The 55,542-nt window shown below is 60.7% G+C and carries 56 protein-coding genes (1 of these 56 cut by a window edge); 34 read left to right on the forward strand and 22 right to left on the reverse strand.

What is annotated here, in order from left to right:
* Positions 1-107: 107 nt before the first annotated feature.
* Complete coding sequence (locus HX801_RS17450; RefSeq protein ID WP_087694564.1) at positions 108-1,109, reverse strand: LLM class flavin-dependent oxidoreductase; 1,002 nt, start codon at positions 1,107-1,109, stop codon at positions 108-110.
* Between the two features lie 217 nt (positions 1,110-1,326).
* Between HX801_RS17450 and HX801_RS17455 the strand changes: the two genes are divergently transcribed.
* Together HX801_RS17455 and HX801_RS17460 are read left to right on the forward strand one after the other, a co-directional pair.
* Complete coding sequence (locus HX801_RS17455) at positions 1,327-1,758, forward strand: OsmC family protein (protein ID WP_008439587.1); 432 nt, start codon at positions 1,327-1,329, stop codon at positions 1,756-1,758.
* A 113-nt stretch (positions 1,759-1,871) separates the two neighbouring features.
* Positions 1,872-2,111, forward strand: a complete 240-nt coding sequence (locus HX801_RS17460; RefSeq protein ID WP_003214887.1) for a DUF1161 domain-containing protein — start codon at positions 1,872-1,874, stop codon at positions 2,109-2,111.
* On the opposite strand, the gene HX801_RS17465 is transcribed toward HX801_RS17460, so the two are convergent.
* Positions 2,112-2,534, reverse strand: coding sequence for a hypothetical protein (locus tag HX801_RS17465; protein ID WP_177022428.1), 423 nt, complete (start codon positions 2,532-2,534; stop codon positions 2,112-2,114).
* Positions 2,535-2,676: 142 nt separating this feature from the next.
* On the opposite strand from HX801_RS17465, the gene HX801_RS17470 reads away from it, so the two are divergent.
* Positions 2,677-3,732, forward strand: coding sequence for an aminopeptidase (locus tag HX801_RS17470; protein WP_177022429.1), 1,056 nt, complete (start codon positions 2,677-2,679; stop codon positions 3,730-3,732).
* A 96-nt stretch (positions 3,733-3,828) separates the two neighbouring features.
* Here the strand turns inward: HX801_RS17470 and HX801_RS17475 are convergent, their stop codons facing one another.
* Together HX801_RS17475 and HX801_RS17480 are read right to left on the reverse strand one after the other, a co-directional pair.
* A complete protein-coding gene (locus HX801_RS17475) occupies positions 3,829-4,482 on the reverse strand; it encodes an HAD family hydrolase (protein ID WP_008439600.1) in 654 nt (217 codons plus the stop codon).
* Positions 4,483-4,493: 11 nt separating this feature from the next.
* Entirely contained in the window at positions 4,494-5,036 is a 543-nt protein-coding gene (locus HX801_RS17480) for a gamma carbonic anhydrase family protein (protein WP_003214876.1), read from the reverse strand.
* A gap of 54 nt (positions 5,037-5,090) precedes the next feature.
* On the opposite strand from HX801_RS17480, the gene prlC reads away from it, so the two are divergent.
* Both prlC and HX801_RS17490 read left to right on the forward strand, forming a co-directional pair.
* Positions 5,091-7,190 carry an oligopeptidase A gene (gene prlC / locus HX801_RS17485; RefSeq protein WP_173406107.1) on the forward strand — a complete coding sequence of 700 codons (2,100 nt, stop codon included), beginning with the start codon at positions 5,091-5,093 and terminating at the stop codon, positions 7,188-7,190.
* Positions 7,187-7,459 (forward strand): YheV family putative zinc ribbon protein, encoded by a 273-nt coding sequence (locus HX801_RS17490; protein ID WP_003214872.1) that lies wholly within the window; start codon positions 7,187-7,189, stop codon positions 7,457-7,459. Before prlC ends, HX801_RS17490 begins: the two co-directional genes overlap by 4 nt.
* 27 nt (positions 7,460-7,486) lie before the next feature.
* Here HX801_RS17490 and HX801_RS17495 read toward each other — a convergent pair whose 3' ends face one another.
* Positions 7,487-8,173 (reverse strand): tyrosine-protein phosphatase, encoded by a 687-nt coding sequence (locus HX801_RS17495; protein ID WP_177022430.1) that lies wholly within the window; start codon positions 8,171-8,173, stop codon positions 7,487-7,489.
* A gap of 284 nt (positions 8,174-8,457) precedes the next feature.
* Between HX801_RS17495 and HX801_RS17500 the strand changes: the two genes are divergently transcribed.
* The 3 genes from HX801_RS17500 to HX801_RS17510 are packed head-to-tail and all read left to right on the forward strand — an operon-like array spanning position 8,458 to position 12,281.
* The gene (locus HX801_RS17500) at positions 8,458-9,198 is read left to right on the forward strand and encodes a gluconate 2-dehydrogenase subunit 3 family protein (RefSeq protein ID WP_177022431.1); all 741 of its coding nucleotides are present in this window, start codon (positions 8,458-8,460) and stop codon (positions 9,196-9,198) included.
* Between the two features lie 2 nt (positions 9,199-9,200).
* A complete protein-coding gene (locus HX801_RS17505) occupies positions 9,201-10,985 on the forward strand; it encodes a GMC family oxidoreductase (protein ID WP_003214867.1) in 1,785 nt (594 codons plus the stop codon).
* A gap of 12 nt (positions 10,986-10,997) precedes the next feature.
* Positions 10,998-12,281, forward strand: coding sequence for a cytochrome c (locus HX801_RS17510; RefSeq protein ID WP_087694557.1), 1,284 nt, complete (start codon positions 10,998-11,000; stop codon positions 12,279-12,281).
* 54 nt (positions 12,282-12,335) lie between these two features.
* On the opposite strand, the gene HX801_RS17515 is transcribed toward HX801_RS17510, so the two are convergent.
* Positions 12,336-12,587: a hypothetical protein gene (locus HX801_RS17515; RefSeq protein ID WP_087694556.1), complete on the reverse strand. Its 252-nt coding sequence runs from the start codon at positions 12,585-12,587 to the stop codon at positions 12,336-12,338.
* A 221-nt stretch (positions 12,588-12,808) separates the two neighbouring features.
* Here HX801_RS17515 and HX801_RS17520 point away from each other — a divergent pair, with 221 nt between their 5' ends.
* The 3 genes from HX801_RS17520 (at position 12,809) to HX801_RS17530 (ending at position 16,428) form a co-directional block, all read left to right on the forward strand.
* The gene (locus HX801_RS17520; protein ID WP_177022432.1) at positions 12,809-13,867 is read left to right on the forward strand and encodes a PA0069 family radical SAM protein; all 1,059 of its coding nucleotides are present in this window, start codon (positions 12,809-12,811) and stop codon (positions 13,865-13,867) included.
* A gap of 196 nt (positions 13,868-14,063) precedes the next feature.
* Positions 14,064-14,795 carry a carbonic anhydrase gene (locus tag HX801_RS17525; protein WP_003214859.1) on the forward strand — a complete coding sequence of 244 codons (732 nt, stop codon included), beginning with the start codon at positions 14,064-14,066 and terminating at the stop codon, positions 14,793-14,795.
* An 85-nt stretch (positions 14,796-14,880) separates the two neighbouring features.
* Entirely contained in the window at positions 14,881-16,428 is a 1,548-nt protein-coding gene (locus HX801_RS17530; protein ID WP_008439613.1) for a SulP family inorganic anion transporter, read from the forward strand.
* 129 nt (positions 16,429-16,557) lie between these two features.
* Here HX801_RS17530 and HX801_RS17535 read toward each other — a convergent pair whose 3' ends face one another.
* Positions 16,558-17,205 (reverse strand): hypothetical protein, encoded by a 648-nt coding sequence (locus HX801_RS17535; protein ID WP_003214855.1) that lies wholly within the window; start codon positions 17,203-17,205, stop codon positions 16,558-16,560.
* Positions 17,206-17,573: 368 nt separating this feature from the next.
* Here HX801_RS17535 and coxB point away from each other — a divergent pair, with 368 nt between their 5' ends.
* The 4 genes from coxB to HX801_RS17555 all read left to right on the forward strand — a co-directional run bounded on the left by coxB (position 17,574) and on the right by HX801_RS17555 (position 21,965).
* Positions 17,574-18,701, forward strand: a complete 1,128-nt coding sequence (coxB, locus tag HX801_RS17540; RefSeq protein ID WP_177022433.1) for a cytochrome c oxidase subunit II — start codon at positions 17,574-17,576, stop codon at positions 18,699-18,701.
* Between the two features lie 58 nt (positions 18,702-18,759).
* Entirely contained in the window at positions 18,760-20,349 is a 1,590-nt protein-coding gene (ctaD, locus tag HX801_RS17545) for a cytochrome c oxidase subunit I (RefSeq protein WP_003214853.1), read from the forward strand.
* Between the two features lie 141 nt (positions 20,350-20,490).
* Positions 20,491-21,042 (forward strand): cytochrome c oxidase assembly protein, encoded by a 552-nt coding sequence (locus HX801_RS17550; protein WP_008439615.1) that lies wholly within the window; start codon positions 20,491-20,493, stop codon positions 21,040-21,042.
* 35 nt (positions 21,043-21,077) lie between these two features.
* The gene (locus tag HX801_RS17555) at positions 21,078-21,965 is read left to right on the forward strand and encodes a cytochrome c oxidase subunit 3 (RefSeq protein WP_003214849.1); all 888 of its coding nucleotides are present in this window, start codon (positions 21,078-21,080) and stop codon (positions 21,963-21,965) included.
* Positions 21,966-21,971: 6 nt separating this feature from the next.
* Here HX801_RS17555 and HX801_RS17560 read toward each other — a convergent pair whose 3' ends face one another.
* Positions 21,972-22,175: a twin transmembrane helix small protein gene (locus HX801_RS17560; protein ID WP_177022434.1), complete on the reverse strand. Its 204-nt coding sequence runs from the start codon at positions 22,173-22,175 to the stop codon at positions 21,972-21,974.
* Between the two features lie 84 nt (positions 22,176-22,259).
* Between HX801_RS17560 and HX801_RS17565 the strand changes: the two genes are divergently transcribed.
* From HX801_RS17565 to HX801_RS17585, 5 genes are read left to right on the forward strand one after another with little or no spacing between them, the layout of a single operon-like run.
* On the forward strand, positions 22,260-23,003 hold the full coding sequence (locus HX801_RS17565; RefSeq protein ID WP_177022435.1) for an SURF1 family protein: 744 nt from the start codon (positions 22,260-22,262) through the stop codon (positions 23,001-23,003).
* The gene (locus HX801_RS17570; protein ID WP_023659276.1) at positions 22,969-23,568 is read left to right on the forward strand and encodes a hypothetical protein; all 600 of its coding nucleotides are present in this window, start codon (positions 22,969-22,971) and stop codon (positions 23,566-23,568) included. The genes HX801_RS17565 and HX801_RS17570 overlap by 35 nt, the downstream gene beginning before the upstream one ends.
* A gap of 10 nt (positions 23,569-23,578) precedes the next feature.
* Positions 23,579-24,658 (forward strand): heme A synthase, encoded by a 1,080-nt coding sequence (locus HX801_RS17575; RefSeq protein ID WP_087694554.1) that lies wholly within the window; start codon positions 23,579-23,581, stop codon positions 24,656-24,658.
* Positions 24,646-25,545 carry a heme o synthase gene (gene cyoE, locus HX801_RS17580; protein WP_003214839.1) on the forward strand — a complete coding sequence of 300 codons (900 nt, stop codon included), beginning with the start codon at positions 24,646-24,648 and terminating at the stop codon, positions 25,543-25,545. The genes HX801_RS17575 and cyoE overlap by 13 nt, the downstream gene beginning before the upstream one ends.
* On the forward strand, positions 25,542-26,177 hold the full coding sequence (locus HX801_RS17585) for an SCO family protein (protein ID WP_087694553.1): 636 nt from the start codon (positions 25,542-25,544) through the stop codon (positions 26,175-26,177). The genes cyoE and HX801_RS17585 overlap by 4 nt, the downstream gene beginning before the upstream one ends.
* A 150-nt stretch (positions 26,178-26,327) precedes the next feature.
* Here the strand turns inward: HX801_RS17585 and HX801_RS17590 are convergent, their stop codons facing one another.
* From HX801_RS17590 to HX801_RS17600, 3 genes are read right to left on the reverse strand one after another with little or no spacing between them, the layout of a single operon-like run.
* Entirely contained in the window at positions 26,328-27,101 is a 774-nt protein-coding gene (locus HX801_RS17590) for a MetQ/NlpA family ABC transporter substrate-binding protein (protein WP_003214835.1), read from the reverse strand.
* A gap of 51 nt (positions 27,102-27,152) precedes the next feature.
* Positions 27,153-27,827, reverse strand: coding sequence for a methionine ABC transporter permease (locus HX801_RS17595; RefSeq protein ID WP_003214831.1), 675 nt, complete (start codon positions 27,825-27,827; stop codon positions 27,153-27,155).
* Positions 27,827-28,834 (reverse strand): methionine ABC transporter ATP-binding protein, encoded by a 1,008-nt coding sequence (locus HX801_RS17600; RefSeq protein WP_003214829.1) that lies wholly within the window; start codon positions 28,832-28,834, stop codon positions 27,827-27,829. Before HX801_RS17600 ends, HX801_RS17595 begins: the two co-directional genes overlap by 1 nt.
* Positions 28,835-29,102: 268 nt before the next feature.
* Between HX801_RS17600 and katE the strand changes: the two genes are divergently transcribed.
* Entirely contained in the window at positions 29,103-31,244 is a 2,142-nt protein-coding gene (gene katE / locus HX801_RS17605) for a catalase HPII (RefSeq protein WP_177022436.1), read from the forward strand.
* Between the two features lie 112 nt (positions 31,245-31,356).
* On the opposite strand, the gene HX801_RS17610 is transcribed toward katE, so the two are convergent.
* The 4 genes from HX801_RS17610 to HX801_RS17625 are packed head-to-tail and all read right to left on the reverse strand — an operon-like array spanning position 31,357 to position 34,162.
* Positions 31,357-32,076, reverse strand: coding sequence for a PA5502 family lipoprotein (locus HX801_RS17610; RefSeq protein WP_003214825.1), 720 nt, complete (start codon positions 32,074-32,076; stop codon positions 31,357-31,359).
* A gap of 37 nt (positions 32,077-32,113) precedes the next feature.
* Positions 32,114-32,902 carry a zinc ABC transporter permease subunit ZnuB gene (gene znuB / locus HX801_RS17615; protein ID WP_003214823.1) on the reverse strand — a complete coding sequence of 263 codons (789 nt, stop codon included), beginning with the start codon at positions 32,900-32,902 and terminating at the stop codon, positions 32,114-32,116.
* The gene (gene znuC, locus HX801_RS17620) at positions 32,895-33,680 is read right to left on the reverse strand and encodes a zinc ABC transporter ATP-binding protein ZnuC (RefSeq protein ID WP_177022437.1); all 786 of its coding nucleotides are present in this window, start codon (positions 33,678-33,680) and stop codon (positions 32,895-32,897) included. Before znuC ends, znuB begins: the two co-directional genes overlap by 8 nt.
* Complete coding sequence (locus HX801_RS17625; protein ID WP_003214819.1) at positions 33,680-34,162, reverse strand: Fur family transcriptional regulator; 483 nt, start codon at positions 34,160-34,162, stop codon at positions 33,680-33,682. The genes znuC and HX801_RS17625 overlap by 1 nt, the downstream gene beginning before the upstream one ends.
* A gap of 58 nt (positions 34,163-34,220) precedes the next feature.
* Here HX801_RS17625 and HX801_RS17630 point away from each other — a divergent pair, with 58 nt between their 5' ends.
* Complete coding sequence (locus HX801_RS17630; RefSeq protein WP_008439631.1) at positions 34,221-35,150, forward strand: zinc ABC transporter substrate-binding protein; 930 nt, start codon at positions 34,221-34,223, stop codon at positions 35,148-35,150.
* Between the two features lie 65 nt (positions 35,151-35,215).
* Here the strand turns inward: HX801_RS17630 and HX801_RS17635 are convergent, their stop codons facing one another.
* Both HX801_RS17635 and HX801_RS17640 read right to left on the reverse strand, forming a co-directional pair.
* Complete coding sequence (locus HX801_RS17635) at positions 35,216-36,169, reverse strand: homoserine kinase (protein ID WP_102367835.1); 954 nt, start codon at positions 36,167-36,169, stop codon at positions 35,216-35,218.
* Between the two features lie 56 nt (positions 36,170-36,225).
* Positions 36,226-36,516, reverse strand: a complete 291-nt coding sequence (locus HX801_RS17640; RefSeq protein WP_003214814.1) for a DUF2782 domain-containing protein — start codon at positions 36,514-36,516, stop codon at positions 36,226-36,228.
* 74 nt (positions 36,517-36,590) lie between these two features.
* Between HX801_RS17640 and polA the strand changes: the two genes are divergently transcribed.
* Positions 36,591-39,383: a DNA polymerase I gene (polA, locus tag HX801_RS17645; RefSeq protein ID WP_177022438.1), complete on the forward strand. Its 2,793-nt coding sequence runs from the start codon at positions 36,591-36,593 to the stop codon at positions 39,381-39,383.
* Between the two features lie 266 nt (positions 39,384-39,649).
* Here polA and yihA read toward each other — a convergent pair whose 3' ends face one another.
* On the reverse strand, positions 39,650-40,291 hold the full coding sequence (yihA, locus tag HX801_RS17650) for a ribosome biogenesis GTP-binding protein YihA/YsxC (RefSeq protein WP_003214811.1): 642 nt from the start codon (positions 40,289-40,291) through the stop codon (positions 39,650-39,652).
* Positions 40,292-40,483: 192 nt separating this feature from the next.
* On the opposite strand from yihA, the gene HX801_RS17655 reads away from it, so the two are divergent.
* From HX801_RS17655 to HX801_RS17680, 6 genes are all read left to right on the forward strand, one after another.
* The gene (locus HX801_RS17655) at positions 40,484-40,786 is read left to right on the forward strand and encodes a cytochrome c5 family protein (protein ID WP_003214809.1); all 303 of its coding nucleotides are present in this window, start codon (positions 40,484-40,486) and stop codon (positions 40,784-40,786) included.
* Between the two features lie 33 nt (positions 40,787-40,819).
* Positions 40,820-41,425, forward strand: a complete 606-nt coding sequence (locus HX801_RS17660) for a cytochrome c4 (RefSeq protein ID WP_003214807.1) — start codon at positions 40,820-40,822, stop codon at positions 41,423-41,425.
* Between the two features lie 169 nt (positions 41,426-41,594).
* The gene (locus HX801_RS17665; RefSeq protein WP_063033700.1) at positions 41,595-42,233 is read left to right on the forward strand and encodes a thiol:disulfide interchange protein DsbA/DsbL; all 639 of its coding nucleotides are present in this window, start codon (positions 41,595-41,597) and stop codon (positions 42,231-42,233) included.
* 10 nt (positions 42,234-42,243) lie between these two features.
* Positions 42,244-43,122, forward strand: a complete 879-nt coding sequence (locus tag HX801_RS17670) for an endonuclease/exonuclease/phosphatase family protein (RefSeq protein ID WP_087694547.1) — start codon at positions 42,244-42,246, stop codon at positions 43,120-43,122.
* Positions 43,119-45,224, forward strand: coding sequence for a GGDEF domain-containing protein (locus HX801_RS17675; protein WP_177022439.1), 2,106 nt, complete (start codon positions 43,119-43,121; stop codon positions 45,222-45,224). The genes HX801_RS17670 and HX801_RS17675 overlap by 4 nt, the downstream gene beginning before the upstream one ends.
* Before the next feature lie 102 nt (positions 45,225-45,326).
* Positions 45,327-46,103: an N-acetylmuramoyl-L-alanine amidase gene (locus tag HX801_RS17680; protein ID WP_003214798.1), complete on the forward strand. Its 777-nt coding sequence runs from the start codon at positions 45,327-45,329 to the stop codon at positions 46,101-46,103.
* Positions 46,104-46,120: 17 nt separating this feature from the next.
* On the opposite strand, the gene HX801_RS17685 is transcribed toward HX801_RS17680, so the two are convergent.
* On the reverse strand, positions 46,121-47,908 hold the full coding sequence (locus tag HX801_RS17685; RefSeq protein ID WP_008439641.1) for a KinB sensor domain-containing domain: 1,788 nt from the start codon (positions 47,906-47,908) through the stop codon (positions 46,121-46,123).
* A gap of 10 nt (positions 47,909-47,918) precedes the next feature.
* Complete coding sequence (algB, locus tag HX801_RS17690) at positions 47,919-49,265, reverse strand: sigma-54-dependent response regulator transcription factor AlgB (protein WP_003214793.1); 1,347 nt, start codon at positions 49,263-49,265, stop codon at positions 47,919-47,921.
* Positions 49,266-49,657: 392 nt separating this feature from the next.
* Here algB and HX801_RS17695 point away from each other — a divergent pair, with 392 nt between their 5' ends.
* From HX801_RS17695 to HX801_RS17715, 5 genes are all read left to right on the forward strand, one after another.
* Positions 49,658-49,942, forward strand: a complete 285-nt coding sequence (locus HX801_RS17695) for a hypothetical protein (RefSeq protein WP_087694545.1) — start codon at positions 49,658-49,660, stop codon at positions 49,940-49,942.
* A 77-nt stretch (positions 49,943-50,019) separates the two neighbouring features.
* Positions 50,020-50,184 (forward strand): DUF1328 domain-containing protein, encoded by a 165-nt coding sequence (locus tag HX801_RS17700; RefSeq protein ID WP_003170804.1) that lies wholly within the window; start codon positions 50,020-50,022, stop codon positions 50,182-50,184.
* Between the two features lie 2 nt (positions 50,185-50,186).
* Positions 50,187-50,654: an inhibitor of vertebrate lysozyme family protein gene (locus HX801_RS17705; protein WP_177022440.1), complete on the forward strand. Its 468-nt coding sequence runs from the start codon at positions 50,187-50,189 to the stop codon at positions 50,652-50,654.
* A 729-nt stretch (positions 50,655-51,383) separates the two neighbouring features.
* Complete coding sequence (gene gltP / locus HX801_RS17710; protein ID WP_003214787.1) at positions 51,384-52,715, forward strand: glutamate/aspartate:proton symporter GltP; 1,332 nt, start codon at positions 51,384-51,386, stop codon at positions 52,713-52,715.
* 99 nt (positions 52,716-52,814) lie between these two features.
* On the forward strand, positions 52,815-54,044 hold the full coding sequence (locus HX801_RS17715) for a nucleoside recognition domain-containing protein (protein WP_177022441.1): 1,230 nt from the start codon (positions 52,815-52,817) through the stop codon (positions 54,042-54,044).
* A gap of 86 nt (positions 54,045-54,130) precedes the next feature.
* On the opposite strand, the gene HX801_RS17720 is transcribed toward HX801_RS17715, so the two are convergent.
* Positions 54,131-54,790: an ABC-type transport auxiliary lipoprotein family protein gene (locus HX801_RS17720; protein ID WP_177022442.1), complete on the reverse strand. Its 660-nt coding sequence runs from the start codon at positions 54,788-54,790 to the stop codon at positions 54,131-54,133.
* A protein-coding gene (locus HX801_RS17725; protein ID WP_008439646.1) for an MlaD family protein crosses the window boundary here: on the reverse strand, positions 54,787-55,542 show its 3' portion. The gene runs 183 nt beyond the window's last position; 756 of the gene's 939 nt are visible here — the last part of the coding sequence; its start codon lies beyond the right edge, outside the window; it ends in the stop codon at positions 54,787-54,789. The genes HX801_RS17720 and HX801_RS17725 overlap by 4 nt, the downstream gene beginning before the upstream one ends.

Genomic DNA, 55,542 nt, shown 5'->3' on the forward strand with positions numbered 1-55,542 from the left:
AGACGTAAAAAACCGACGCAAGTGCGTCGGTTTTTTTATGCCTGCGATCCCTCGCTCCGCGTGGGAATGAAGCCTGGGATGCTCTGCGTCCCGCCTCACTCCTGGATTCAGCCCTTCATGACCTGCGCCAGCAGCTCGTAGGAATGAATCCGGTCGGCATGCTCGTACAGGTCACAGGTAAAGATCAGCTCATCAGCGCCGGTCTGCTCCACCAGCACCTCCAGCTTGGCGCGGATCTTCTGCGGGCTGCCCACCATGGCCAGGCCGAGGAAACTGCCCACGGCGTCTTTCTCATGGGGCAGCCACAGGCCGTCCATGGTCTTGACCGGCGGGCGCTGCACCAGGCTTTGCCCACGCATCAGCGCGAGAATTCGCTGGTACACCGAGGTGGCCAGGTAGTCGGCTTGCTCATCGGTGTCGGCGGCCACCAGCGGGATGCCGAGCATCACATAGGGCTTGTCCAGCACGGCCGAAGGCTTGAAGTGGTTGCGATAGACGCGAATCGCTTCATGCATCAGGCGCGGTGCGAAATGCGAGGCAAAGGCGTAAGGCAAACCGCGCTCGCCTGCCAGTTGTGCACTGAACAGGCTTGAGCCCAGCAGCCACACAGGCACATTGGTGCCCGTGCCGGGTACGGCGATCACGCGCTGGTCCGGAGTGCGCGGGCCGAGGTAGGCCATCAGTTCAGCCACGTCTTCCGGGAAGTCATCGGCGCTGCCGGAGCGTTCACGGCGCAGGGCGCGGGCGGTCATCTGGTCGGAGCCGGGCGCGCGGCCCAGGCCCAGGTCGATACGGCCTGGGTACAGGCTTTCCAGGGTGCCGAACTGCTCGGCGATCACCAGCGGTGCGTGGTTGGGCAGCATCACGCCACCGGAGCCGACACGAATCGTCGAGGTGCCGCCGGCCAGATAACCCAGCAATACCGAGGTCGCCGAGCTGGCGATGCCGTCCATATTGTGGTGTTCGGCGACCCAGAAACGGTTGTAGCCGAATTTTTCCACGTGCTGGGCCAGGTCCAGGGAATTGCGCAGCGACTGCGCCGGGCTGCCGTTGGCACGCACGGGCACGAGGTCGAGGGTCGAGAACTTTACGTCGGACAGCGATTTCATAAGCCTGCTTCTCCAATGGGGGCGCAGGCTTCTTAGACGAACCAAAACCTGCCGCTTCATGTGCATGTCCTATGCAATGAGGGCATATACCCGAGATTCAATAGCGATGGTGAAATTTCCTACTTAATCGCTAGGTTTCTCCGACAAGATGAACTTTGCCGTGGCGTCTATCCTCAGAACCCTTACTGACGCAAAACCACCGTTCGAGGAGACCGCTATGAGTATTGTTAAAAAAGCATCCGCGCATTGGGAAGGCGACCTGAAGACTGGCCTGGGTTCCATTTCCACCGAAACCGGCGTTCTGCGTGAAGCGCCTTACGGCTTCAAGGCCCGTTTCGAAGGTGGCAAGGGCACCAACCCTGAAGAACTGATCGGCGCAGCCCATGCCGGTTGTTTCTCCATGGCGTTTTCCATGATTCTCGGCGATGCCGGGCTCAAGGCCGACAGCATCGACACCCAGGCCGAAGTGACCCTGGACCAAGTGGACGGTGGCTTTGCGATTACTGCCGTGCACCTGACCCTCAAGGCAAAGATCCCGGGCGCCAGCCAGGCGCAGTTCGATGAGCTGAGCAAAAAGGCCAAGGAAGGATGCCCCGTGTCCAAGGTACTGAATGCAACCATTACCCTGGATGGCACGCTGGTTAGTTGATGCAACCCCCTTGCAGGGGTGAGCTTGCTCGCCCCTGCAGGTGCAAATGTGGTCGAATAGCCGATTGCAGACTCAGCGCACACCCGTGCGCGTGCATTCAGGGAGCTTCACACATGAAACGTATTGCCTTGGCGGTTATCTGCTGTGCACTGGCCACGTCGGCGCTGGCGGCGCCAAAAGATTGTGAAGAGCTCAGGAAGGAGATCGAGGTCAAAATCCAGGCGAATGCCGTTCCGTCCTACACCCTCGAAATCGTCACCAAGGAAGAAGCTGACAAGCACGACAGCGCCATGGTTGTCGGCAGCTGTGAGAATGGCACCAAAGCCATCGTCTACCAGAAGAACAACGACTGATCAGATGCAGTTGACGCTACGTTCTTCGGCCAGCAATTGACCCGCTTTGTTGTACAGCCGGATATTCGGGTTGTAGCCCAGTGAGCGCCCTTCCAGGCGATAGCGCTGGCCCGCCTCGAAACGGTCGTATTGCAGGGTCATGAAGCAGGTACGGTCAGTGGTTTGGCCAAACCCGCCGAAACTGCCGCCGGTAGGCACCTCGAAATCAAAACGTACCATCAGTTCATGGCTGCCAGGCGGCATTTGGAAGAAGCGCCCGTCGTTCAGGTTTTTCCCGTCCAGGCGTTGCGCCATTACCAGCTTGGCGCCGGGTGTCGGGGTAGCGAAGTCGACCCAGGCCTGGTGTGGATCAACCGGCGGTAGTGGCGTCGACGCACAGGCACTGAGAAAAATCGCGGCGACGGGAAGCAGTAGCTGACGCATGTTAAGCACTCAACTGTAGGAATGGTTTTTTGAACGGCTGCGTTCGGCAGCACGCTCCCTATGAGTATAAACACGCCACGCCATGGAAAAATTCCCCACAGGCGAGATAGTCTGGCGGGATGGTTACCGGCGAGAGGTTTTAATGGTCAGGCGTTTGCTTCCCGGCTTGATGCTGCTGTTGCTCAGTGGCTGTTCCAGCGTCAGTTATTACAGCCAACTGGCAGACGGCCAATGGCAATTGCTGCGTGCCCGGGAGCCGGTCTCCGCGATCGTCGCCGACCCGTCCCGGCCACAGGTGCTGCGCGAGCACTTGGCGCAATCGCAGAAAGCCCGCACCTTCGCCAGCGAACACCTGCACCTGCCGGATAATCAGAGTTACCGGCTGTATGCCGATATCGGCCGTCCTTACGTGGTCTGGAACGTGTTCGCCACGCCTGAATTTTCCCTGTCCCCGCAAACCCACTGCTTCCCGATTGCCGGTTGCGTGGCCTATCGCGGCTACTACAACCAGGGCGCCGCACGCGGCCAGGCGGCTTTGTTGAAGCAGCAAGGGATGGATGTGTCGATTGGCGGCGTGGAGGCCTATTCCACCCTCGGCTGGTTCAACGACCCGATCATGAGTTCGATGATGAGCTGGGGGGACGAGCGCCTGGCCACGCTGATTTTTCATGAGCTGGCGCACCAGCGGTTTTATGTGAAGGACGACACCGAGTTCAACGAGTCGTACGCCACCTTCGTCGAGCAGGAAGGTACCCGGCAATGGCGCGCCGCCCAAGGCTTGCCGCCTGCCAGCGAGTCAGCGTTGAAACAGCGCGACCAGTTCACCCGGCTGGTGCTCGATACCCGCAAACGCCTGGAGCAGTTGTATGCGCAGCCGCTGACGGCAGATGCCATGCGCCAGGCCAAGGCCGCTGAATTCGAGCGCCTGCGCAGTGACTACCGGCACATGCGCGATAGCCAGTGGGGTGGCGACAAGCGTTATGACGCCTGGGTCAACCTGCCGATGAACAACGCAAGGTTGCTGCCGTTTGGGCTGTATGACCAGTGGGTGCCGGCGTTCGTCGCGTTGTTCCGGCAGGAAGGCGGGGATTGGCCGAAGTTCTTTGCGGCGGTGGAGAAGCTGGGCGGGTTGCCGGTGGATCAGCGCAAGGCGGCCCTGAGGGCGTTGGAGGGATCCGGGCAAGTGGTTGGCCGGTAGGGCCTCATCGCGGGCAAGCCCGGCTCCCACATTTGACTGAGTTGTCTTGGCCGACCGTGATCAAATGTGGGAGCTGGCTTGCCTGCGATAGCGCATTCAAGGCCGTTGCAAAAACGCCTGATGCATCTCGGCCAACGTTTCGAAATGCCAGGTCGGCGCCTCGGCACTCAGCTCTTCACGGCTGCCAAACCCATAACCCACCGCCGCCGAATCCAGCCCATTGCTGCGGGCCCCGATCAGGTCGTGCTTGCGGTCGCCAATCATCAAGGTGCTGGCCGGGTCCAGGCTTTCTTGCGCCATCAGGTGGGCGATCAACTCGACCTTGTTGGTGCGCGTGCCGTCCAGCTCGCTGCCGTAGATCACCTTGAAGTGCTTGGCGAAATCAAAATGCCGGGCGATTTCCCGGGCAAATACCCAAGGCTTGGACGTGGCTACATACAGCTGACGGCCCTGGCCATTCAATTCCTCAAGCAGCGGCATCACGCCGTCGAACACGCGGTTTTCGTACAGGCCGGTGACCTTGAAGCGCTCGCGGTAGAAATTCACCGCCTCCCAGGCCTTGGCTTCGTCGAAGCCATAAAACTGCATGAACGCTTGCAGCAGCGGCGGGCCGATAAAGTGCTCGAGTTTGGTCAGGTCCGGCTCATCGATCCCCAGTTTGGCGAGGGCGTACTGGATCGAGCGGGTGATGCCTTCGCGCGGGTCGGTGAGGGTGCCATCGAGGTCGAACAAAACGGTCTGGTAATGCATGGGTGTCCTTGTCATTGGTCGAAGCCTTCGGCCAGGTGCAGGTCTTTGAGCTTTACGTAGTTCGCGGCGCTGTAGGTGAAAAATGCCCGTTCCTTGTCAGTCAGTGGGCGGATTTGTTTAACCGGGCTGCCAACATACAAAAAACCGCTCTCAAGTTTCTTGCCCGGCGGCACCAGGCTGCCGGCGCCGATGATCACCTCGTCTTCCACCACGGCGCCGTCCATCACAATGCTGCCCATGCCGATCAGGATCCGGCTGCCTACCGTGCAGCCATGCAGCATGACCTTGTGGGCAATGGTCACATCGTCGCCGATCAGCAGCGGGAAACCATCAGGATTGAAGGGGCCTGCGTGGGTAATGTGCAGCACGCAGCCGTCCTGCACGCTGGTGCGCGCACCGATGCGGATGCGGTGCATGTCGCCGCGAATCACCGTCAGCGGCCATACCGAGCTGTCGGTGCCGATTTCGACGTCGCCGATCACCACCGCCGATGCATCGACGAAAGCCCCGGCGGCCAGGGCCGGCGTGTGATTCTGGTAGGTGCGAAGGGTCACGATAGGCTCTCTCTCTTCTGCTGATAGCTGCGGTGGGCGTTGATTGTAATTAAGATGGCCCCATCTTTGTTCTTACATGTTTCTTCAGCCAAGGTGCCAACCGTGAGCGCGAACAACCCTCTTCTGCAGTCCTACGACCTGCCGCCGTTCTCGGCGATCCGTGCCGAGCACGTGCAGCCGGCCATTGAACAGATCCTCGCCGACAACCGCGTCGCCATCGAAGGCATCCTGCAAAGCCAGGGTAAAAATCCGACCTGGGCCGGGCTGGTCCTGGCCATGGACGAACTCAATGACCGCCTGGGTGCCGCCTGGAGCCCGGTCAGCCACCTGAATGCCGTGTGCAACAGCGCCGAACTGCGGGAAGCCTACGAGGCGTGCCTGCCGGCACTGAGCGCCTACTCCACCGAGATGGGCCAGAACCGCGAGTTGTTCCAGGCCTTCGACGCCCTGGCCAACAGCCCGGAAGCCGCCGGCTTCGACGTGGCGCAAAAAACCATCCTGGAACACTCCCTGCGGGACTTCCGTCTGTCGGGTATCGATTTGCCGCCTGAGCAGCAAAAGCGTTATGCCGAAGTGCAGAGCAAGCTCTCCGAACTGGGCAGCAAGTTCTCCAACCAATTGCTCGATGCCACCCAGGCCTGGACCAAGCACGTCACTGACGAAGCAACCCTCGCCGGCCTGACCGATTCCTCCAAGGCGCAAATGGCTGCGGCTGCCCAGGCCAAGGGCCTCGACGGCTGGCTGATCACCCTGGAATTCCCGAGCTACTACGCGGTGATGACCTACGCCCACGACCGCGCCCTGCGTGAAGAAATCTACGCAGCCTACTGCACCCGCGCGTCGGACCAAGGCCCGAATGCCGGTCAGAATGATAATGGCCCGGTCATGGAACAGATCCTCGACCTGCGTCAGGAGCTGGCGCAACTGCTGGGCTTCGCCTCGTTCTCCGAGCTGAGCCTGGCCACCAAAATGGCCGAGTCCAGCGACCAGGTGCTGAGCTTCCTGCGGGACCTGGCCAAGCGCAGCAAGCCGTTTGCCACTCAGGACCTGCAACAGCTCAAGGCCTATGCCGCCGAACAAGGCTGCGCGGACCTGCAAAGCTGGGACAGCGGTTTCTACGGCGAAAAACTGCGTGAGCAGCGTTACAGCGTTTCCCAGGAAGCCCTGCGCGCCTACTTCCCGATCGACAAGGTACTCAGCGGCCTGTTCGCCATCGTGCAACGCCTGTATGGCATCGAGATCGCCGAGCAGAAAGGCTTCGACACCTGGCACCCGGATGTTCGCCTGTTTGAAATCAAGGAAAACGGCCAGCACGTCGGCCGCTTCTTCTTCGACCTGTATGCCCGCGCCAACAAGCGTGGGGGTGCCTGGATGGACGGCGCCCGTGACCGTCGCCGCACGGTTGATGGCGTGCTGCAAAGCCCGGTGGCCAACCTGGTGTGCAACTTCACCCCGGCCGACAGCGGCAAGCCTGCCCTGCTGACCCACAATGAAGTGACCACTCTGTTCCACGAATTCGGCCACGGTCTGCACCACCTGTTGACCCGTGTCGAGCACGCCGGCGTGTCCGGCATCAACGGCGTGGCCTGGGATGCGGTGGAGTTGCCGAGCCAGTTCATGGAAAACTGGTGCTGGGAGCCGGAAGGCCTGGCGCTGATTTCCGGTCACTATGAAACCGGTGAGCCGCTGCCTCAGGACCTGCTGGAAAAAATGCTCGCGGCGAAGAACTTCCAGTCCGGCCTGATGATGGTTCGCCAGTTGGAGTTCTCGCTGTTCGACTTCGAGCTGCACGCCACCCACGGCGATGGCCGCAGCGTGCTGCAGGTGCTGGAAGGTGTGCGTGATGAGGTGTCGGTGATGCGTCCGCCCGCCTACAACCGCTTCCCCAACAGCTTCGCGCATATCTTCGCTGGCGGTTACGCCGCGGGTTACTACAGCTACAAGTGGGCGGAAGTGCTGTCGGCCGATGCCTTTTCCAAGTTCGAAGAAGATGGCGTACTCAATGCCGAGACTGGCCGAGCGTTCCGCGAGGCGATCCTGGCCCGTGGCGGTTCCCAGGCACCGATGGTGCTGTTCGTCGATTTCCGCGGACGGGCGCCGTCGATTGACGCACTCTTGCGCCACAGCGGCCTGAGTGAGGACGCGGCAGCATGAGTGAAGCACCTGTGAAAACCAAAAAACGCTTTATCGCCGGGGCAGTCTGCCCGGCGTGCAGCGAGCCGGACAAGTTGATGATGTGGAGCGAGGACGATGTTCCGCACCGCGAATGCGTGGCTTGCGGCTATTCCGACACGCTGAATGAACAAGGTCTGTCAGTGCCCAAAGAATTGGGTACGCGGGTCAATACGTCGGCGTTGAAAGCACCGGACCCCAAGGTGCAAGCGGTGCAGTTCTTCCCTAATCCGAAGCTGAAGAAAGACTGATCGTGAAGCGCTCCCTGGGTTGATGGCTCAGGGAGCGACCACCCAGGCGGTTTTTTCCTCGGCCGGGTCTTTGGCGTTTTCCGCGGTATTCAGCCAGCTTTTCATCGAGCACAGCGCAAAGGCGCTGGTGCTGCATTCGCCGTTGGCCAGTGCGGTGCGTAACTTGTCGACATCGGCCCTCATCATGTAGCGAACACCGTCCTTGAAGCCGCTACTGGCGCCAAAGCCGCCCAAGGTCATTTCGTTCAGCGCATCTTCCTTGCTCCATCCCTGAATCACCACCCGATACATCGCCGCCACCAGGCCAGTGCGGTCGGAGCCGTGTTTGCAGTGCATCAGCACCGGGCCGTTGGCTTCGGCATCCTGAATCGCACGCAACGCTGCGAGCACATCGGCGTCATCGACATGGTTGGTGCGATAGGACAATTGCACCTGGTTGATACCGGGTGATTTCAGCCACTTGGCATCGGACTCGGGCAGAAAGTTGATCACCGTACCGATCTTGAGCTTTTCCAATACAGGAACAGCACCGCTATCCGGCAGCGCGCTGCGATAGAGCGTGGGCGTCATTTGATACAGGTTGTATTGATTGCCCACCGGCTGGGCCCATTCCAACGAACGAATGGGCGTGAGCTCTTCGGCCTGGGACGGTGCGGTGGTGAACAGCGCCATGAACACGAGGCTGACGGCAGGCAGCAATTGATTCTTGAACATGCGCGATGTAACCGAATAGGGAAGGGGCTGATGGGGCCCAGATTCGCCTACAGGGGGTCAATGCCGTGTGAGGTACTCGTCAAAGAATCGTGAATAAGCCGGCTCCGGGCAGATTTTTTCGCGCTGAAACGATTTTCCCCAATCCTTAGCCTGCTATCCTTTGTAACTATTGATTGCTGCTGTGTTCTATCCCCTTGGGTCCTTTGGATCCCATTTACTGCCAAAACTATAAGTCGTTCCTCGAAGCGGCTGATAAATCCGTGACCACATGATGAGGTGCCACCATGTCTGATCAAGATCAAGACAACCCCCGGCGTGAGTTTTTACGCAAATCCTTGACCTTGATCCCCGTGGTCACTGTCGCCAGCACGGGCCTGGGCGGTTCGATGCTGATGGCGGTTCCCGAACCGGCTCAAGCCAGCCCGGAGAAGGCGCCCGTCAGCAGCAAGGCCTATGAGCCGAGCTATTTCACTGGCGAGGAATGGGCCTTTATCAACGCGGCCGTTGCGCGCCTGATCCCGGCGGACGACCAGGGCCCAGGCGCCCTGGAAGCCGGCGCGCCGGAATACATCGACCGTCAGATGAACACGCCGTACGCGGCGGGTGCCCTGTGGTTCATGCAAGGCCCGTTCAATGCCGACGCGCCGCCTGAAATGGGCTGGCAGAGCAAATTGGTGCCCAAGGAGATCTATCGCCTGGGCATCGCTGCCACGGATGCCTGGTCGAAAGCGATGAACGGTAAGCTATTTGCCGAGCAAGACAGCGCTACCCAGGAAAAGTTGTTGCAGCGCCTGGAGGCCGGCGACGCGCAGTTCGACAGCGTCCCGCCGAAGATTTTCTTCAATCTGTTGCTGCAAAACACCAAGGAAGGGTTCTTTTGCGACCCGGTCCACGGTGGCAACAAAGGCATGGTCGGCTGGACCATGATCGGCTTCCCCGGCGCCCGCGCCGATTTCATGGATTGGGTTGAACGCAACGAGCAATACCCCATCCCGGCTGTTTCGATCCGTGGCGAGAGGGCGTAAACGTGGCGACCATCATGAAGAAAGTGGATGCAGTGATTGTCGGCTTTGGCTGGACCGGCGCGATCATGGCCAAGGAGCTGACGGAAGCTGGCCTCAACGTGGTAGCGCTGGAGCGCGGCCCGATGCAGGACACCTACCCGGACGGCAACTATCCCCAGGTCATCGACGAACTGACCTACAGCGTGCGTAAAAAGCTCTTCCAGGACATCTCCAAGGAAACCGTGACCATTCGCCATAGCGTGAATGACGTGGCGATGCCCAACCGCCAACTGGGCGCTTTCCTGCCTGGCAACGGTGTCGGCGGTGCAGGCCTGCACTGGTCCGGCGTGCACTTTCGGGTGGACCCGATCGAGTTGCGCATGCGCAGCCATTACGAAGAGCGCTACGGGAAAAACTTCATTCCCAAGGACATGACCATCCAGGATTTCGGCGTCAGCTATGAAGAGCTGGAACCATTCTTCGACTATGCCGAGAAAGTCTTCGGCACCTCCGGGCAAGCCTGGACGGTGAAAGGCCAGTTGGTGGGCGAAGGCAAGGGCGGCAACCCTTACGCACCGGATCGCTCCAATCACTTCCCGCTGGAATCGCAGAAGAACACAGTCTCCGCACAGCTGTTCCAGAAGGCCGCCACGGCCGTGGGGTACAAGCCCTACAACCTGCCTTCCGCGAATACATCGGGGCCGTACACCAACCCTTACGGCGCCCAGATGGGCCCGTGCAACTTCTGCGGCTTCTGCAGCGGTTATGTCTGCTACATGTATTCCAAGGCTTCGCCGAACGTGAACATCCTGCCGGCCTTGCGCCAGGAACCCAAGTTCGAACTGCGGCCCAATTCCCACGTGCTGAAGGTCAATCTCGACAGCACCAGGAGCAAGGCGACCGGCGTGACGTATGTCGACGCCCAGGGGCGGGAATGCGAGCAGCCGGCGGACCTGGTGATCCTCGGTTCCTTCCAGTTCAACAACGTGCGCCTGATGCTGCTGTCGGGCATCGGCAAACCCTACGACCCGATCTCCGGTGAGGGCGTGGTGGGCCGCAACTTCGCCTACCAGAACATGGCCACCATCAAGGCGTTCTTCGACAAGGACGTGCACACCAACAACTTCATCGGTGCCGGCGGCAATGGCGTGGCGGTCGATGACTTCAACGCCGACAACTTCGACCATGGGCCGCACGGCTTTGTGGGCGGCTCGCCGATGTGGGTCAACCAGGCGGGCAGCCGGCCGATTGCGGGCACCTCCAACCCGCCGGGCACGCCGGCCTGGGGCAGCGCGTGGAAGCGCGCCACGGCTGATTACTACACCCATCAGGTGTCGATGGATGCCCATGGCGCCCACCAATCCTACCGTGGCAACTACCTCGACCTGGACCCGGTTTACCGCGATGCCTACGGCCTGCCGCTGCTGCGCATGACCTTCGACTGGCAGGAAAACGACATCAAGATGAACCGCTTCATGGTCGAAAAAATGAGCAAGATCGCCGAAGCGATGAACCCCAAGGCGATTGCCTTGCTGGGCAAAAAGGTGGGCGAGCACTTCAACACCGCGTCCTACCAGACCACCCACCTCAACGGTGGCGCGATCATGGGCACCGACCCGAAAACCAGTGCCTTGAACCGCTACCTGCAGTGCTGGGACGTACACAACGTGTTTGTCCCGGGCGCTTCCGCGTTCCCACAAGGCTTGGGCTACAACCCTACGGGCCTGGTGGCGGCATTGACCTACTGGTCGGCGCGGGCAATTCGCGAGCAGTACCTGAAAAACCCCGGCCCACTGGTTCAGGCATAAGGAGCGATGACCATGAAAGCATTTGTTATCGCGTCCCTGGCTTTGTTCAGCAGCTGCTCGGTGAGTGCGGCTGAAACCGATCTGGTCAAACAGGGTGAATACCTGGCGCGCGCCGGTGACTGCGTGGCCTGCCACACCGCCAAGGGCGGCAAACCGTTCGCCGGTGGCCTGCCGATGGAAACCCCGATCGGCACCATCTACTCCACCAACATCACCCCGGACAAAACCGGCCTGGGCGACTACAGCTTCGAAGACTTCGACCAGGCCGTGCGCCATGGCGTCGCCAAGAACGGTAGTACGCTTTACCCGGCGATGCCCTACCCGTCTTACGCGCGGGTCAGCGAAAGCGACATGCAGGCGTTGTACGCGTACTTCATGAAGGGCGTGGAGCCGGTGGCGCAGGTGAACAAGGACAGCGACATTCCCTGGCCGTTGAGCATGCGCTGGCCGTTGGCCGGATGGCGCTGGATGTTTGCGCCCAAGGTCGAGGACTACCAGGCCCAGGCGGGCGCCGATCCGGTGATCAGCCGTGGCGCTTATCTGGTAGAGGGCCTTGGCCACTGCGGTGCCTGCCATACGCCACGGGCCCTGACCATGCAGGAAAAATCCCTGAGTGCGTCGGATGGCAGCGCTTTCCTGTCCGGCAGTGCGCCGCTGGAAGGCTGGATTGCCAAGAGCCTGCGGGGCGACCACAAGGACGGCCTGGGTAGCTGGAGCGAGGAGCAACTGGTGCAATTCCTCAAGACCGGGCGCAGTGATCGCAGCGCGGTGTTTGGCGGCATGAGCGACGTTGTGGTCCACAGCATGCAGTACATGTCGGAAGAGGACCTGACGGCTATCGCCCGTTACCTCAAGACCCTGCCGGCGGTGGATCCCAAGGATCAGCCGCATCAGTACGACAAGCAGGTCGCCGATGCGCTGTGGAAGGGTGATGACAGCAAGCCGGGTGCCTCGGTGTACATCGACAACTGCGCGGCGTGCCACCGTACCGACGGCCACGGCTACACCCGCGTGTTCCCGGCGCTGGCGGGCAACCCGGTATTGCAGACGGCGGATGCGACGTCGCTGATCAACATCGTGTTGAACGGCGGCACGTTGCCGGCGACGCATACGGCACCTTCGACTTTCACCATGCCGGCGTTTGCCTGGCGGCTGTCGGATCAGGAAGTGGCGGATGTGGTCAGTTTCGTTCGGGACAGTTGGGGTAATAAGGGAGAGCCTGTAAAGGCTTCGCAAGTGAAAGACTTGCGAAAAGATGCAGTAACTACCGAAGCTGATCAAACTTCAGAGAAGTAGTGTCAGTTGCCAGGTTTATAGTTTTATATATAATCCTGGCAACTAGCCGATTAATTATCGAGGGGCGCAGGTTTTTACAAAGCTATTCGCCATGTTCAGGAAGATGGTCTTGTCCTGTTCATCGAAGTCGCCGTCGTTATCCAGGTCGGTGGTGGAGGATGTGGTGTCGTAGTGCCCGTCCCTGTTGGAGGAAGAGGCATACATGGCGTAGGACAGTTTACCGTCGGTAAAGCGCTCCATTAATACTTCCGGGCTGTTATCTTTTTCAAAGTCTTCGCATGTAAAGCGTAGTTCATCCTGAGACATAAATATCCTGTAGGTGGTAATGAGTTAAGTTGTGATCATAGCGATGTGTTAATAACTTTATCCATGTCACATATGTCGCGATTTATTTCTTGTTTGGTTACATGTAGGAAGGTGTCATTCCGTTCGTGCGAAGGTCGATGCTAGACCGCGCCGCCCAGTGGTGCTGGTGAAAAGCGATCTTCTCGAATACTGTATATGGATACAGTTTATGAGGTCTGACTATGAATGTCCCTTTGCCGCCTCGCGGCCGCGGCACGGCCACCAACCTGCATAACCGTTTTGCGCCCACCGTCAGCGTGGCGGAAGACGACGGTTGGTATCAGGAAGTGCCACAGACCCAGGGCACCGAAGTCCGTATCGAAACCGCGAAAACCATCATTACCCGCAACAGCTCGCCGGATATCCCGTTTGACCGGGCGATCAACCCGTATCGCGGCTGCGAGCATGGTTGTATCTACTGCTATGCGCGGCCCAGCCACGCGTATTGGGACCTGTCGCCGGGGCTGGACTTCGAAACCAAGCTGATCGCCAAGACCAACGCCGCCGAGGTGCTTGAGCAGCAACTGTCGAAACCGGGCTACACCTGCGCGCCGATCAACCTGGGCTCCAACACCGACCCGTACCAGCCCATCGAGCGCGAGTACAAGATCACTCGGCAAACCCTCGAAGTGCTGCTGCGCTACCGTCATCCGGTGACGATCATTACCAAGGGCTCGCTGATCCTGCGGGACCTCGACCTGCTGACCGAGTTGGCGCAGCAGCGGCTGGTGGCGGTGATGATCAGCCTCACCAGCCTGGACGATGAACTCAAGCGCATCCTCGAACCGCGCACGGCTGCGCCCAAGGCCCGGCTGCGGGCGATCCGGGTGATGCGTGAGGCGGGGATCCCGGTGGGCGTGCTGTGTTCGCCGATGATCCCGATGATCAACGACAGCGAGCTGGAAAGCCTGCTGGCCGAAGCTCATGCCGTGGGGGCACAGAGCGCGGCGTACATGATGCTGCGTTTGCCTCTGGAGGTGGCGCCGCTGTTTGAGGAATGGCTGGCGGCCCATTACCCGCAGCGCGCGGCCCATGTGATGAGCCTGGTGCGGCAGGTGCGCGGCGGTGAGGTCTACGACAGCCGCTTCGGTGTACGCATGCGTGGCGAAGGGCCGTTTGCCGATTTGCTGGCGCAACGTTTCGCCAAGGCGATCAAACGATTGGGGCTCAACCGGCGGGAAGGGTTTAATCTGGATTGCACGGCGTTTTGTCCGCCGGGCAGACAGATGGCATTATTGTAAACTGCTGGAAAAGCGTACTTTTCTGTAGGAATAGTCGCGTTTTGATATCACTGAAAGCCCCGATCTAGAGCGGCTCATTCAGTTTGAGTTAAGTTTCGGCGGGTACCTTGTTCATCGAGTGACTAATGAGTCGGCGCTTCAGTTTGGGCGCCGGCCGCACTGGAAAACTCCCCTGCTCCAACCAAGAGGATGAATTATGAGTGACAAGGATAAACAGCCGTTGGCTGCGTCGGCTTCAGCCCCTCACGAGGCGGAATCCGCCGATGCAGCGCTGCAGCACATCGTTGAAGGCTTTTTGCATTTCCATAACGAGATCTTCCCCCAGCAGGAAGAGCTCTTCAAAAAACTCGCCACGGCCCAGAGCCCGCGGGCGATGTTCATTACCTGCGCCGACTCGCGCATCGTTCCCGAGCTGATCACCCATAGCTCCCCTGGGGATTTGTTCGTGACCCGTAACGTCGGTAACGTCGTGCCGCCTTATGGGCAGATGAACGGCGGTGTTTCAACGGCTATCGAGTACGCGGTACTGGCCCTTGGTGTGCAGCACATCATCATTTGCGGCCACTCCGACTGCGGCGCCATGCGCGCGGTGCTCAACCCCCAAAGCCTGGAAAAAATGCCCACGGTAAAGGCCTGGCTGCGCCACGCCGAGGTTGCCAAGACCATGGTCCAGGACAACTGCGATTGCGCCAACGAACACGAAAGCATGCACGTGCTGACCGAAGAAAACGTGATCGCCCAACTGCAGCACCTGCGCACTCATCCCTCCGTGGCCTCGCGCATGGCCAACGGGCATTTGTTTATCCATGGCTGGGTCTACGACATCGAGACCAGCGAAATCAGGGCCTACGATGCGGATCAGGCAGCGTTCCTGCCCTTGAACGGTACCCAGCCGATTCCATCCGCGACGCCTAAAGCGCGCTTCTAAAACAATCCCCTGTCGGGTAACGCGATGGCTGCCATTCGAGCAGCCAGGCCTTGCCACGCCCGGCGAATGCCTCGGGAGAGTCATCATGCGTGCTGCTCAATTGAAAGCTGTGCTGCCACGGGAGCTGCTGGCTTCCGTGGTTGTGTTTCTGGTCGCCCTGCCGCTGTGCATGGGGATCGCCATCGCGTCCGGAATGCCTCCGGCCAAAGGCTTGATCACCGGGATCATCGGTGGCCTGGTGGTCGGTTGGCTGGCGGGGTCGCCGTTGCAAGTCAGCGGTCCGGCGGCAGGTTTGGCGGTGTTGGTGTTTGAACTGGTTCGCCAGCATGGCATGGCCATGCTCGGGCCGATCCTGTTGCTGGCGGGCTTCCTGCAATTGGTGGCCGGGCGTTTGCGCCTGGGCTGCTGGTTCCGCGTGACTGCGCCTGCAGTGGTGTACGGGATGCTGGCGGGGATCGGGGTGCTGATTGTCCTGTCGCAAGTACACGTGATGCTCGACGGTGTGCCAAAGCCCTCGGGGCTGGATAACCTCGCCGGCTTCCCTGCGGCACTGATCCAGGCGATCCCCACATTGGGCGGCGGGCTCGGCTGGCAGGCCGGTTTGCTCGGGCTGTCGACGATTATGGTGATGTGGCTGTGGGACAAGTTCCGCCCGCAAAAGCTGCGCTTCGTCCCCGGCGCCCTGCTCGGCGTGGGTTTGGCGACAGTCACCAGCCTGGTGCTGGCGTTGCAGGTCAAGCGGGTGGAGGTGCCGGAAAACCTCGCGGATGCCATCGATTGGCTGCGCCCCAGCGACCTGCTGAACCTGGCGGATCCCAATCTGTTGATCGCGGCCTTCGCCGTGGCATTTATCGCCAGCGCTGAAACGCTGCTTTCGGCGGCGGCAGTCGACCGTATGCACAGTGGCCAGCGTTCCGACTTCGACAAGGAATTGTCGGCACAAGGTGTGGGCAACATGCTGTGTGGCCTGGTCGGCGCCCTGCCGATGACCGGTGTGATCGTGCGCAGTTCGGCCAACGTCCAGGCCGGCGCTACCACGCGTTTGTCGGCGATGTTCCACGGCTTGTGGCTGCTGGCGTTCGTGCTGTTGCTGTCCAGTGTGCTGCAAAGCATTCCGGTGGCAAGCCTGGCGGGTGTGCTGGTGTACACCGGGATCAAGCTCGTGGACATGAAGGCGTTTCGTGGCCTGGCGCGCTACGGGCGAATGCCGATGTTTACCTACGCGGCGACGGCGCTGGCGATCATCTTTACCGACCTGCTGACGGGTGTGTTGGTGGGCTTCGGGTTGACGCTGGTGAAGCTGGCGTTCAAGGCCTCACGCTTGAAGATAAGCCTGATCGACCTGCCGCAGGAGGGCGAGATGGAGCTGCGATTGACGGGGGCCGGGACCTTTCTCAAGGTGCCTGCATTGACCCAGGTGCTGTCGACGGTACCCGCCGGGACCACCTTGCATGTGCCGCTCAGTAACCTGAGTTATATCGACCACTCCTGCCTTGAGCTATTGGAGGAATGGGGTCGGGCCAATGCGGCCAAGGGCTCGAAGCTGATGATCGAGGCGCGGGGGTTGAAGCGCAGGTTGGAAGGACGGGTAAGAACGACGACCGGAATAGGCTCGGCGCCGTCTGTTGGCTGACGAAATCGGATCAAAATGTGGGAGCGGGCTTGCTCGCGAAGGCGCAGTGTCAGTCACTGAATGTGTTTCTGATACACCGCTTTCGCGAGCAAGCCCGCTCCCACATTGGATCTTTGCAAGCCGGCAAATCTAAGCTGGCTGGTCCAGCTCAAGACCCACGCCCAACTGCCGCGACAGGCACGGCCAGCGCTTCCAAGCCGCTTCCGTGTCCGGGCTCTTGAGCTTGTCGCGGTAGGCTTCGACCGACTCCAGCGCAAAACTCTCCTCGTTAAGCATCTCATCCACCGCGTGGTGCACCGCCTCATCCAGCTGATTGGCAAACGCCTCGCCGATCAATTGGTGGGCAATCACGTTCGCCACAGTGGTATCCAGCGGAATCAACGGCTGGCCGAAGTGCTTGATATACAGATCGTTGACCTCTTCCACCAGGCGATGCGCCAGGTAAGCCTCATCCAGCAAACCGTCCAGGCCTTCATGCCCGGCCAGGATCGCCGGCGGCTGCAGGAAGAAATGCTCGGCGATTTTCAGCACCGGTTTGATCTGGCTTTCAATACCGGCTTCGCGGGCGACATCGTTGGCCGCGTCCAGCAGATCGGGGACCTGGTCGATGTAGGCGCTTACAAAACGCGTCATCACGCCCTTGGCGTCGACGTCAGGCACGGAAATCGCCGGGTGCAGGTGCGGTAACTGAACTTCCAGCTGCTGAGCAAGCTGGCCAGTGCTGGATTCGTGTTGATGGGCACGGGAAATCTGCTCGCGCAATGCGGCGGTGTTCATGAAAGCTCCAGTGATGCAGGCGTAGGAAATAGGGAGAGCATAAGGTAGCTCGTTTATACGAGAGCCTAAGACGCATTTGTCATAATTATTTCATGGTTATGCGCTGGCGTTATATCAAATTGCCATCGTTCGTCGGATAACGCGCGCCACCGGTCCTGTTGTGTGGTCCGTTTCCTCATTTTCGTTCATTTGCCCGATCACATTGCGGGGTGGCGGTCGCTGTCTATACTCGATTTTGTACGCAATTAGCTGATGACGCCCGACTGCATGAGCAGGCAAGGCCTGGCGGTTGTAAGCAGTATGGAAGCCGCTCCCTTGGCCGCAGGTGCAAACCGGCGGGATAACAAGAATGATAAGGGGAACCCGCAATGACGCGACATCCACATGTTTGGATGGGCCTCCTGTTGTGGTCAGTATTCGGCCAGGCGCAAGCCGCCTGGACAACGAATATGGCGCCAGGGGACACTGAAGTCAGTCACGCCGTGTTTGACCTGCACATGACCATTTTCTGGATTTGTGTGGCGATTGGCATCGTCGTGTTTGGCGCGATGTTCTGGTCGATGATCGTTCACCGGCGCTCCACGGGACAGGTGGCAGCCAAGTTCCACGAGAGTACGACGGTGGAGATTCTCTGGACCGTGGTGCCCTTGCTGATCCTGGTGGCGATGGCCATTCCGGCCACCAAGACGCTGATCAACATCTACGACAGCACTGAGTCGGATATCGATATCCAGGTCACCGGCTACCAGTGGAAGTGGCATTACAAATACCTGGGCCAGGATGTCGAGTTCTTCAGCAACCTGGCCACGCCCGCCGAGCAGATCCATAACCAGGCCGTCAAAGGCGAGCATTACCTGTTGGAAGTCGACCAGCCGCTGGTGCTGCCGGTGGGCGCCAAGGTGCGTTTCCTGGTGACCGCTGCGGACGTGATTCACTCCTGGTGGGTGCCGGCGTTTGCGGTGAAGCGTGATGCGATTCCCGGCTTCGTCAACGAGGCCTGGACCCGCATCGAAAAGCCCGGCATCTATCGCGGCCAGTGCGCTGAACTGTGCGGCAAGGACCACGGCTTCATGCCCATCGTGGTGGAGGTCAAATCCAAGGCCGACTACGACACCTGGCTCGGCGAGCGTAAGGAAGAGGCCGCCAAGCTCAAGGAGCTGACCTCCAAGGAATGGACCCTGGATGAACTGGTGGCCCGTGGCGACAAGATCTACCACACCACCTGCGTCGCCTGTCACCAGGCCGAAGGCCAGGGCCTGCCGCCGATGTTCCCGGCGCTCAAGGGCTCGCCGATTGCCACCGGGCCCAAGGAAGACCACCTGCACCGCGTGTACTTCGGCAAGCCCGGCACCGCCATGGCGGCGTTCGGCAAGCAACTGTCGGAAGTCGATATCGCGGCGGTCGTGACCTATGAACGTAACGCCTGGGGCAACAACAAAGGCGACATGGTCACGCCTAAAGACGTGCTGGCTCTGAAACAGGCGGAAAGCAAATGACTTCCTTCATTGCATATTCCCTGAACCGTCCCGCCCACTCGTTCGCAGGAGAAAGGCCATGAGCGCTGTGATCGATGACCACGGTCATGCCGGTGACCACGCTCACGGCCCCGCCAAGGGCCTGATGCGTTGGGTACTGACCACCAACCACAAAGACATCGGCACGATGTACCTGTGGTTCAGCTTCTGCATGTTCCTGCTTGGTGGCTCGTTTGCCATGGTGATCCGTGCCGAGCTGTTCCAGCCGGGTTTGCAGATCGTCGAGCCGGCGTTCTTCAATCAGATGACCACCATGCACGGCCTGGTGATGGTGTTCGGTGCAGTGATGCCGGCGTTTGTCGGCCTGGCCAACTGGATGATCCCGTTGATGATCGGCGCGCCCGACATGGCCCTGCCGCGCATGAACAACTTCAGTTTCTGGCTGTTGCCGGCGGCGTTCCTGATGCTGGTTTCCACCCTGTTCATGCCCGGCGGCGGGCCGAACTTCGGCTGGACCTTCTACGCCCCACTCTCCACCACCTACGCGCCGGAAAGCGTGACGTTCTTCATCTTCGCCATCCACTTGATGGGCATCAGTTCGATCATGGGCGCGATCAATGTCATCGCCACCATCCTCAACCTGCGCGCCCCCGGCATGACGTTGATGAAAATGCCGCTGTTCGTCTGGACCTGGCTGATCACCGCGTTCCTGCTGATCGCGGTGATGCCGGTACTGGCGGGCTGCGTGACCATGATGCTGATGGACATCCACTTCGGCACCAGCTTCTTCAGTGCCGCCGGTGGTGGTGACCCCGTGCTGTTCCAGCATGTGTTCTGGTTCTTCGGCCACCCCGAGGTGTACATCATGATCCTGCCGGCGTTCGGTGCCGTCAGCTCGATCATCCCGACCTTCTCGCGCAAGCCGCTGTTCGGCTACACCTCGATGGTGTACGCCACGGCGAGCATCGCGTTCCTGTCGTTCATCGTGTGGGCGCACCACATGTTCGTGGTGGGCATCCCGCTGGTGGGCGAGCTGTTCTTCATGTACGCCACGCTGCTGATCGCGGTGCCCACGGGCGTGAAAGTGTTCAACTGGGTCAGCACCATGTGGCAAGGCTCGCTGACCTTCGAGACGCCGATGCTGTTCGCGGTGGCCTTCGTGATTCTGTTCACCATCGGTGGTTTCTCCGGGCTGATGCTGGCCATCGCCCCGGCGGACTTCCAGTACCACGACACCTACTTCGTGGTGGCGCACTTCCATTACGTACTGGTGCCTGGGGCGATCTTCGGGATCTTCGCCTCGGCCTACTACTGGCTGCCGAAATGGACCGGCCACATGTACGACGAAACCCTGGGCAAGCTGCACTTCTGGCTGTCGTTCGTGGGGATGAACATGGCGTTCTTCCCGATGCACTTCGTAGGGCTTGCCGGCATGCCGCGTCGGGTGCCGGACTACAACCTGCAGTTCGCCGACTTCAACATGGTCTCCTCCATCGGTGCCTTCACCTTTGGCGCGACGCAGATCTTCTTCCTGTTCATCGTCATCAAGTGCATCCGTGGCGGCCCGCCTGCGCCGGCCAAGCCGTGGGATGGCGCCGAAGGGCTGGAGTGGAGCATTCCTTCGCCCGCGCCGTACCACACCTTCACCACGCCACCGGAGGTCAAATGAACACCTCCCTATCCTGTGGGAGCTGGCTTGGCTGCGATGGCATCACTTCGGTGTACCTGAAAGACCGAGTTGCCAGCATCGCAGGCAAGCCAGCGCCCACAGAAAGGCCATTCGCAGAACATTCATTCGCAGGTGGCCGCCATGCTTGAGTCCGTGCCTATCAAGCGCCTGGTCACGCGCCTGCTGATCCTGGTGGTGGCGATGTTCGCCTTCGGGTTTGCCCTGGTGCCGATCTACGACGTGATGTGCAAGGCGTTCGGCATCAATGGCAAGACCGCCGGGCAGTACGAAGGCGAGCAGGTGGTGGACCCGACGCGGCAGGTGCGGGTGCAGTTCCTGTCCACCAATGCCATCGATATGGTCTGGGAATTCCACTCCAAGGCCGACGAGGTGGTGGTCAATCCCGGCGCAGTCACCGAGATGCTGTTCGTGGCCTACAACCCCACCGACAAGCCGATGACCGCCCAGGCGGTGCCGAGCATTTCGCCGGCCGAGGCGGCGATGTACTTCCACAAGACCGAGTGTTTTTGCTTCACCCAGCAAGTGCTACAGCCAGGTCAGCGCATAGAGATGCCGGTGCGCTTCATTGTCGACCGCGACATGCCCAAGGATGTGAAGCATTTGACCCTGGCGTACACGCTGTTCGATATCACCGCGCGCCAACCGCCCGTGGCTGTCCATACCGGCGGCTAGGCGTTGCTTGCGGGCTCGATTAGGAGAACGAATACATGTCGACTCATGATACGTACTACGTACCAGCGCAAAGCAAATGGCCAATAATTGCTACGCTGGGGATGCTGATCACGGTGTTCGGATTGGCGACCTGGTTCAACGATTTGAAGGCCGCACGCCCGGAATCCCACGGCCCGCTGATCTTTTTCGTCGGTGGCTTGCTGCTGGCCTACATGATGTTTGGCTGGTTCGGCGCGGTGATCAAGGAAAGTCGCGCCGGTTTGTACAGTTCGCAGATGGACCGCTCCTTTCGCTGGGGCATGACCTGGTTCATCTTTTCCGAAGTGATGTTCTTCATCGCTTTTTTCGGTGCGCTGTTTTATGTGCGGCACATGTCGGCGCCGTGGTTGGCGGGCGAAGGCCACAAGGGCATCGCGCACATGCTGTGGCCGAACTTCGAATTTGCCTGGCCGCTGCTGAACAATCCCGACCCGAAAATGTTTCCGGCGCCCAAGGGCACCATCAGCCCGTGGGGCTTGCCGCTGATCAACACGATCTTGCTGGTCAGCTCCAGCGTGACCATCACTATCGCCCACCATGCCTTGCGCAAAGGCCATCGCGGCGCACTGAAGATCTGGCTGGCGATCACCGTGTTGCTGGGTTGGGCGTTTCTCGGGTTCCAGGCCGAGGAATACATCCATGCCTATAAGGAGTTGGGCCTGACCCTGGGTTCCGGCGTGTACGGCGCGACCTTCTTCATGCTCACCGGCTTCCACGGTGCCCACGTGACCATCGGCACGATCATTTTGTTTGTGATGCTGATGCGCATCCTGAAGGGGCATTTCAACAACGAACACCAGTTCGGGTTCGAGGCGGCCAGTTGGTATTGGCACTTTGTGGACGTGGTGTGGATCGGGCTGTTTTTCTTCGTTTACGTGCTTTGAGGTGTTTCACCAGGGCGCATGAGATGCCAGCTGGCCGCTGAAGAAACCCCAGGTGATCAACCCCAGGGTGATCACGGCCAGCACCACACGCACGGTCAAGGCAGTGACGAGGCGGTTGGAGTTGCCCTCGTCCTTGACCAGGAAGAACAAGCCACTGAACAGGCTCACGACGGTAGCAATCAGCATCAGGGCAATGGCTGCTTTGAGCATGGTGGGCTCCGGGGCTCTTTTTTGGAGGGGGCGAGCAATGAGATTCAGTATAGCCAGCGCAGCACCGACCTCTGCGGCAATGCCATGAAACCCTTTCGCCCCGGTATTGCGCCGACGCTGGTGGTACTCGTGCTGCTGCCGTTACTGGTATTTCTCGGCTTTTGGCAGCTGTCTCGCGGTCACGAAAAACAGGCGCTGCTGGACACTTACGCCGAGCGCCGCGCTGCCGAGCCCATGAGCAGTACGCAACTGCAGGCCACCGAAGATCCGGCGTTCCGTCGTGTGCATTTGCGCGGGCAGTTCGATGCCGAGCACAGCGTGTTGCTGGATAACCGCTTTCGCGACGGCAAGGTCGGTGTGGAGCTACTGCAACCTTTCCATGATCAGGCCAGCGGCGAGTGGCTGTTGCTCAATCGTGGCTGGCTGCCCTGGCCGGACCGCCGTGCACCACCGGTTTTCACCACTCCCGAACAACTGCTGAATCTCGATGCCTGGGTCTATGTGGCGCCTGGCGAGACCTTCCAATTGCATGCCGATCCGGCGGGCGCACAGTGGCCACGATTGCTGACCGCGCTGCATCCCGAGGCGTTGTGGGCCGAGTTGGGTCGCAGCGGATTCGCCCATGAAGTGCGGGCTGAAGCGGGCCCGGCTACCTACGAAACCAGCTGGCCCGTGGTCGCCATGGGCCCGGAAAAACACCTGGGCTATGCCGTGCAGTGGTTCGCCATGGCGGTGGCGCTGTTCGGCCTTTACCTCTACCTCGGATGGCACAACACAAAAAAGGAGAAGCGCCATGGGAGCGGCCATGAATCCACTCAACATGTCTGACACGCCGGCAGCGCCCAATCGGCGCAAGGGCCGCTGGCAACTGATCCTGATCCTGCTGATGGTGGTCGGCCCGATGGTGCTCGCCACCTTTATGTACAAATTGCAGTTCTGGGTGCCGGACAGCCGCAGCTACCACGGCGAGATGATCGGCAATGGCCAGACCCGTGCCGACATTGGCGTGCAGGCTGACGAAGACCGCTGGCAACTGCTGGTCACCGCGCCCACCGCCTGCGCCGCCGACTGCCAGCAACTGGTGTACCTCGCACGCCAACTCCAGATCGGCCTGGGCCGTGATGCCTCCCGCGCCAGCCACGCCCTGGCCAGTGCGCAGCCGGTCAGCACCGCGTATGACGCCAAACTCAAGGCCGAATACCCGCAACTGCAACGCTATTCCCTGGACCTGTCGACCTTCAACAAAGACGCCGCCGCCCAAGGCAGCGGCGATGCCCAGCTGTGGATCGTCGACCCCCACGGCAACCTGGTGCTGCGCTACGACGCCCGGGTCAAGGGCAAGGACCTGCTCAACGACCTGCGCCTGCTGCTGAAACTGTCGAACATCGGATAAGGACACCGTCATGGCCAAACCTGGATTTCGCCTCGCGCTGTTTGCCACCCTGCTGGCCCTGATCGTGGTGCTGCTGGGCGCCTATACCCGCCTCACCCACGCGGGTCTCGGTTGCCCGGACTGGCCGGGTTGCTATGGCTTTATCAGCGTGCCGAAAAGCGAAGCCCAGCTGGCCCATGCCGAACTGCATTACCCGGACACGCCGGTCGAGGCGGACAAGGGCTGGAACGAGATGACCCACCGTTACTTCGCCGGCACCCTCGGGCTGTTGATCGTGCTGCTGGCGGCGCGCGCCTGGACCCATCGGCATCATCCGGGCCAGCCGTTGAAGCTGCCGTTGTTCCTGTTGGCGGTGGTGTTCGCCCAGGCAGCGTTTGGCATGTGGACGGTGACGCTGAAGCTCTGGCCGCAAGTGGTCACCGGGCATTTATTGGGCGGGTTTGCGACGTTGAGCCTGCTGTTCTTGCTGACGCTGCGATTGTCCGGCGTATTGCCGGCGCTGATCGTGCCCAGGCGTTTGCAGTATTGGGCGACGGCCGGGCTGGTGCTGGTGATCGGCCAGATCGCGCTGGGTGGATGGGTCAGCTCCAACTACGCAGCCGTGGCGTGTATCGACCTGCCGACCTGTCACGGGCAATGGTGGCCGGCGGCGGATTTCGCCAATGGCTTTCACCTGACCCAGCATATCGGCCCCAATTACCTCGGCGGGCAACTGGACAGTGATGCGCGCACGGCGATTCACCTCACCCACCGGATTGGCGCGCTGCTGGTCACTGTCGTGTTGCTGGGCCTGGCCTGGCAGCTCAAGGTGGTCGGCATGACCCGCCTGGCGGGCCTGCTGCTGATCGCCCTGGCGGCGCAACTCTGCCTGGGCCTGAGTAACGTGTACTTCCACCTGCCGCTGCCGGTTGCGGTCGCGCATAACGCCGGCGGCGCGGCGTTGCTGCTGACGCTGGTGCTGGTCAATTACCACGCCCGCACCAGCCTGGTTCGGGTGCGACATCAGTTGCCGTTCGGCTGGCGCTTCAGCCCGCGTAAACACGTGTCGGGCCTCATAACCATTAAAGGAGAGATGCCATGGCGACCTTGATCAGCGAGCGTCACAGCCAGGCGATCTGGCGTGACTATCTGGAGCTGACCAAGCCAAAAGTGGTGGTGCTGATGCTCATCACCTCGCTGGTGGGCATGTTCCTCGCCACCCGCGCCGGGGTACCGTGGCCGGTGCTGATTTTCGGCAACCTGGGGATCGCGCTGTGTGCCGGCGGCGCGGCGGCGGTCAACCATGTGGTGGACCGGCGCATCGATGCGCTGATGGCGCGTACCCATAAGCGCCCGCTGGCGGAAGGGCGCGTATCGCCTGTGGCGGCGCTTGTTTTTGCGATGGTGCTGGCGGTGGCCGGGCTGGCGCTGTTGCTGGCGTTTACCAATCCGCTGGCCGCCTGGCTGACCCTGGCCTCGCTGTTGGGTTATGCGGTGATCTACACCGGCTTTCTCAAGCGTGCGACGCCGCAGAACATCGTCATCGGTGGGCTGGCTGGCGCCGCGCCGCCGTTGCTGGGTTGGGTCGCCGTCACCGGCCACGTCAGCGCCGAGCCTCTGTTGCTGGTGCTGATCATCTTCGCCTGGACCCCGCCGCACTTCTGGGCCCTGGCGATTCACCGCAAGGAGGAATATGCCAAGGCCGACATCCCGATGCTGCCCGTGACCCACGGCGAGCACTACACCAAGGTGCATATCCTGCTCTACACCTTCGCCTTGCTGGCGGTCAGCCTGATGCCCTATGTCATCCACATGAGCGGCATGCTGTACCTGGTGTGCGCACTGGTTCTGGGCGGGCGCTTTCTGCAATGGGCCTGGGTGCTGTACCGTGGCAGTCGGCCGCACGCGGCGATCAACACCTTCAAGTACTCTATCGGGTACCTGTTCATGCTGTTTATCGCCCTGCTCGTAGACCATTACCTATTGTTGAACCTATGACTCGAACTCAAAAAACTGTCTTCATTCTGGTGGCCATTGTCGCGTTGATCATGGGCCTGACCGTCAACAAAGTCCTGAGTGGCAAAGGCCAGGGCGACCCGACGGCCTTGATCGATGCCGGCATCATCCTGCTGCCGCAAAGCCGCCAGTTGCCACCGGTGACCATGACCAACCAGGACGGCCAGCCGGTGGTGGTCAACGAGCTGAAAGGCAAGTGGAGCGTGCTGTTCTTCGGCTACACCTTCTGCCCGGACATCTGTCCAACCACCCTCGCCCAGCTGCGGCAGATCAAGAGCGAGCTGCCCAAGGACGTTGTGGATAAGTTGCAGGTGATTTTGGTCAGCGTTGACCCGAACCGCGATACACCGGCGCAGCTCAAGCAGTACCTGGGCTACTTCGATCCACAGTTCGAGGGCTTGACCGGTGCGAATGTGGACGATGTGCAGAAGGTTTCGAATGCGGTGAGCATTCCGTTTATTCCGGCAGACACCAGCAAGCCCAACTACACCGTCGACCACAGCGGCAACCTCGCGCTGATCGGGCCGGATGGAACGCAACGCGGGTTTATCCGGGCGCCGTTGAACAACCAGAAGCTGGCAGCGCAGTTCCCGGGGTTGTTGCAGCGTAAATAAGCCTGCCGACCATTTTCTGAGCGACACAAATCAAATGTGGGAGCGAGCAAGCCCGCTCCCACATTGGTTTGGATCGTTCCCACGCTCTGCGTGGGAATGCCGCACTGGACGCTCTGCGTCCGCTTTTTCGATCGGGGTTTCGGCCTTGGATCAGAACGCCGGCAGGATCGCGCCTTTGTACTTCTCAAGAATGAACGCTTTCACTTCCGGGGTGTGCAGGGCTGCTACCAGCTTCTTCACCGCGTCCGAATCCTTGTTGTCTTCGCGGGTCACCAGGATGTTCACGTAAGGCGAGTCGTTGCCTTCAATCACCAGTGCGTCCTTGGACGGGTCCAGCTTGGCTTCCAGGGCGTAGTTGGTGTTGATCAGCGCCAGGTCGACTTGGGTCAGCACGCGCGGCAGGGTGGCGGCTTCCAGTTCGCGGAATTTCAGACCTTTCGGGTTTTCAGTGATGTCCTTGATGGTCGACAGGATGTTGGTCGGGTCCTTCAGGGTGATCAGGTTGTGCTTGGCCAGCAGCAACAGCGCACGGCCGCCGTTGGTGGCGTCGTTCGGGATCACGACGTTGGCGCCGCTTGGCAGGTCTTCCAGCTTCTTGTACTTGCTGGAGTAGGCGCCCAGAGGCTCCAGGTGCACAGCGCCAACGCTCACCAGATGAGTGCCCTTGGCTTTGTTGAACTCATCCAGGTACGGCTGGTGCTGGAAGAAGTTGGCGTCCAGGCGCTTTTCGGCTACCTGTACGTTTGGCTGAACGTAGTCGGTGAAGACTTTGACCTGCAGGTCCACGCCTTCCTTGGCCAGAGCCGGCTTCACGAATTCGAGGATTTCAGCGTGCGGCACCGGGGACGCGGCCACGGTGAGGGTTTCGGCGGCGTGGGCGGAGAACGCGGCAACGGCGGCGAAAGCAACCAGTAGTTTTTTCATTCAACAAGCTCCTTGTTCGGGAATTGGCCGGCTTAACGCCGGCAATAGCCGTTATTTTCGAGAAAAGTGCACCACCAGCTTGTCGCCGACGGTTTGCAGAATTTGTACCAGGATCAGCAGCAGCACCACGGTGACCACCATCACGTCGGTCTGGAAGCGCTGATAACCGAAGCGGATCGCCAGGTCACCCAGGCCACCGGCACCCACTACACCGGCCATGGCCGTGTAGGAAACCAGTGTAATCGCCGTCACCGTAATCGCCGCGAAGATGCCGGGGCGGGCTTCTGGCAGCAACGCGTTGGTAATGATCTGGCGAGTGGTCGCGCCCATGGCCTGGGTCGCTTCGATAATCCCGCGGTCCACTTCACGCAGCGCGGTTTCCACCAGGCGCGCAAAGAACGGCGTGGCACCCACCACCAGTGGCGGAATTGCACCGGCAACACCCAGCGAGGTGCCGGTGATCAGCACCGTGAACGGGATCATTACGATCAACAGGATAATGAACGGCAGCGAACGCAGGATGTTCACCACCAGCGACAACAGCGCATAAACATTCTTTTGTTCGAACAGCTGACGCGGGCTGCACAGGAACAGCAGCACGCCCAACGGCAAGCCCAGCAATACGGTGAACAGCAGCGAGCCGAACAGCATGGTCATGGTGTCGCCGGTGGCGAGCAGGATTTCCGACCAGTCGATGTTCGAGAAAAAGCTCAAGAGGATTTCCATTAGCGCAGCACCTCCATATGGACGTCTGCCGCGGTGAAGGCGGCGAAGGCGGCCTCCATGTCACCGCCGGTGACGGCGAGGGTCAGTTGCCCGTAGGGAATGTCTTTGATGCGGTCGATACGACCGGCGAGGATGCTGTAGTCCACACCCGTGTCGCGGGCGACGGTACCCAGCAGCGGCGCGTAGGTCGCTTCGCCCTGGAACGTCAAGCGCACGATGCGCCCCGGTACATGGGCGAAGTCATCACGCTGTTCGCCTTCGTCGACTTGCTCGGATTCCTGCACGAAGCGCTTGGTGGTCGGGTGCTTGGGGTGCAGGAATACATCGGCGACGGTGCCTTGCTCGACGATCACGCCGGCGTCCATCACGGCCACGTGGTCGCACACGCGGCGGATCACGTCCATTTCATGGGTGATCAGCACGATGGTCAGCTTCAGCTCGCGGTTGATCTCGGCCAGCAGTTGCAGGACCGAGGCCGTGGTCTGCGGGTCGAGGGCGCTGGTGGCTTCGTCGCATAGCAGGATTTTCGGCTTGGTGGCCAGGGCGCGGGCGATGCCGACGCGCTGCTTCTGGCCGCCCGACAACTGCGCCGGGTACTTCTTGGCGTGGTCGGACAGGCCGACCCGGGCCAACAATTCGGCCACGCGCAGGTCGATTTCCTTGCGGGAAAGTTCGCCCGCGAGGGTCAGCGGCAGCGCCACGTTGTCGGCAACGGTCTTGGATGCCAGCAGGTTGAAGTGCTGGAAGATCATCCCGACCTGTTGCCGGAAACGGCGCAGGCCGTTGGCGTCGAGGGCGGTGACTTCTTCGTCATCGACCTTGATCTGGCCGCCGCTGGGTTGCTCCAGGCGGTTGATCAGACGCAGCAAAGTACTTTTTCCCGCACCGGAATGGCCGATCAGACCAAACACCTGGCCATTTTCGACGCGCAGGTTGGTGGGATGCAGTGCGGGGATATCCTTACCGGCGACCCGGTAGGTTTTATGGACGTTATGAAACTCGATCACGTAGCGAACCTTGTGGGGCGCATTAAAAAGGGATCAGCGGTTAGCCGGGCGCGCATTTTAGCCTGTCCGTATAGCGTTTCTTAGCATTTATTTCTCATCCGACCAGCGATTTGGCAATAACGCGATCAAAGGTCATAAAAAAGGAACGGTACAAAACCGTGTCAGTCACTACATAAGCAACTCGAAACTCCCAGGTGCCGTGCCTGGGGTTTTGCTCAAGAAGAGCCGGGGATCGCTCTGGCCTACGCAAACGAGGAGTTTTTGTCTGATGAGTACTAAAAAGCCAGTTACCCCGCCCAAGAGCGAACTTGCGGGCACCGACACTCTGGACCGTGGCAACACCAACGCCAAGCTGCAAAGCCTGGAAACATTCCGCTCCGACGCGACGGGCCAGGCGCTGCGTACCAACCAGGGCGTGAAGGTTTCCGATAACCAGAACAGCTTGAAGGTCGGCTCCCGTGGCCCATCGCTGCTGGAAGACTTCATCATGCGTGAAAAAATCACGCACTTTGACCATGAGCGGATTCCGGAACGCATCGTCCATGCCCGGGGCACCGGTGCCCACGGCTATTTCCAGACCTATGAAAATCATTCGGCGCTGAGCAAGGCCGGGTTCCTGCGTAACCCGGAACATAAAACCCCGGTATTTGCGCGCTTTTCCACGGTTCAGGGCCCACGCGGCTCCGGCGATACCGTGCGTGACGTGCGTGGCTTTGCCGTGAAGTTCTTCACCGACGAAGGTAACTTCGACCTGGTGGGCAACAACATGCCGGTGTTTTTCATTCAGGACGCGATCAAGTTTCCTGACTTCGTGCATGCGGTAAAACCTGAGCCCCACAACGAGATTCCTACCGGCGGCTCAGCCCACGATACGTTCTGGGATTTTGTCTCGCTGCAGCCGGAGTCGGCGCACATGGTGATCTGGGCCATGTCTGACCGGGCCATTCCAAAAAGCCTGCGGACCATGCAGGGGTTTGGCGTGCACACCTTCCGCCTGGTAAACGCCGAGGGCAAATCCAACTTCGTCAAATTCCACTGGCGGCCTACCGTCGGCACCTGCTCCCTGGTGTGGGACGAGGCGCAGAAGCTGGCGGGCAAAGACACGGACTTCCACCGCCGTGACCTGTGGGAATCCATTGAAAGTGGCGATTACCCGGAATGGGAATTGGGCGTGCAGATCATCGCCGAAGAAGACGAGCATAAGTTCGACTTCGATATTCTCGACCCGACCAAGTTGATCCCCGAAGAGCTGGTGCCGATCACGCCGTTGGGCAAGATGGTGCTCAACCGCAACCCGGACAACTACTTTGCCGAGACCGAGCAAGTGGCGTTCTGCCCGGGGCATATCGTGCCGGGCATCGACTTTTCCAATGACCCGCTGCTGCAAGGCCGTCTGTTTTCCTACACCGATACGCAGATCAGCCGACTGGGCGGGCCGAACTTTCACGAGTTGCCGATCAACCGTCCGGTAGCGCCGTTCCATAACGGCCAGCGCGATGCCATGCACCGCACCACCATCGACAAGGGTCGCGCGTCCTACGAGCCGAACTCGATTGATGGCGGCTGGCCGAAAGAAACTCCGCCTGCGGCGCAGGACGGTGGTTTTGAGACGTATCCGGAGCGCATTGATGCCCACAAGATCCGTGAGCGCAGCGAGTCGTTCGGCGATCACTTCTCCCAGGCGCGCTTGTTTTTCCGCAGCATGAGCAAGCACGAGCAGGAGCACATCATCGCCGCCTACAGCTTTGAGCTGGGCAAGGTGGAGCGTGAGTTTATTCGCGCTCGCCAGGTGAATGAGATCCTCGCCAACATCGACCTCGAACTGGCCAAGCGTGTGGCGCAGAACCTGGGCTTGCCAGCACCGACTAAAGGTACGGTGCCAGAGCGCAAGACGTCTCCGGAACGCTCGCCAGCGTTGAGCCAGGCCAATTTGCTGTCGGGTGATATCAAGACCCGCAAGGTGGCGATTCTGGCGGCGAACGGTGTTGATGGTGCGGCGATTGATGCCTTGAAGAAGGCGCTTGAGGCCGCAGGTGCGCATGCGAAGTTGCTGGGGCCTACCTCGGCGCCGGTAACGACGGTGGATGGCAAGAGCCTGCCGGTGGATGCTTCCATGGAAGGCTTGCCTTCGGTGGCGTTCGATGCGGTGTTTGTGCCGGGTGGCGCCAAGTCGGTTCAGGCGTTGAGCGCTGATGGTGTGGCGTTGCATTACCTGCTGGAGGCGTACAAGCACCTCAAGGCAATTGCCCTGGCCGGTGAGGCGAAGCAGTTGCTGGATGTGCTGAAGCTTGAGGCGGATGCGGGCTTGATTGTGGGCGGCGACGCGAAGGCGTTTAAGGCGTTCTTTGCGGCGATTGCCCAGCATCGGGTCTGGGATCGGGAGCCGAAGGCTAAAGCTGTTCCGGCTTAAGGTATCGGTCGTTTGTTAGATCGCCTTCGCGAGCAAGCCCGCTCCCACATTTGACCGCATTCCAAAGTTGGAACTCGGTTAAATGTGGGAGCGGGCTTGCTCGCGAATGGCGTTATTCAGTCTTACGCGGAATCAGCACGACCTGCGCCGGAACCTTCTTCAGGATCTGCCGGTGAATCTTCAGGTCATACCCCGAATCGATGCGCTTCACCCGTTTGGTCAGCAACGTGGCCAGCCATGGGTAATCTTCGGTGCGCGGCGCCTGGATGCTCACATCGCACTGGTAATTCACCACATCGGTGGCGATCTCATCCAGTTGATGGCGCAGCGCCTCGATATCGGTGAGGTTCAGCGCAACCGTAGTGCTTGGCGCTGCCGGGTCGATGACCTTGGCCGGCGGCTTGGCTTCGGCGGCTTTCAGGGCGGCCTCGGCTTTGTCCAGCTCGACTTTACGGGCATGGGCGATCGCACTGTTGACGCCACCGGTCAGCGCCGGAGCCTTGGGCATCAATGCCCGTGCGCGGCTCAGGGCCGTCGCGGCAGCGTTGACATCACCCTTTTGCAGGACGATCTGGCTGCGCTGCAAATAGGCTTCGGCCAGTTGGCGCTGATAAGGCTCCAGCGCCGGATCGTTGGGCGACTGGGCCTGCAAGGCGGCCAGCTCGTCTTCGGCGGTGGCCAGTTCACTGCTGGCGAGGTTTTGCTCCAGCTGTGCGATGGCCGCAGCACGTGCGTCCGGCGCCTGGGGGGCGGCGGGCGGGGTGCTTTGGCAGGCGCCCAGCAGCAAGGAAAATGCGGCAAGGAGCAGATAACGGGCGTTGAACAGCTTCATTCCTGCGACTCTCTAATTGCGCAAAAAGCGAGCAAGTCTACACCCCACGACGGGGCAGGACAAAACTCAGCAGAAACAGGGCGGCCGCCGTGACCACAATCGACGGCCCGGCCGGGGTGTCCTTGAACCAGGACAGCGCCAGGCCACCACACACCGCGAGCATCCCCAGAAGGCTGGCGCCGAGCGCCATTTGCTCCGGCGAGCGGGCGTGACGCTGGGCCGCAGCAGCCGGGATGATCAGCAGCGATGTGATCAACAATACGCCGACAATCTTCATCGCGACAGCGATCACCACGGCGATCAGCAGCATCAGGGTCATGCGCAGCGCCGCCACGGGCAAGCCTTCGACGGTGGCCAGTTCTTCGTGAACGGTGATCGCCAGCAGCGGGCGCCACAGCGTCACCAGCAGCACCAGCACTGCCGCGCTGCCGCCTAGAATCCACGCCAGGTCGGTGGGGCTGATCGCCAGCAGGTCGCCGAACAGGTAGGCCATCAGGTCGATGCGCACTTCATGCATGAAGCTCAGCACCACCAGGCCCAGGGACAAGGTGCTTGGGGCCAGGATGCCCAGCAGGGTATCGGAGGCCAGAGGCTGACGCTGTTGCAGGGTCACCAGCAGCACAGCCAGCAGCAGGCAGCCGACGGTGACGGCAATGGTCGGGCTCACATCCAGCAGAAATCCCATGGCCACGCCCAGCAGCGCAGCGTGGGACAGGGTGTCGCCAAAATAGGCCATGCGCCGCCAGACCACGAACGAGCCCAGTGGGCCCGCCACCAGCGCCAGAGCCAAGCCTGCCAGCAGGGCGTAGAGCAGAAAATCAGCCATGCTTGCAGCTATCTCCATGAACGTGGGTGTGGGATGCGGTGGAGTCATCGACTACGGCGCCATGCAGGTCATGGGCGTGGTCGTGATGGTGGTGGTAGATCGCCAGGCTCTGGGCGTTCTTGCCGAACAGCTCGACGAAAGCCGGGTCACCGCTGACCTGTTCCGGGTGGCCGGAGCAGCACACGTGGCGATTGAGGCACACCACCTGGTCGGTGGTGCTCATCACCAGGCGCAGGTCGTGGGAGACCATCAGCACGCCGCAGCCATGGCGGTCCCGCAGGCGGGTGATCAGGCTGTACAGCTCGGCCTGGCCGGCGACGTCGACGCCCTGTACGGGTTCATCCAGTACCAGCAATTCCGGCTCGCGCAGCAGGGCGCGGGCCAGCAGCACTCGCTGCATTTCGCCGCCGGAGATGCTTTGCACCGGGCTGTCGATCACCTGTTCGGCGCCCACTTCCTTGAGGGCGGACTGTGCGCGGGCACGGTCGACACCGGGCACCAGGCGCAGGAAGCGCAGCACCGAGAGGGGCAAGGTCGGGTCCACATGCAGCTTCTGCGGCATGTAGCCGACCCGCAGCCTCGGCTTGCGCCACACGCTGCCGCTGTCGGGCTTGAGCAGGCCGAGTACGGCGCGCACCAGGGTGGTCTTGCCGGCACCGTTGGGGCCGATCAGCGTGACGATCTGACCTGGCTCGACGCTCAGGTCGATGTTGTCCAGCACGTTTTGCCCGGCGAACGTGACCCCGACCTGCTCCAGGCGGATTAACGCAGTGCTCATCAAGCCCCCTGGCAGCCCGAGCACACACCGACGACTTCGACGGTTTGCCCTTCGACCTTGAAGCCGACGTCGCCGGCGCTCTTGATGATGCTGTCGCTGATGCTTTTTTGCTCAAGTTCGATGGCGGCGTGGCACTCGCGGCAAATCAGGAACTGGCCCTGGTGCGCGTGTTCCGGGTGGTTACAGCCGACAAAGGCGTTGAGCGATGAGATGCGGTGCACCAGGCCGTTGTCCAGCAGGAAGTCCAGCGCGCGGTAAACCGTGGGCGGCGCGGCGCGGCGGCCGTCCTGCTCGCTGAGCACGCCGAGGATGTCGTAGGCACCCAGCGGCTTGTGGCTTTGCCACACCAGCTCCAGCACCCGGCGACGCAGGGCGGTCAGGCGCAGGCCTTGGCGCGCGCACAAGGCGTCGGCCTCTGACAGTGCGCTGTGCACGCAGTGAGAGTGGTCATGGGGACGGCTGGCAAGCGGTGTTTTAGGCATGAGCGGCGACAGATATTTGTGAGAGACGTTATTATGTTACCTGTTCCTGCCTCCTTGAGTGGTCATCGTGTCCAGACTTTTTCCCGTTTTTGTCGTATTTGTCACCAGTTTGCTGCTTGCCGGTGCCGCTCAGGCGGAGGTTCGGGTGCTGACCAGTATCAAACCGTTACAACTGATTGCTGCTGCTGTGCAGGATGGCGTGGCTATTCCCGAGGTATTGCTGCCGCCGGGCGCTTCGCCGCATAACTATGCGTTGCGCCCTTCCGACGTACGGCGCGTGCAGTCGGTGGACCTGCTGTATTGGATTGGCCCGGACATGGAAAGCTTTCTGCCGCGTGTCTTGAAAGGCCGCAGCTTGCCGACGGTGGCGGTGCAGGACCTTCCGGGAATGAAACTGCGTCGGTTCGCCGAAGATAGCCACTCCCATGCTGAAGATGCCGACGAACATGATCATGACCATCGCCCGGGCAGCCTGGATGCGCATTTGTGGCTGTCGACGGTCAACGCCCGGGTGATTGCGAACCGCATGGCGGCGGACCTCAGCGCTGCCGACCCGGCGAACGCCGAGCGTTACCAGAGCAACGTGAAGGCCTTTGATGGCCGTATGGATGCACTGGACGCGCGCTTGAAGGCACGTATGGCGGACGTCGCCGGCAAGCCGTACTTCGTGTTCCATGAAGCCTTCGATTACTTCGAAGATGCCTACGGGCTCAAGCACACCGGAGTGTTCAGTGTGGCCGCAGAAGTGCAGCCGGGCGCCCAGCATGTGGCAGCGATGCGTACGCGTTTGCAGGAAGTGGGCAAGACTTGTGTGTTCAGCGAGCCGCCGTTGCGCCCGCGCCTTGCGGAAACGCTGGTGGCGGGTTTACCGGTGAAGTTGGCGGAACTGGATGCGTTGGGCGGCTACACGCCGGCCTCCGCCCAGGGGTATGAGCAGGTGCTGGAGAAGCTGGGGAATGACCTGGCTGGGTGCCTGGAGTCGCTCTGACAGACGCCGCATAACCACTGTGGGAGCGAGCAAGCCCGCTCCCACATTTTGATCGCGTACGATCTTTACAGCGCGAACGGCAGCGGAGTCTTGACCTGCTGGCGTTGCGCCAGGCGCACTTGAAACTCGCGCGGGTCGTGAATCAGCACGTCCTGCCCGGCGAACGATTCAGCCGCAATCAGGCGTGACAGCCAGAACCGCACACAGGCCACACGCAGCATGGTCGGCCACAGCTCTGCTTCCTTGGCGGTGAACGGCCGCAAGCCCGCATAAGCCCCCAGCAACGCCCGTGCCCGTTGGCCGTCGATCACGCCGTCGGCGTCCGAGCACCAGTCGTTCAGGGCGATCGCCACGTCGTACAGCATCGGCCCCGAGCAGGCGTTGTAGAAGTCGATCAGCCCGGTCAGGTGCGTGCCTTCGAACATCGCGTTGTCGCGAAACAGGTCGGCGTGGATGTTTGCCCGGGGCAGCGCGAGGATCTGCGCCTTGTGCGCCTCGATCTCATCCAGCGCCGCTTGCAACAGGCCGCGTTGTTCCGCGTCGAGGTGCGAGATCAGCTGCGCGCCTTCGCTGAGCATCCAGTCCAGCCCGCGATCGGTCTTGCGTTCCAGCACCTTCTCGCCTTGGGTGGCCAGGTGCAGGTGGCCGAGCAATTCGCCCACTTGCACGCAATGCTGGGCGTTGGCGTCCTTGATGTGCTTGCCCGCCAGGCGCGGTTGCAGCAGCGCCGGTTTGCCCGCCAACTCGCGCAAGGCCACGCCGTCGGTGGTACGCAGGGCGTAAGGCACTGGCAAATCAGCGTCGTGGAGCACGTCCAGCAGTTCGATGAAGAACGGCATTTCCTGCACGGGGCCGCGCTCGACCAGGGTCAGGACAAATTCGCCCTGTTCCAGGCTGATGAAGAAATTGGTGTTTTCACTACCAGCGGCAATCCCCTGGAAATCAAGCAGGCGGCCGAGCCCGTAAGGGGCAAGAAAGGTTTCCAGCTCGGGCCGAGCCAGGGGAGTGAACACAGACATGGTTAAAACTGCCGTTACGGGCGCTGCGGGGAGCAGCGCCGATTAAAGTTAAGAAATCATTTCCATTCGAAGATCTTCCATGACGGGATCAGCATATCCGGCTGGTCAGAGCGGATGAAGTTCGCATCGGTTCCGTCCGCGCGCACCAGGAAGTAAGGCGGAAAGCCTTTCTGGGTCACCTTGATCGCGTACAGGAAACCATTCTGGCGGTATTCCTGAATGGTCTTGTCGCCTTCCGTGCGAATGGTGACTTCCGGGTCGCCCGAAGGGGCAGTATCTGCCGCCATGGCCACCATCGGAGTGAGTGCAATCAAGCCGGTCAACAACAGGCGATTTACTGTACGCATGATAACCTTGTCCCTTTGTCGTCATTGGTCCGGCTATTCTAGCGCCTGACCCGCCGAAAAGGTTGATCCTGCTCATGAGCCAAGCCCCCCTCGTCCTGGTGGACGGTTCTTCTTACCTGTACCGCGCCTTTCACGCGCTGCCGCCGCTCACCACTTCCAAAGGCCTGCCTACCGGCGCGGTCAAGGGCGTGTTGAACATGCTCAAAAGCCTGCGCAGGCAATACCCGAACAGTCCGTTCGCGGTGGTGTTCGACGCCAAGGGCGGGACATTTCGCGATGAGCTGTACGCCGAATACAAGGCCAACCGCGCGAGCATGCCCGATGACATGCGCGTGCAGATCGAGCCGCTGCACCAGAGCGTGATCGCCCTGGGCTTCCCGCTGCTGTGCGTCGAAGGCGTCGAAGCGGACGACGTGATCGGCACCCTGGCCCGCAGCAGCGCGGCCGCCGACCGTCCGGTGGTGATTTCCACCGGCGACAAGGACATGGCGCAGCTGGTCGACGGGCACATTACCTTGGTCAACACCATGACCGGTAGCGCCATGGACGTTGAGGGCGTGAAGGAGAAATTCGGTGTCGCTCCCGAGCAGATCATCGATTACCTGGCGTTGATGGGCGATTCGTCCGACAACATCCCGGGCGTTCCGGGCATTGGTCCGAAGACGGCTTCCGGCCTGTTGGTTGGTGTAAATGGCGGTTTGAAAGAGCTCTACGAGCAGCTCGATATCGTGCCGACCTTGCCGATTCGTGGTGCCAAGACCCTGGTTGCCAAACTGGAAGAGCATAAGGCGAGTGCGTTCCTGTCCTACGAGCTGGCGACGATCAAGATCGACGTGCCGCTGGATGTGGGCCTGGATGATTTGCACCTGATCGAGCCGGATCGCGAGAAGCTGCTGGAGCTGTACACGCTGCTGGAGTTCAAGAGCTGGATTGACGAGATTCAGCGCGATGCCAAGCGCGTCGAGTTGAGCGCTGCTCCTTCGGCCGCGGTCGCCGAGGAAGCGGTTGAGGTGGTCGCGCCGGTTTCTGTGGAGCCGGTGTACGAAACCATCCTCACCCAGGCCCAGTTCGATGTCTGGCTGAAGAAGCTCAACGACGCTAAGCTGTTCGCCTTCGATACCGAGACCACCGGGATCGACGCCCAGAAAGCGCAACTGGTGGGTGTGTCGTTTGCCGTGCAGGCCCATGAAGCAGCCTACATTCCGCTGACCCACTCCTACATCGGCGCGCCGGAACAGCTGGATCGGGACACCGTGCTGCTGGCCCTGAAGCCGTTGCTCGAAGACCCGGAAAAACTCAAGGTCGGCCAGCACGCCAAGTTCGACATGAACATCCTGGCCAACTGCGCCATCGGTGGTGACCCGGCACACGGCATCACCGTGCGCGGCATTGCCTTCGACACCATGCTTGAATCCTATGTGCTGAACTCCGTGGCGACGCGCCATGACATGGACAGCCTGGCGAAGAAGTACCTGGACCACGACACCGTCAGCTTCCAGGACATCGCCGGCAAAGGCGCCAAGCAGCTGACCTTTGACCAGATTGCCCTGGAGCAAGCCGGCCCTTACGCGGCGGAAGACGCGGATGTGACCCTGCGTTTGCACCAGGAACTGCACAAGCAGCTTGCCGCTATTCCTACCCTGGCCAGCGTATTGTCCGACATCGAGATGCCGCTGGTGCCCGTGCTGGCGCGCATTGAGCGTCAGGGCGCCCTGGTGGATGCCGCCTTGCTGGGCATCCAGAGCATCGAGCTGGGCAACAAGATGGTCGACCTCGAGCGCCAGGCGTATGAGATCGCCGGCGAGGAATTCAACCTGGGCTCGCCCAAGCAGTTGGGTGCGATTCTCTACGAGAAACTCGGGCTGCCGGTGTTGAAGAAGACCGGCAAAGGCCAGGCCTCGACGGCCGAGGAAGTCTTGGCCAAATTGGCTGAAGATGACTATCCACTGCCGAAAGTGCTGATGCAGTACCGCAGCATGAGCAAGTTGAAAAGCACCTACACCGACCGTTTGCCGGAGCAGATCAACCCGCGCACCGGTCGCGTGCACACGTCCTATCACCAGGCCGTAGCAGCAACCGGGCGCCTGTCATCCAGCGATCCAAACCTGCAGAACATTCCGGTGCGTACCGCTGAAGGCCGGCGTATCCGCCAGGCATTTGTCGCGCCCAAGGGCTACAAGCTGCTGGCGGCGGACTACTCGCAGATCGAGCTGCGCATCATGGCGCATTTGTCGAAGGACGAAGGCTTGCTGAATGCGTTCCGCGACGACCTGGACGTGCACACCGCCACGGCGGCCGAAGTGTTCAAGGTTGAGTTGACCGAGGTCACGTCCAATCAGCGTCGCAGTGCCAAGGCGATCAACTTTGGCCTGATCTACGGCATGGGCGCCCAGAAGCTGGGCAAGGACATCGGCGTCGACACCAAGACTGCCAAGGCTTACATCGATGTGTACTTCGCCCGTTACCCGGGGGTGCGCGAGTACATGGAGCGCACCCGTGCCCAGGCGGCTGATCAGGGTTATGTGGAAACCCTGTTCGGGCGCCGCCTGTACCTGCCGGAGATCAATTCCAACAAGCCTCAGGAGCGTGCTGGCGCCGAGCGTACGGCAATCAACGCGCCGATGCAGGGCACTGCGGCCGATATCATCAAGAAGGCCATGGTCAAGGTCGACAACTGGCTGACGGACTCGGGCCTGGACGCCAAGGTCATCCTTCAAGTGCACGATGAATTGGTGCTGGAGGTACGTGAGGACCTGGTGGCTGAAGTCAGCGCGAGGATTCGTGAACACATGAGCGAGGCGGCAAAGCTGGATGTGCCGCTGGTGGTAGACGTCGGCGTGGGCGACAACTGGGACGAAGCGCACTAAGTCTGGGGCCTGGGCCGCGGCATCATGCCGCGGCAGCGCTTTAGATCGGAAAACGCGGCGGGTTATTTCCAATAGTTTTTTGAACGTGCCGGAACTTAACCCGTGAATTGCTACTCAGAGTTACTGAATGGGTGGTGAAGCCCTTCAATGCTCCTATGTTGTGTTAAGTGTTGGCAGATATCTGGACCCCGCCCTAGCGGTCCGGAACTTGGACCCCGAACTTCCCCTCCCCATACGAAGTCCGGGGTTTTTTTTGCCCCGAGTTTTTACTCGGCGGCTTCCGAACCCTTGTCAGCCAGTTCCATCCAGCCTGCCAATACAGTGTAGGCATCTTCCAGGCCCATGCGTTTTGGCGCCGAGAACAACTGGATAGTCACCGCATCACCCCAACCCTTACGGATTTCTGCCTGCACTTTGAGCAGGGTGTTTTTCGCTGCGCCGTAGGTCAGTTTGTCGGCCTTGGTCAGCAGGACGTGCATCGGCATGCCGCTGGCGACGGCCCAATCGAGCATCAACAGGTCGAAGTCGGTCATTGGATGACGGATGTCCATCATCAGAATCAAACCCTTCAAACTCTCCCGGCCACCCAGATACGCTTCGAGGTGACGCTGCCAGTGCAGCTTCAGCGGGATAGGTACTTTTGCATAACCGTAGCCCGGCAGGTCGACCAGACGCCGATCATCGTCTAGCTTGAAGAAGTTGAGGAGCTGTGTGCGCCCCGGGGTTTTCGAGGTGCGGGCCAGGCTGGCGTGGGTCAGGGTGTTCAGCGCGCTGGACTTGCCGGCGTTGGAGCGGCCGGCGAATGCGACTTCGAAGCCTTCGTCATCGGGGCATTGGTCGACTTTGGCGGCGCTGAGCATGAAGGTGGACTGTTGGCACAGGCCGAGGATGGGATTCTTGAGTTGCATGAGTTTTCCGATGTGGGCGGTGCCGGGAATAGGTGCGGCAAGCGGTGTCGTTTCCGTTTCAGTAGCGCCAGTATATAATGCCGCAGATTTTGTGTGTGCTTTGTCCCAGCGAAGGATGAAGTTCACGGGAGCGATAGACCTTTATTGCGCATTAGAACGCAAAACGCTCTCAAACCCTGAAAAGGTCGATGTATGACCAAGTGGCTGCTGGCCTTCGGTTTCTTGATGCCACTTTACAGTGCGCAGGCTACACAGGAACCGGAGGCTGTGTACAACCGCTTTTGCGGGGCCTGCCATGCCGGACAGCTGCCCAACGCCCCTGGACGGGGTGACCAGGCAGCCTGGAAGCCAAGATTGGCTCAAGGTATGGACACGCTGGTGCAACACGTGACCCAGGGTTTCAAGGCGATGCCGCCGCGTGGTTTGTGCATGGACTGCAGTACCGAGGATTACCATGCCGTCATTCAGTTGATGGTGAGTGAACCCGGTCCATAACTCTTTAACCCTTAGCCGTAGTTGGATTAGCTGATGAACAAACTGATCGTGAGTCTGCTGTTGACCCTGGGCATCACCGGTGTTGCCCATGCCGCAGGCGACGCCACTGCTGGCCAGGCGAAAGCCGCCGTATGTGGTGCTTGCCATGGACCGGACGGTAATAGCCCGGCGCCTAACTTTCCAAAACTGGCCGGCCAGGGTGAGCGTTACCTGACCAAGCAGATGCACGACATCAAGGATGGCAAGCGTACGGTCCTGGAAATGACCGGCTTGTTGACCAACCTCAGCGATCAGGACCTGGCGGATATCGCGGCGTATTTTGCCAGCCAGAAAGGCAGTGTGGGAGCTGCTGATCCGAAACTGGTGGCCCGCGGTGAAGAATTGTTCCGCGGCGGCAACCTGGAAAAAGGCATGCCTTCCTGCCTCGGCTGCCACTCGCCTAACGGCGCAGGCCTTGCTGCCGCGGGCTTCCCGCACTTGAGCGGCCAGCATGCCCAGTACATCGGCAAACAGCTGACAGACTTCCGCGAAGGCAATCGCACCAACGACGGCGATACCAAGATCATGCAGAGCATCGCCGCGAAACTCAGCAACAAGGACATCGAAGCCGTGTCCCAATACATCCAGGGCCTGCACTAAGTGCCCCGGCTACGTTAACGCTCGATTAATCCGTCGATGCAAGCATAAAAAGGGTGGCCCAGGCTGCCCTTTTTTGTGGCCGGTGCCGTTACACTAACGAACTCATGCCCGCGTAGACCTGTCACAACAAAGGTCGCGTGAGGCGACTTTATTTGTCCAGGAGTAAAGCATGCGTAATCTGATCCTCAGCGCCGCTCTCGTCACTGCCAGCCTTTTCGGCATGACCGCACAAGCTGCCGATAATGTGCCGCTTGAAGCCGGTAAAACCTACGTTGAGCTGGCCAATCCTGTGCCGGTTTCCGTACCGGGCAAGATCGAAGTGGTGGAGCTGTTCTGGTATGGCTGCCCGCATTGCTACGCTTTTGAGCCAGTCATCAATCCGTGGGTCGATAAGCTGCCTCAGGACGTGAACTTCAAACGTATTCCTGCCCTGTTCGGCGGCCCATGGGACGCCCACGGCCAGCTGTTCATTACCCTGGACACCATGGGTGTAGAACACAAGGTTCACGCGGCTGTCTTCAATGCCATCCAGAAAGAAGGCAAGCGCCTTGTGAAGCCTGAAGACATGGCCGATTTCGTCGCCACCCAAGGCGTCGACAAAACCAAGTTCCTGGAGACATTCAACTCGTTCGCTGTGAAGGGCAAGATGGCCCAATACAAGGAACTGGCCCAGAAATACGGCGTGCAAGGCGTACCGACGCTGATCGTCAACGGCAAATACCGCTTTGACATCGGCAGTGCCGGCGGCGAAGAGCAGGCGCTGAACGTGGCCGACCAATTGATCGCCAAAGAGCGCGCAGCCAAGTAAGGGGCCCGTCATGCGTCGCTGGGGTACTGAACGTGTCGTTGGCCTGCATGACCCGAAGGTCAACGAACATCACCTGGAATCCACGGGCCTGCCGGCTGACAGTCGGTTGCGCCTGCTCAGTTTCAATATCCAGGTGGGTATCAGTACCGAGAAATACCGGCATTACCTGACCCGTGGCTGGCAGCACCTGCTGCCCCACAATGGGCGTGCCGGCAATCTGCAAAAGATCGGCGACCTGCTGGGTGACTTCGACCTGGTAGCTCTGCAGGAGGCCGATGGTGGCAGCCTGCGTTCCGGCTACATCAACCAGGTCGAACACCTTGCGCAACTCGGTGCCTTTCCCTACTGGTATCAACAACTCAATCGCAACCTCGGCAAACTCGGCCAGCACAGCAATGGTGTGCTCAGCCGTCTGAAACCGTGGGCGATCGAGGACCACCCGTTGCCTGGCCCGAAAGGCCGCGGTGCAATTCTCGTACGATTCGGCGAAGGGCCGGAAGCATTGGTCGTGGTGATGATGCACCTCGCACTGGGGGCTCGAACCCGAACCATGCAGTTGGCCTACATCCGTGAGTTGATTGGCGGCTACAAACACCAGGTGCTGATGGGTGACATGAACACCCATGCCACAGACCTGCTACAGAATTCCCCGTTGCGCGACCTTGGGTTGCTGGCGCCGCAAGTCGAAGCCACCTTTCCCAGCTGGCGACCGCAACGTTGTCTTGATCACATCCTGCTCAGCCCGACCCTGACACTCGAAAGTGTGCAGGTACTGGCGCAGCCCATCTCCGATCACCTGCCCGTCGCGGTAGAGATTCGTCTGCCGGGTTCGCTCACGGCTGATGCATTGCCCGCGTTGAGCCCCGGCCCTCGCGGACCCCTTGCATGAGCGACGACGCCCAGCGTTGGAAAGAGAAATACCTTAAAAGCGTCGAGCAACAAGAAAAGCTCGAGCGTCGCTGGGCCGCCCGCCTCGACCTGCTGCGCCGAGGGCTGGTGCGCAGCACCCTGGCGGCAGAAGGGACCGACCGAGCGGTTGACCAATGCATGAAGGAAATGCGCGATGTGGTGCGCACCGACGACATGGACGCCGCCCTCGCTGCATTGCTGCCGCGCCTGGAAAAGGCCGTGCTGGATTCGGAGCAGCGCCGCGAAACCCGGGTTGACCAGATCGGCAGCGCGTTGACGGCCCTGGTCACTCAGTTGCAGAAACTGCCCTTGCCACGGGACGTGAGTCGCCCGCTGAAGGCTTTCGCCAAGCAGCTGGACGGTCGGGTTGGCCAGGCGCGGGAGATCCCGCTGTTGCTGAGCGAGCTGAGCGGCCTCCAGGGGCAGGCGTTGAGTAACCTGGAGCCGGAGGGCGAAACCAGCCGTTCGAGCCCGGGTCTGTTGCAGCGTCTGTTTGGCACCAAGGACGCAATCGACACGCCGGAGGTTGAAGCGCCCACGCCATCCCGCCCGGCTTCTCCGGCGCCTGCTGCGCCAAAGCCCAGGCCGGTGGATGAAGTTGAAGCGCCGGCGCAATCGGCGGAACTGGCCCAGGCGCTGCGGGCTTTTGCACCGCAGCCGAAGGTCCCGGCCCCCATCGAGTCGCCCCCTGAGCCGGTATCGCCAGTAGAGGCTGCCGACGCTGTCAGCGAAGCGGTGCCTGTTGTTCCGGCCGTCGCGGTCACACCGTCCGTCGTCGAGGCACCCGCTACGATTATCGAAACGCCAGAACCCGAGCAACCGATCGAAGCGGAGGTTGAGCTTGAGAGCGCTCTTGCCGCCATGGTCGAGGTGCCAGAGGTGCAGGCCCGTGAGCCGGAGCGGACAGAGATCGGCAGTCTTTCCCTGCCCCCGGTCCTGGCCGATGAACCGCAAGAATCGCCCGAGCAGGCAGAGCTGAACCCAGACGAGCTGCAAGCGGATCAAGCCTACGCCCTGCCCGACACCCCCGAGCCGTCTTACAGTTCGGTGGCCAAGCACATCGAAGATACCCTGCTCGGCTTACTGGAAGACCTCTCGCTGCCCGAGCGCCATCGGCCCCAGGCCGAAGCCATGCGTGAACGCCTGGCCCACGGATTGAACTGGTACGAATTGCTGCCGATCCTCGATGACCTGGCGGTGTTGATGCTGGCGATCACCGACAGCGGCCAGCACGAGTTTGAAGCCTACCTCAAGCAACTCAACGATCGTCTCGAGGCGTTCCAGGGGCACCTGCAGGTCGCCAGTGACGGGCACGCCGACAGCCGCTCGGCGGCCAGGGAACTGGATACCCAGATCCGCGAACAAGTGGATGGTTTGCAAACCAGCATGCAGGACGCCGCAGACCTCGACAGCCTCAAGCACGTGCTGGAGAGCCATCTCGAAGGGTTGCTGGGCACCATGGATGAACACCGCCACCAGCGTGACCAGCGCGAACAGGAAGTGGCTGCACGGCTCAAGGGCCTGGCCGAACGGGTCGCCAATATGGAGCAAGAGGCTCAGGGCTACCGTGAACACCTTGAGGTTCAGCGCCAGAAAGCCCTTATCGATCCGCTCACCGGACTACCCAACCGCGCTGCCTGGAGCGAGCGCCTGGAGCAGGAGGTCAACGCCTGGCACCAGCGTGGAAATAACCTGTCACTGGCCATGCTGGACCTCGATCACTTCAAGCGCATCAACGACGGCTATGGTCATCTGGCGGGCGACAAGGTGCTGAAGATCATCGCCACGGTGCTTCGCAAACGCCTGCGGCCGAACGACTTCATCGCGCGTTTTGGCGGTGAAGAGTTTGTGCTGCTGATGCCCAACTCGTCGCTGTCCGATGCGTTGGCGGTGGGCGAAACCCTGCGTGCAGCCATCCAAGCCTGCCCGTTTCACTTCAAGGGCGAGCCGGTGACGATTACGGTGTCCATGGGCATGGCGCAGTTTCAGCCGGGAGAACGCAGTGACCTGGCGCTCAAGCGCGCTGACGAGGCGTTATATCGTGCCAAGGCGGCGGGGCGTAACCAGGTGCAGGCGGCCTGACCGGAAATGTTCCATTTTGTTTAAAACATCGCATTTGGCCGCCTGGCAGCAAACGGTACGTTACACTGTTGCATTATCGTCTTAAGCGTACTATTTGCTGCCATGAAACTTCTGTGTTCTGCCTTTCTGTTTCTCCTGCTCGCCGGTTGCGCGAGCGGCCCTCGCCTGGACACCAGTCATCCGTCGGTGAACCACGACAATCGTGTGCAGTTTGTCGTCGTGCACTACACCTCGGCGTCCCTTGAGCGCTCCCTGGCGCTGTTGACCCATGGCCAGGTCAGCAGTCATTACCTGATCGGTGATGACGCCTCGGCCACCATCTATAAGCTCGTGGATGAAAGCCAGCGCGCCTGGCATGCCGGAGAAAGTGAATGGATGGGCCGCACCTGGCTCAACTCCAGCTCCATCGGGATCGAGATCGTGAACCCGGGTTATCGGGATTTGCCGACGGGCCGCGTTTGGTATCCCTATTCCGAAGCGCAGGTGCAGTCACTGGTAGTACTGCTCAAGGACATCAGCAAACGCAACGGCATCGACCCGCGAAACATCATCGGCCATAGCGACATTGCCCCGCTGCGCAAGCTGGACCCGGGGCCGTTGTTCCCCTGGAAGCGCCTGGCGGATGAGGGGCTGGGCATGTGGCCGGACGCCAAGGCGGTGGCCCGTTACCAGGTGCAGTACGCAGCCGATCTGCCGAGCATTACCTGGTTCCAGGAAGAGTTGGCGAAGCTGGGCTATCCGACGCCACAGACGGGCGAGCTGGATGTAGCGACGCGGCATGTGGTGGCCGCGTTCCAGATGCATTTCCGGGCGTCGCTGTTTGATGGGACGCCGGATGCCGAAAGTGCTGCGATCCTGCGGGCGTTGAATCACCAATAACGGTTGGCGCGTTGTTCCTACAGGGGCAACGCCATGTAGAACTGCGTCCCCTGCCCCGGCCGCGAATACACCCCCATGCGGCCACCGTGCAATTGCACGATCTCCTTGCACAGCGCCAGGCCCAGCCCGGCGCCGCCTTTCTTGCGGCCTACCTGCACAAACGGCTCGAAGATTCGTCCCTGCTGGCCGTAGGCAATGCCTTCACCGTTGTCTTCAACGCTGACAATCACCCGTTCGCCATGACGACGCGCCTGCAAGCGGATCTGCCCACCGTCGGCTGTGTGCCGCAGGGCATTGCCCAGCAAATTGTCGAGCACCCTTTCCAGCTGCGCTCGATCGGCATGCAACCTCGGTAGCGGGGATTGTTCCTCAACCAGCAGCTCGATGTTCTGCGCATTCGCCTGCTCCGCGAAGCGGGCGCGGGCATGTTCGAGCAGGTCGCTGATGTCACACGGGCCCAGGGTGAGTTTCTGCAAGCCATTCTGGTAGCGCGAGAAGTTGAGCAAGTCGTTGATCAACTGCATCAGGCGCTGCATTTCCTCGTTGACCGTATCCAGCAGGTCCGCTTCGCGCGACTCCGCAGGAAACTTCGCCCGTTCCCGGAACAAGCCGAAGGCCATGTGCATGCCCGTCACCGGCGTGCGTAATTCATGGGACGCGCGCAACACAAACTCACTGCGTACTCGTTCAAAGGCACGCTGTTCGGTAACGTCATGCAGCACCATCACCGCGCCCAGAATGTGCCCCTGGGTATGGCTGACCGGCGTCAGGCTGTACGTCAGCAGGCGCAGCTCACCCTCAACCTCTACTTCCAGGTCTTCAGGTGCGCGCTCCAGATTGCCGCCGCGCAGTACCAGCTGCAGCTGTTCATCCAGTTCCGGGCGGCCCAGGGCGTCGCCAAGGCCTTGGCCCAGGCGATTCTCGTCCCAGCCGAGTTGACGTTGTGCCACCGGGTTAAGGTGTTCCAGGCGACCCTGGCGGTCGATCATCAGCAGGCCGTCGTCGATGCTGTCGAGCACCGCCTGCAGGCGTTGTTGCCCGGCCAGCAGCTCATCGACATTGGTTGCCTGATGCTGGCGCAACGCCTCGGCCATGATGCCGAAGCGTCGGGTCAGCAGGTTCATTTCCGCTGCGGATGAAATGGGCAGCGTGACTTCGAAGTTGCCCTGGCCGATCTTGTCGGCGGCCTTGGCCAGCGCTTCGATCGGCCCGCCAAAGCGGCGGGCGATACCGTGGGCGGTAACGAAACCGATGATCAGCACCGCCAGGCCGACCAGGCCCAGCAGGCCGGCAATCAGCAGCGCACGTTCACGGGACTTGTGTTCGGTATCGTTGATGTTATCCAGGGCTTTCTTGTGCTCGGCGATCAGGCCGTTGCGCAGGATGTTGAAGCGTTTGGTCAGCTCGTCGTTGTTGCGCAGTTGCGGCGGAGCATTCTCCTTTTCATCGAACGCCTCGAGAAAGCTCAGGTAATTGGTCTTGGCCTGGGTAAAACCGCTGGTTACCGCGTCCTTTTGTTCGTGGTCGATACCTTGCTGCAACAGGGCGAAATAGCGTTGCTTGGAGTCTTCCAGCGCAGCGGTATTCGGCTGTTCATTGAGCATGATCATCAACTGGTCGCCGAGGGTCTGCCGAAGCTTGAGCCCCAGGTCCAATGTGATGAAGTTGCTGCGAATCAACGATTCCTGGGTCTTGGCCATTTGCATGACGCTCACCAGCCCCAGCAGCAACCCCAACAGGGCGACGGTGATCAGCGCGGAAATACTCAGGAACAACCGAGTGCGCAGGGTCATCGCAAGCTTCATAGGCTACAGCTCACAGGTTGTATTGTTTGCGTTTGCGATACAGCGTCGACGCATCAATGCCAAGGGTTCGGGCCGCCTGGTCCAGGGTGTCGCTGGTGGCCAGCACGGCACCGATATGCGCCTTTTCCAGTTCATCCAGGCTCAACGCCGCACCGATACGCGGGGCATTGTTGGTCGGCTGCTCGGCCATGCCGAGGTGGCTGATCTCAACTTTTTCCTGCGGGCAGATGATGCTGGCCCGCTCAACCACGTTGCGCAGCTCACGGATGTTCCCCGGCCAGCGGTAGTTGAGCAGTGCCTCACGGGCTTCATCGCTGAAGCCGCGCGCCGGCCGCGCATATTCCTTCACGAAACGCGCCAGGAAGCGGTCGGCCAGGGTCAGGATGTCTTCGCTGCGTTCGCGCAGGGGCGGCAGGTGCAAGGTGATGACATTCAGGCGATACAGCAGGTCTTCGCGGAAACGGCCGTCGCGAACCATGTCTTCCAGGTTCAGGTTGGTAGCGGCGAGAATTCGCACATCGGCACGGCGCGTCACCGGGTCGCCGACGCGCTCGTATTCCTTGTCCTGGATAAAGCGCAGCAACTTGGGTTGTAAAGTAAGCGGAAAGTCGCCGATCTCGTCGAGAAACAAGGTGCCGCCATCGGCCTGGTTGACGCGGCCGAGGGTGCTTTCGCTGGCGCCGGTAAACGCACCACGGCTATGACCGAACAACTCGCTTTCCATCAGTTCCGCCGTCAGCGATGGGCAGTTGATGGTGACGCAGGATTTTTTCGCGCGTTTGCTCCAACCGTGGATCGCCCGGGCCAGTTCACCTTTACCGGTGCCGGACTCGCCGAGAATCAGGATGTTGGCATCAGTGCCCGCCACCTGGCGTGCGGTTTCCAGCACCACCATCATCGCCGGGCTATGGGAGTCGAGGCCGTCCTTGGGTTGGCGCACTGCGCCTTCCAGGGCTTCCAGGCGTGCCGACAGCTGGCGCACTTCCAGCTGCTTGGCCGTGGCCAGGCGCAATTGGTCGGGGCTGCAAGGCTTTACCAGGTAGTCGGCCGCGCCGGCCTGGATCGCATCCACGGCGGTGTCGACGGCCGAGTGGGCCGTGACGATCACCACGCGCATCCACGGCGCCTGGATACGCATTTGCGCCAGTACATCCAGGCCGTTGTCTTCGCCCAGGCGCAGGTCCAGGAAGCACAGGTCAAACACCTGGCGTTGCAACAAGGCATCGGCCTGGGCGGCGCTGTTGGCGGTGGCTACGGTGTAGCCTTCATCTTCCAGGCAGTAACGGAAGGTGCGAAGGATCGCGGATTCGTCATCCACTAAAAGAATGCGGCCTTGAAGTTCCTTGGCTGATTCCATCTGTCCCGCGCTCCCTTAAGAATGAATGATGTTGTTTAGTCCCGGAATAATCGGGCAAGTTGCATGGTTTATTCTGATTGATTAAAGCCGTCACCGCGCAGCTATCTGCGCTTCTTCTTACAAAGACGCCCACAAGAGGCGTTTTTGTCTCCCTCTTGCCACTTCGGCAGTCGAACGTTGCCTTCCTATCCCTTGATCCGACCAGTGACCATCGTGCATTTCGCACGGCAAGGATAGGGGCATCGTGCAGGATGCTCGTGGTGTCAAAGCGCTTTTGTTTTTAACTGGTTGATTTTATTGGTTTTTATTTTGTTAAAAAACTGGCACGCAGGCTGCAATACACCTCATACGAGTTTCATCTACGAATAATCAGAATGCGGGAGAGATACAGCATGACTCGCCAAAGCCTGACCCAACTGCGTGTATCGCCACTGCGCCTGCAACAGGGGCTGTTTGCCAGCCTGGCCCTGATGGTGACCTTGATTGGCGGTCAGCAATTGGCGCATTGGCAGCAGAGTCAGCAGCAAGTCGTGCAGTTTGAACGTCCGATGATGACCCAGACCCATTTCCGCTCCGTCGGCAGCACTGCCGCCGATGTGACAACCCCGCAATTGGCGGCGGTTGAACAGGACTCCACCCTCGGCGACCTGCCATCGCAGGAACGCTGGGTGTTCTAGGCAATACACGGTCCTCGAATCGAGCGACCGCAGGCACTACCGCTGTTACCCCTAAAAGAAGCGTAAGGAGAATCACCATGTTGAGTTGGGCAATCACATTTCTGATCATCGCCATTGTGGCTGCAGTCCTGGGCTTCGGTGGTATCGCGGGCACCGCCACGGGTATCGCCAAGATTCTGTTTGTGGTCTTCCTGGTGATGTTCATCGCTTCCTTCTTCTTTGGCCGTCGTGGTCGAGGCTAAGCATGTTCAACTCGTCCCTTAAAGCCCTGGCTGCCGCCCTGTTGTTGGGCGGCAGCGGCTTGGTGCTGGCTGCCAATGATGGCCAGTCCCGAGCCAACGAACTGTTGAGCGCGAACCCGCAGTATCGCGAGACCTGGCAGAGCGTGGTCAAGAAGGAAGAGCGTCTGCCTGAATGGGTGTTGAACCTTTCGGGCAGTGCTGAACAAATGAATGCCGTTGAAGAGGATGGCGACAAGTACTTGGTTGGGCCGCTCTGCGAGACCGCAGACACATGCCTGAACAAGCGCCTGATCGTCGCCTTCAGCTTCGACAAGGAAGATGCCTACGCGATGTTGGTAGAAGTCCCGGCGGGCCTGCCCGCGGACAAATCGCCAACGCGGCATGCCGACTACCGTTTTCTTGGCAAGCCGGACGAAGGCATGCAAAAGCTGCTGATGGAACAGCTCAAGAAAGATCCGAATTGGTACTAGGTTCGGTCTGACGACGCTGTCGTCTATCGGCTTAACGTCCATAGAAAGAAGCGCCGTGCTTCTTTCTGTTTGCATCGCCCGACAAGGGTGGTGTATGACCAAGGGGCCGGGTTGCTCTGATCGTTTGGATCGGCGTGACCTACGGGGACAGGGAGTGCCTGCGCAAGGGCCGGGTCAGGTGAAAAGCTGCGACGCAAGTTCCCAAGCCGATGGTTTGTGGAACTTGCGACGGGCTTGCGGCTCCTATGCCCGCTTCTGTCATGCCGCCCATAGCGGCAATTCTCCTTTTTGCGTCCGCCCAACCATTTCTTGGTGTTTCCGCGTGACCATCTATCGAGAAAGTTTGTCTCCTGCCAGACGAGTTTTTCGATGGTATGCGTAGGAATTTTCAGGGGTTTTCAACCGCGACCGTAGATTTTCAAAAAACCCTGCGCGAGCCTGAAATGGCCGGTTCGCGGCATTTATGCCTGCCGAAATGTCGTATTCGAACTGACCGTTCAGACAGAAAAACTCAAAAAAACTCATGCCGATTCGGCATAGGGTAGGCGTTTACGGCATTAGACGTCGCCTCCTTGCATCGGAATAGTTGCGCCTTTTTTCGCCTGCCAGTGAGCCATATCGGCCAACTGCGGTGACCTTCTACGGGGGCAGATGCACACACTTTTTCGCTCTCGAGCGTTCCAGCTGCTGGCGCATCTGCCTGAGTCCACTTGAAGTAAGGGTAATGACATGAAGAAGGCAAAGCTAAGCCTCGCCTGGCAGATCCTCATCGGTCTGGTGCTGGGGATTGCAATCGGTGCGGTGCTTAACCATTTCAGTGCTGAAAAGGCCTGGTGGATCAGCAACGTGTTGCAGCCCGCTGGCGATATCTTTATCCGCCTGATCAAGATGATCGTTATCCCGATCGTGATTTCGTCGCTGATTGTCGGAATCGCCGGTGTTGGCGATGCGAAAAAGCTCGGCCGGATCGGCGTTAAAACCATCCTTTACTTCGAAGTGGTCACCACCATTGCCATTGTGGTCGGCCTGTTGCTGGCCAACCTGTTCCATCCGGGTACCGGCATCGACATGAGTACCCTGGGTACCGTCGACATTTCCAAATACACGGCCACCGCCGCCGAGGTCCAGCACGAGCACGCGTTCATCGAGACGATCCTCAACCTGATCCCGTCGAACATCTTCGCCGCCGTGGCCCGTGGCGACATGCTGCCGATCATCTTCTTCTCGGTGTTGTTCGGCCTCGGCTTGTCGAGCCTCAAGCCTGAATTGCGCGAGCCCCTGGTGACCATGTTCCAGGGCGTGTCCGAGAGCATGTTCAAAGTCACCCACATGATCATGAAATACGCCCCGATCGGTGTATTTGCCCTGATCGCGGTGACCGTCGCCAACTTCGGCTTCGCCTCGCTGCTGCCGCTGGCCAAGCTGGTGATCCTGGTTTATGTCGCCATCCTGTTCTTTGCTTTTGTGGTGCTGGGCCTGATCGCCCGCCTGTTCGGTTTCTCGGTGATCAAGCTGATGCGCATCTTCAAGGATGAGCTGGTGCTGGCCTACTCCACTGCCAGCTCTGAAACCGTGCTGCCGCGTGTGATCGAGAAGATGGAAGCCTACGGCGCGCCGAAGGCGATCTGCAGCTTCGTGGTACCGACCGGCTACTCGTTCAACCTCGACGGTTCGACCCTGTACCAGAGCATCGCGGCGATCTTTATCGCCCAGCTGTATGGCATCGACCTGTCGATTGGCCAGCAACTGATGCTGGTGCTTACCCTGATGGTCACCTCCAAAGGCATCGCCGGCGTGCCGGGCGTGTCCTTCGTGGTGCTGCTGGCGACCCTGGGCAGCGTGGGCATTCCGCTGGAAGGCCTGGCGTTCATCGCCGGTGTCGACCGCATCATGGACATGGCCCGTACCGCACTGAACGTGATCGGTAACGCCCTGGCCGTACTGGTCATCTCCCGTTGGGAAGGCATGTACGACGATGCCAAGGGCGAGCGCTACTGGAACTCCCTGCCGCACTGGCGCACCAAGCAAGCACTGCCGGCCGGCGAGACCACTCGCGGCTGACCGCCATAACTGGCTCCTACACAAACCCCGGAAAATCCGGGGTTTGTCGTTTCTGCCAGCCCCGCTATCATTCGCCCCATCTTTCGGGGGATTCAACTGATGCTCAATGGCCTGTGGCTTGGCTTCTTTATCGTGGCGATGGTGTCTGCGCTGGCGCAATGGCTGATCGGCGGGAATGCCGGGATCTTTGCGGCCATGGTGGAAAGCATTTTCGCCATGGCCAAGCTGTCGGTCGAGGTGATGGTGTTGCTGTTCGGCACCCTGACCTTGTGGCTGGGCTTCCTGCGTATCGCCGAGAAAGCCGGGATCGTCGACTGGCTGGCCAAGGCCCTGGGGCCACTGTTCCGGCGCCTGATGCCGGAAGTGCCTGCCGGTCACCCGGCCATCGGCTTGATCACGCTCAACTTCGCCGCCAACGGCCTGGGCCTCGATAACGCCGCTACGCCCATCGGCCTCAAGGCCATGAAGGCGCTGCAAGAGCTCAACCCTATCCCCAATACCGCCAGCAACGCGCAGATCCTGTTCCTGGTACTCAACGCGTCTTCCCTGACCCTGCTGCCGGTCACCATCTTCATGTACCGCGCCCAGCAAGGTGCGGCGGACCCGACGCTGGTGTTCCTGCCGATCCTGCTGGCCACCAGCGCCTCGACCCTGGTGGGTCTGTTGTCGGTGGCGGTGATGCAACGCCTGCGGCTGTGGGACCCGGTGGTGCTGGCGTATCTGATTCCGGGTGCGCTGGTACTGGGTGGCTTCATGGCCTTGCTGGCGACGCTCTCAGCCACGGCGCTGGCGGGGCTGTCGTCGATCCTCGGCAACCTCACGCTGTTCGGGTTGATCATGTTGTTCCTGGTGATCGGCGCGCTGCGCAAGGTGAAGGTCTACGAAGCGTTTGTCGAAGGTGCCAAAGAGGGCTTCGACGTTGCCAAGAACCTGCTGCCGTACCTGGTGGCGATGCTGTGTGCAGTGGGCGTGTTGCGGGCGTCCGGCGCGCTGGATTTCGGCCTGGAAGGGATTCGCCATCTGGTGGCCTGGACCGGCATGGATACACGCTTTGTTGATGCGTTGCCGACGGCGATGGTCAAGCCGTTCTCCGGCAGCGCGGCGCGGGCGATGCTGATTGAAACGATGCAGACCCAGGGCGTGGACAGCTTCCCGGCGCTGGTGGCGGCGACGATTCAGGGCAGTACCGAGACCACGTTCTATGTGTTGGCGGTGTACTTTGGCTCGGTGGGAATCCAGCGGGCACGGCATGCGGTGGGGTGTGCGTTGTTGGCGGAGTTTGCTGGTGTGGTGGCGGCGATTGCGGTGTGCTACTGGTTCTTCGGCTAAGACCTGAATCCCTGTGGCGAGGGAGCTTGCTCCCGTTGGGCCGCGAAGCGGCCCCAGTCAGTTATCGCAGGTGTGTCAGTCAAAGCTCATTGACTGGTTTTGGGGCTGCTGCGCAGCCCAACGGGAGCAAGCTCCCTCGCCACAAAAGCGCGGCTTCCCAGGCCGACGGCCCAATCCACCACCTGCCTGTTCAGTACATCGCCAGCCTGACCAAACCCGGCTACCACCGCCGGCACCTTGGTATCCCCCACCGGCTGCCTCACCTCGAACCGCTTGCTGGCAATAATCCGTTGATCACTGCCGCGCACCAACCGTGCGTCCAGCCGTATCACCACTTCAACTGCGCTGCCGCGATACTCACTCTGAAACGCCTGCAACTGCCCGCCCAACTCAAAGTCCGCCTGCAGATTGGTCTCATCGGTACTGAGCAACGTCACCCGGCCATCCCGCTGGAACCCGTCCAACAACCGGTTACGCAACAGCACCGGTGCCGGATCGCTCCAGCGGGAATTCGCATAGCTGCTGATCAGGTCGCCATTAGGCACCACGGCAATCCGCGGGCTGTCGAGGAATTCGCTGGTCTGCGGCTTCGCCACCCGCAGCGACCAGGCCACCGGGCTGGCCTGCGTGGCGGCCTGCGCCGATGGCAACCGGTACACGTCCGAGGGATCCGCCTTCGGCAGGATGGAACACGCACTGACCAATACCAGCGCAACGGGGGCGATCATTTGGTACGCACGCTTCATGGCGTGAACTCCTTGTTCTTGTCGCTGCCCAGCAGGTAACCGCTGGGGTTGGCTTCCAGGCGGCGGGAAATGGCGCGCAACGAACCCAGGGTTTCGCGCAGCTCGCGCACCGCTGGCGCCAGTTCGTTGAGACCCTGCATGCCGCTGTTCAGGGAATCCTTGTTGTTGGTCAGCAAGGTGTCGATCGTGGCCGTGCTCTGTTGAAGGGACTGCATGGCTTTTTCAGCACTGCCGAAAACCTGCTTGCCCTGGTCGTTGAGCAAACCGTTGGCGTTGCGCATCAACGCGGTGGTTTGCTCCAGGGTGGCGCTGGCCTGTTTGCTCACCTGCATCAATTGCTGCATCACCACCTTGATGTCGCCGCGCTGATCGGCAATCGCGCCGGTGGTCTGTTGCAGGTTGTCCAGGGTATTGCTGAGGCGGTCGACGTTCTCCCGGGAGAACATGTGATTGGCGTTGTGCAGCAGCAAGTTGATGCTGGTCATCAGGTCATTGCTGTTGTTCAGCAGTCGCGCGATCGGCGATGGCGACGCAATGATTTCCGGCAGGTTGCCGTCCTTGCCCTTGAGCTCAGGGCTTTGGGGTGTACCGCCGCTGAGCTGGATGATCGAGGTGCCGGTGATGCCGGTCAGGGCCAGTTTGGCCTGGGTGTCTTCCTTGATCGGCGTCTGCCCGGCCAGGCGGATGCGCGCCAGCACCCGGCGCGGGTCTTTCGGGTCGAGGCGCAGGCTGGTGACGTCGCCCACCTTGAT

The sequence above is a fragment of the Pseudomonas sp. G1002 genome (assembly GCF_013385455.1).
Classification (GTDB): domain Bacteria; phylum Pseudomonadota; class Gammaproteobacteria; order Pseudomonadales; family Pseudomonadaceae; genus Aquipseudomonas.

Coding starts and splice junctions, on each gene's coding strand:
- HX801_RS17685 (WP_008439641.1), bottom strand. CDS start 47,908: ATGAAGCTTGCGATGACCCTGCGCACTCGGTTGTTCCTGAGTATTTCC.
- HX801_RS17680 (WP_003214798.1), top strand. CDS start 45,327: ATGAAACTTCTGTGTTCTGCCTTTCTGTTTCTCCTGCTCGCCGGTTGC.
- HX801_RS17715 (WP_177022441.1), top strand. CDS start 52,815: ATGCTCAATGGCCTGTGGCTTGGCTTCTTTATCGTGGCGATGGTGTCT.
- HX801_RS17560 (WP_177022434.1), bottom strand. CDS start 22,175: ATGCTCAAAGCAGCCATTGCCCTGATGCTGATTGCTACCGTCGTGAGC.
- HX801_RS17675 (WP_177022439.1), top strand. CDS start 43,119: ATGAGCGACGACGCCCAGCGTTGGAAAGAGAAATACCTTAAAAGCGTC.
- HX801_RS17455 (WP_008439587.1), top strand. CDS start 1,327: ATGAGTATTGTTAAAAAAGCATCCGCGCATTGGGAAGGCGACCTGAAG.
- HX801_RS17495 (WP_177022430.1), bottom strand. CDS start 8,173: ATGTTCAAGAATCAATTGCTGCCTGCCGTCAGCCTCGTGTTCATGGCG.
- HX801_RS17610 (WP_003214825.1), bottom strand. CDS start 32,076: ATGAAGCTGTTCAACGCCCGTTATCTGCTCCTTGCCGCATTTTCCTTG.
- HX801_RS17525 (WP_003214859.1), top strand. CDS start 14,064: ATGAGTGACAAGGATAAACAGCCGTTGGCTGCGTCGGCTTCAGCCCCT.
- HX801_RS17700 (WP_003170804.1), top strand. CDS start 50,020: ATGTTGAGTTGGGCAATCACATTTCTGATCATCGCCATTGTGGCTGCA.
- znuB (WP_003214823.1), bottom strand. CDS start 32,902: ATGGCTGATTTTCTGCTCTACGCCCTGCTGGCAGGCTTGGCTCTGGCG.
- katE (WP_177022436.1), top strand. CDS start 29,103: ATGAGTACTAAAAAGCCAGTTACCCCGCCCAAGAGCGAACTTGCGGGC.
- HX801_RS17510 (WP_087694557.1), top strand. CDS start 10,998: ATGAAAGCATTTGTTATCGCGTCCCTGGCTTTGTTCAGCAGCTGCTCG.
- HX801_RS17475 (WP_008439600.1), bottom strand. CDS start 4,482: ATGCATTACCAGACCGTTTTGTTCGACCTCGATGGCACCCTCACCGAC.
- HX801_RS17520 (WP_177022432.1), top strand. CDS start 12,809: ATGAATGTCCCTTTGCCGCCTCGCGGCCGCGGCACGGCCACCAACCTG.
- HX801_RS17640 (WP_003214814.1), bottom strand. CDS start 36,516: ATGCGTACAGTAAATCGCCTGTTGTTGACCGGCTTGATTGCACTCACT.
- algB (WP_003214793.1), bottom strand. CDS start 49,265: ATGGAATCAGCCAAGGAACTTCAAGGCCGCATTCTTTTAGTGGATGAC.
- HX801_RS17575 (WP_087694554.1), top strand. CDS start 23,579: ATGGCCAAACCTGGATTTCGCCTCGCGCTGTTTGCCACCCTGCTGGCC.
- HX801_RS17555 (WP_003214849.1), top strand. CDS start 21,078: ATGTCGACTCATGATACGTACTACGTACCAGCGCAAAGCAAATGGCCA.
- gltP (WP_003214787.1), top strand. CDS start 51,384: ATGAAGAAGGCAAAGCTAAGCCTCGCCTGGCAGATCCTCATCGGTCTG.
- HX801_RS17585 (WP_087694553.1), top strand. CDS start 25,542: ATGACTCGAACTCAAAAAACTGTCTTCATTCTGGTGGCCATTGTCGCG.
- ctaD (WP_003214853.1), top strand. CDS start 18,760: ATGAGCGCTGTGATCGATGACCACGGTCATGCCGGTGACCACGCTCAC.
- znuC (WP_177022437.1), bottom strand. CDS start 33,680: ATGAGCACTGCGTTAATCCGCCTGGAGCAGGTCGGGGTCACGTTCGCC.
- HX801_RS17450 (WP_087694564.1), bottom strand. CDS start 1,109: ATGAAATCGCTGTCCGACGTAAAGTTCTCGACCCTCGACCTCGTGCCC.
- HX801_RS17720 (WP_177022442.1), bottom strand. CDS start 54,790: ATGAAGCGTGCGTACCAAATGATCGCCCCCGTTGCGCTGGTATTGGTC.
- HX801_RS17625 (WP_003214819.1), bottom strand. CDS start 34,162: ATGCCTAAAACACCGCTTGCCAGCCGTCCCCATGACCACTCTCACTGC.
- HX801_RS17635 (WP_102367835.1), bottom strand. CDS start 36,169: ATGTCTGTGTTCACTCCCCTGGCTCGGCCCGAGCTGGAAACCTTTCTT.
- HX801_RS17570 (WP_023659276.1), top strand. CDS start 22,969: ATGGGAGCGGCCATGAATCCACTCAACATGTCTGACACGCCGGCAGCG.
- HX801_RS17550 (WP_008439615.1), top strand. CDS start 20,491: ATGCTTGAGTCCGTGCCTATCAAGCGCCTGGTCACGCGCCTGCTGATC.
- HX801_RS17565 (WP_177022435.1), top strand. CDS start 22,260: ATGAAACCCTTTCGCCCCGGTATTGCGCCGACGCTGGTGGTACTCGTG.
- HX801_RS17595 (WP_003214831.1), bottom strand. CDS start 27,827: ATGGAAATCCTCTTGAGCTTTTTCTCGAACATCGACTGGTCGGAAATC.
- HX801_RS17460 (WP_003214887.1), top strand. CDS start 1,872: ATGAAACGTATTGCCTTGGCGGTTATCTGCTGTGCACTGGCCACGTCG.
- HX801_RS17670 (WP_087694547.1), top strand. CDS start 42,244: ATGCGTCGCTGGGGTACTGAACGTGTCGTTGGCCTGCATGACCCGAAG.
- HX801_RS17500 (WP_177022431.1), top strand. CDS start 8,458: ATGTCTGATCAAGATCAAGACAACCCCCGGCGTGAGTTTTTACGCAAA.
- coxB (WP_177022433.1), top strand. CDS start 17,574: ATGACGCGACATCCACATGTTTGGATGGGCCTCCTGTTGTGGTCAGTA.
- HX801_RS17705 (WP_177022440.1), top strand. CDS start 50,187: ATGTTCAACTCGTCCCTTAAAGCCCTGGCTGCCGCCCTGTTGTTGGGC.
- HX801_RS17665 (WP_063033700.1), top strand. CDS start 41,595: ATGCGTAATCTGATCCTCAGCGCCGCTCTCGTCACTGCCAGCCTTTTC.
- HX801_RS17470 (WP_177022429.1), top strand. CDS start 2,677: ATGGTCAGGCGTTTGCTTCCCGGCTTGATGCTGCTGTTGCTCAGTGGC.
- HX801_RS17590 (WP_003214835.1), bottom strand. CDS start 27,101: ATGAAAAAACTACTGGTTGCTTTCGCCGCCGTTGCCGCGTTCTCCGCC.
- polA (WP_177022438.1), top strand. CDS start 36,591: ATGAGCCAAGCCCCCCTCGTCCTGGTGGACGGTTCTTCTTACCTGTAC.
- HX801_RS17655 (WP_003214809.1), top strand. CDS start 40,484: ATGACCAAGTGGCTGCTGGCCTTCGGTTTCTTGATGCCACTTTACAGT.
- HX801_RS17515 (WP_087694556.1), bottom strand. CDS start 12,587: ATGTCTCAGGATGAACTACGCTTTACATGCGAAGACTTTGAAAAAGAT.
- HX801_RS17695 (WP_087694545.1), top strand. CDS start 49,658: ATGACTCGCCAAAGCCTGACCCAACTGCGTGTATCGCCACTGCGCCTG.
- yihA (WP_003214811.1), bottom strand. CDS start 40,291: ATGCAACTCAAGAATCCCATCCTCGGCCTGTGCCAACAGTCCACCTTC.
- HX801_RS17660 (WP_003214807.1), top strand. CDS start 40,820: ATGAACAAACTGATCGTGAGTCTGCTGTTGACCCTGGGCATCACCGGT.
- HX801_RS17490 (WP_003214872.1), top strand. CDS start 7,187: ATGAGTGAAGCACCTGTGAAAACCAAAAAACGCTTTATCGCCGGGGCA.
- prlC (WP_173406107.1), top strand. CDS start 5,091: ATGGCCCCATCTTTGTTCTTACATGTTTCTTCAGCCAAGGTGCCAACC.
- HX801_RS17535 (WP_003214855.1), bottom strand. CDS start 17,205: ATGAACACCGCCGCATTGCGCGAGCAGATTTCCCGTGCCCATCAACAC.
- HX801_RS17465 (WP_177022428.1), bottom strand. CDS start 2,534: ATGCGTCAGCTACTGCTTCCCGTCGCCGCGATTTTTCTCAGTGCCTGT.
- cyoE (WP_003214839.1), top strand. CDS start 24,646: ATGGCGACCTTGATCAGCGAGCGTCACAGCCAGGCGATCTGGCGTGAC.
- HX801_RS17530 (WP_008439613.1), top strand. CDS start 14,881: ATGCGTGCTGCTCAATTGAAAGCTGTGCTGCCACGGGAGCTGCTGGCT.